At 60.3% G+C, this 57,671-nt stretch carries 52 protein-coding genes (1 of these 52 only partly in view); 31 read left to right on the forward strand and 21 right to left on the reverse strand.

The window, feature by feature from the left end; genetic code table 11:
• From NKI15_RS12180 to amaB, 5 genes are all read left to right on the forward strand, one after another.
• On the forward strand, positions 1 to 618 hold the 3' portion of the coding sequence (locus NKI15_RS12180) for a hypothetical protein (protein WP_352513975.1). Its footprint begins 144 nt before the window's first position; the window shows 618 of its 762 coding nt (coding positions 145–762); the start codon falls outside the window, past its left edge; the stop codon is at positions 616 to 618.
• A 63-nt stretch (positions 619 to 681) separates the two neighbouring features.
• Positions 682 to 1,782, forward strand: coding sequence for a DNA topoisomerase IB (locus tag NKI15_RS12185; RefSeq protein ID WP_023686314.1), 1,101 nt, complete (start codon positions 682 to 684; stop codon positions 1,780 to 1,782).
• Between the two features lie 82 nt (positions 1,783 to 1,864).
• A complete protein-coding gene (locus NKI15_RS12190; protein WP_023671781.1) occupies positions 1,865 to 2,239 on the forward strand; it encodes a YciI family protein in 375 nt (124 codons plus the stop codon).
• Positions 2,236 to 3,510, forward strand: coding sequence for an RNA polymerase sigma factor (locus NKI15_RS12195; RefSeq protein WP_023707663.1), 1,275 nt, complete (start codon positions 2,236 to 2,238; stop codon positions 3,508 to 3,510). Before NKI15_RS12190 ends, NKI15_RS12195 begins: the two co-directional genes overlap by 4 nt.
• Before the next feature lie 175 nt (positions 3,511 to 3,685).
• A complete protein-coding gene (gene amaB / locus NKI15_RS12200; protein ID WP_023735004.1) occupies positions 3,686 to 5,200 on the forward strand; it encodes an L-piperidine-6-carboxylate dehydrogenase in 1,515 nt (504 codons plus the stop codon).
• A 207-nt stretch (positions 5,201 to 5,407) separates the two neighbouring features.
• Here the strand turns inward: amaB and NKI15_RS12205 are convergent, their stop codons facing one another.
• Positions 5,408 to 6,277, reverse strand: coding sequence for a hypothetical protein (locus tag NKI15_RS12205; RefSeq protein ID WP_352513974.1), 870 nt, complete (start codon positions 6,275 to 6,277; stop codon positions 5,408 to 5,410).
• Positions 6,278 to 6,860: 583 nt separating this feature from the next.
• Here NKI15_RS12205 and asnB (NKI15_RS12210) point away from each other — a divergent pair.
• Genes asnB (NKI15_RS12210) through nadE form a run of 4 tightly spaced genes read left to right on the forward strand, consistent with a single transcriptional unit; the run spans position 6,861 to position 11,656 of the window.
• The gene (asnB, locus tag NKI15_RS12210) at positions 6,861 to 8,798 is read left to right on the forward strand and encodes an asparagine synthase (glutamine-hydrolyzing) (RefSeq protein ID WP_023735002.1); all 1,938 of its coding nucleotides are present in this window, start codon (positions 6,861 to 6,863) and stop codon (positions 8,796 to 8,798) included.
• Between the two features lie 22 nt (positions 8,799 to 8,820).
• Complete coding sequence (locus NKI15_RS12215; RefSeq protein WP_023671787.1) at positions 8,821 to 9,084, forward strand: acyl carrier protein; 264 nt, start codon at positions 8,821 to 8,823, stop codon at positions 9,082 to 9,084.
• 23 nt (positions 9,085 to 9,107) lie between these two features.
• Entirely contained in the window at positions 9,108 to 10,655 is a 1,548-nt protein-coding gene (locus tag NKI15_RS12220) for a class I adenylate-forming enzyme family protein (protein ID WP_352513973.1), read from the forward strand.
• On the forward strand, positions 10,652 to 11,656 hold the full coding sequence (nadE, locus tag NKI15_RS12225; protein WP_023696871.1) for an NAD(+) synthase: 1,005 nt from the start codon (positions 10,652 to 10,654) through the stop codon (positions 11,654 to 11,656). The genes NKI15_RS12220 and nadE overlap by 4 nt, the downstream gene beginning before the upstream one ends.
• Before the next feature lie 134 nt (positions 11,657 to 11,790).
• Here nadE and NKI15_RS12230 read toward each other — a convergent pair whose 3' ends face one another.
• From NKI15_RS12230 to NKI15_RS12250, 5 genes are all read right to left on the reverse strand, one after another.
• Positions 11,791 to 12,906, reverse strand: a complete 1,116-nt coding sequence (locus NKI15_RS12230; protein WP_023696870.1) for a hypothetical protein — start codon at positions 12,904 to 12,906, stop codon at positions 11,791 to 11,793.
• Complete coding sequence (locus NKI15_RS12235) at positions 12,903 to 13,631, reverse strand: N5-glutamine methyltransferase family protein (RefSeq protein WP_023696869.1); 729 nt, start codon at positions 13,629 to 13,631, stop codon at positions 12,903 to 12,905. Before NKI15_RS12235 ends, NKI15_RS12230 begins: the two co-directional genes overlap by 4 nt.
• 169 nt (positions 13,632 to 13,800) lie before the next feature.
• Positions 13,801 to 14,907, reverse strand: a complete 1,107-nt coding sequence (locus NKI15_RS12240; RefSeq protein ID WP_023691695.1) for a glycosyltransferase — start codon at positions 14,905 to 14,907, stop codon at positions 13,801 to 13,803.
• Between the two features lies 1 nt (position 14,908).
• Positions 14,909 to 16,510, reverse strand: a complete 1,602-nt coding sequence (locus tag NKI15_RS12245) for a GumC family protein (protein ID WP_023707666.1) — start codon at positions 16,508 to 16,510, stop codon at positions 14,909 to 14,911.
• Between the two features lie 215 nt (positions 16,511 to 16,725).
• Positions 16,726 to 17,988: a VpsF family polysaccharide biosynthesis protein gene (locus NKI15_RS12250; RefSeq protein ID WP_023703943.1), complete on the reverse strand. Its 1,263-nt coding sequence runs from the start codon at positions 17,986 to 17,988 to the stop codon at positions 16,726 to 16,728.
• A 379-nt stretch (positions 17,989 to 18,367) separates the two neighbouring features.
• Here NKI15_RS12250 and NKI15_RS12255 point away from each other — a divergent pair, with 379 nt between their 5' ends.
• Positions 18,368 to 19,471, forward strand: coding sequence for an acyltransferase family protein (locus NKI15_RS12255; RefSeq protein ID WP_196813675.1), 1,104 nt, complete (start codon positions 18,368 to 18,370; stop codon positions 19,469 to 19,471).
• 42 nt (positions 19,472 to 19,513) lie between these two features.
• On the opposite strand, the gene NKI15_RS12260 is transcribed toward NKI15_RS12255, so the two are convergent.
• Positions 19,514 to 20,497 carry a glucosamine inositolphosphorylceramide transferase family protein gene (locus NKI15_RS12260; RefSeq protein WP_245260948.1) on the reverse strand — a complete coding sequence of 328 codons (984 nt, stop codon included), beginning with the start codon at positions 20,495 to 20,497 and terminating at the stop codon, positions 19,514 to 19,516.
• 666 nt (positions 20,498 to 21,163) lie between these two features.
• Between NKI15_RS12260 and wecB the strand changes: the two genes are divergently transcribed.
• Genes wecB through NKI15_RS12275 form a run of 3 tightly spaced genes read left to right on the forward strand, consistent with a single transcriptional unit; the run spans position 21,164 to position 24,448 of the window.
• Positions 21,164 to 22,318, forward strand: coding sequence for a non-hydrolyzing UDP-N-acetylglucosamine 2-epimerase (wecB, locus tag NKI15_RS12265; protein ID WP_023707669.1), 1,155 nt, complete (start codon positions 21,164 to 21,166; stop codon positions 22,316 to 22,318).
• Positions 22,311 to 23,648, forward strand: coding sequence for a UDP-N-acetyl-D-mannosamine dehydrogenase (wecC, locus tag NKI15_RS12270; RefSeq protein ID WP_023686301.1), 1,338 nt, complete (start codon positions 22,311 to 22,313; stop codon positions 23,646 to 23,648). Before wecB ends, wecC begins: the two co-directional genes overlap by 8 nt.
• A complete protein-coding gene (locus NKI15_RS12275) occupies positions 23,645 to 24,448 on the forward strand; it encodes a WecB/TagA/CpsF family glycosyltransferase (protein ID WP_023833544.1) in 804 nt (267 codons plus the stop codon). The genes wecC and NKI15_RS12275 overlap by 4 nt, the downstream gene beginning before the upstream one ends.
• 40 nt (positions 24,449 to 24,488) lie before the next feature.
• Here NKI15_RS12275 and NKI15_RS12280 read toward each other — a convergent pair whose 3' ends face one another.
• A complete protein-coding gene (locus NKI15_RS12280) occupies positions 24,489 to 25,928 on the reverse strand; it encodes a lipopolysaccharide biosynthesis protein (RefSeq protein ID WP_352513970.1) in 1,440 nt (479 codons plus the stop codon).
• Between the two features lie 168 nt (positions 25,929 to 26,096).
• Here NKI15_RS12280 and NKI15_RS12285 point away from each other — a divergent pair, with 168 nt between their 5' ends.
• Positions 26,097 to 27,215: a glycosyltransferase family 4 protein gene (locus NKI15_RS12285; protein WP_023671802.1), complete on the forward strand. Its 1,119-nt coding sequence runs from the start codon at positions 26,097 to 26,099 to the stop codon at positions 27,213 to 27,215.
• 18 nt (positions 27,216 to 27,233) lie between these two features.
• Here the strand turns inward: NKI15_RS12285 and asnB (NKI15_RS12290) are convergent, their stop codons facing one another.
• The 3 genes from asnB (NKI15_RS12290) to NKI15_RS12300 all read right to left on the reverse strand — a co-directional run bounded on the left by asnB (NKI15_RS12290) (position 27,234) and on the right by NKI15_RS12300 (position 30,925).
• Positions 27,234 to 29,123, reverse strand: coding sequence for an asparagine synthase (glutamine-hydrolyzing) (gene asnB, locus NKI15_RS12290; RefSeq protein ID WP_352886129.1), 1,890 nt, complete (start codon positions 29,121 to 29,123; stop codon positions 27,234 to 27,236).
• Positions 29,124 to 29,346: 223 nt separating this feature from the next.
• Positions 29,347 to 30,543, reverse strand: coding sequence for a glycoside hydrolase family 5 protein (locus NKI15_RS12295; RefSeq protein WP_352513968.1), 1,197 nt, complete (start codon positions 30,541 to 30,543; stop codon positions 29,347 to 29,349).
• Positions 30,512 to 30,925, reverse strand: coding sequence for a hypothetical protein (locus NKI15_RS12300; RefSeq protein WP_245276468.1), 414 nt, complete (start codon positions 30,923 to 30,925; stop codon positions 30,512 to 30,514). The genes NKI15_RS12295 and NKI15_RS12300 overlap by 32 nt, the downstream gene beginning before the upstream one ends.
• A 96-nt stretch (positions 30,926 to 31,021) precedes the next feature.
• Between NKI15_RS12300 and NKI15_RS12305 the strand changes: the two genes are divergently transcribed.
• From NKI15_RS12305 to NKI15_RS12320, 4 genes are all read left to right on the forward strand, one after another.
• Positions 31,022 to 32,611 carry a heparinase II/III family protein gene (locus NKI15_RS12305; protein WP_352802853.1) on the forward strand — a complete coding sequence of 530 codons (1,590 nt, stop codon included), beginning with the start codon at positions 31,022 to 31,024 and terminating at the stop codon, positions 32,609 to 32,611.
• Between the two features lie 203 nt (positions 32,612 to 32,814).
• Positions 32,815 to 33,807: a sterol desaturase family protein gene (locus tag NKI15_RS12310; protein ID WP_023703933.1), complete on the forward strand. Its 993-nt coding sequence runs from the start codon at positions 32,815 to 32,817 to the stop codon at positions 33,805 to 33,807.
• Positions 33,804 to 34,958, forward strand: coding sequence for a GNAT family N-acetyltransferase (locus tag NKI15_RS12315; RefSeq protein ID WP_023696861.1), 1,155 nt, complete (start codon positions 33,804 to 33,806; stop codon positions 34,956 to 34,958). Before NKI15_RS12310 ends, NKI15_RS12315 begins: the two co-directional genes overlap by 4 nt.
• Positions 34,959 to 35,545: 587 nt before the next feature.
• The gene (locus tag NKI15_RS12320) at positions 35,546 to 35,797 is read left to right on the forward strand and encodes a hypothetical protein (RefSeq protein ID WP_156932376.1); all 252 of its coding nucleotides are present in this window, start codon (positions 35,546 to 35,548) and stop codon (positions 35,795 to 35,797) included.
• 112 nt (positions 35,798 to 35,909) lie between these two features.
• Here NKI15_RS12320 and NKI15_RS12325 read toward each other — a convergent pair whose 3' ends face one another.
• Together NKI15_RS12325 and NKI15_RS12330 are read right to left on the reverse strand one after the other, a co-directional pair.
• Positions 35,910 to 36,485, reverse strand: a complete 576-nt coding sequence (locus tag NKI15_RS12325) for a type II toxin-antitoxin system VapC family toxin (protein ID WP_023747197.1) — start codon at positions 36,483 to 36,485, stop codon at positions 35,910 to 35,912.
• Complete coding sequence (locus NKI15_RS12330) at positions 36,482 to 37,291, reverse strand: hypothetical protein (protein WP_352768739.1); 810 nt, start codon at positions 37,289 to 37,291, stop codon at positions 36,482 to 36,484. Before NKI15_RS12330 ends, NKI15_RS12325 begins: the two co-directional genes overlap by 4 nt.
• A gap of 100 nt (positions 37,292 to 37,391) precedes the next feature.
• On the opposite strand from NKI15_RS12330, the gene NKI15_RS31975 reads away from it, so the two are divergent.
• From NKI15_RS31975 to NKI15_RS12350, 4 genes are all read left to right on the forward strand, one after another.
• On the forward strand, positions 37,392 to 37,625 hold the full coding sequence (locus NKI15_RS31975; RefSeq protein WP_156932378.1) for a hypothetical protein: 234 nt from the start codon (positions 37,392 to 37,394) through the stop codon (positions 37,623 to 37,625).
• Positions 37,626 to 38,084: 459 nt separating this feature from the next.
• Positions 38,085 to 38,741 carry an ABC transporter ATP-binding protein gene (locus tag NKI15_RS12340; protein ID WP_352886131.1) on the forward strand — a complete coding sequence of 219 codons (657 nt, stop codon included), beginning with the start codon at positions 38,085 to 38,087 and terminating at the stop codon, positions 38,739 to 38,741.
• Entirely contained in the window at positions 38,738 to 41,137 is a 2,400-nt protein-coding gene (locus NKI15_RS12345) for an ABC transporter permease (protein WP_352886132.1), read from the forward strand. Before NKI15_RS12340 ends, NKI15_RS12345 begins: the two co-directional genes overlap by 4 nt.
• Positions 41,127 to 42,173 (forward strand): lipocalin-like domain-containing protein, encoded by a 1,047-nt coding sequence (locus NKI15_RS12350; protein WP_352886134.1) that lies wholly within the window; start codon positions 41,127 to 41,129, stop codon positions 42,171 to 42,173. Before NKI15_RS12345 ends, NKI15_RS12350 begins: the two co-directional genes overlap by 11 nt.
• Positions 42,174 to 43,028: 855 nt before the next feature.
• Here the strand turns inward: NKI15_RS12350 and NKI15_RS12355 are convergent.
• Entirely contained in the window at positions 43,029 to 44,258 is a 1,230-nt protein-coding gene (locus NKI15_RS12355; RefSeq protein ID WP_352886135.1) for an adenylate/guanylate cyclase domain-containing protein, read from the reverse strand.
• A 1,139-nt stretch (positions 44,259 to 45,397) separates the two neighbouring features.
• Between NKI15_RS12355 and NKI15_RS12360 the strand changes: the two genes are divergently transcribed.
• The 3 genes from NKI15_RS12360 to NKI15_RS12370 all read left to right on the forward strand — a co-directional run bounded on the left by NKI15_RS12360 (position 45,398) and on the right by NKI15_RS12370 (position 46,957).
• Complete coding sequence (locus tag NKI15_RS12360) at positions 45,398 to 45,679, forward strand: hypothetical protein (protein ID WP_352886136.1); 282 nt, start codon at positions 45,398 to 45,400, stop codon at positions 45,677 to 45,679.
• Positions 45,680 to 45,795: 116 nt separating this feature from the next.
• On the forward strand, positions 45,796 to 46,482 hold the full coding sequence (locus tag NKI15_RS12365; RefSeq protein ID WP_352886138.1) for an outer membrane protein: 687 nt from the start codon (positions 45,796 to 45,798) through the stop codon (positions 46,480 to 46,482).
• 322 nt (positions 46,483 to 46,804) lie between these two features.
• A complete protein-coding gene (locus tag NKI15_RS12370; RefSeq protein ID WP_352886139.1) occupies positions 46,805 to 46,957 on the forward strand; it encodes a hypothetical protein in 153 nt (50 codons plus the stop codon).
• A gap of 592 nt (positions 46,958 to 47,549) precedes the next feature.
• On the opposite strand, the gene NKI15_RS12375 is transcribed toward NKI15_RS12370, so the two are convergent.
• The 3 genes from NKI15_RS12375 to NKI15_RS12385 form a co-directional block, all read right to left on the reverse strand.
• Complete coding sequence (locus NKI15_RS12375; protein WP_352886140.1) at positions 47,550 to 47,756, reverse strand: KTSC domain-containing protein; 207 nt, start codon at positions 47,754 to 47,756, stop codon at positions 47,550 to 47,552.
• A gap of 43 nt (positions 47,757 to 47,799) precedes the next feature.
• The gene (locus tag NKI15_RS12380; protein ID WP_352886141.1) at positions 47,800 to 47,994 is read right to left on the reverse strand and encodes a hypothetical protein; all 195 of its coding nucleotides are present in this window, start codon (positions 47,992 to 47,994) and stop codon (positions 47,800 to 47,802) included.
• 187 nt (positions 47,995 to 48,181) lie between these two features.
• Positions 48,182 to 48,370 carry a DUF3606 domain-containing protein gene (locus NKI15_RS12385; protein WP_023708231.1) on the reverse strand — a complete coding sequence of 63 codons (189 nt, stop codon included), beginning with the start codon at positions 48,368 to 48,370 and terminating at the stop codon, positions 48,182 to 48,184.
• Positions 48,371 to 48,496: 126 nt separating this feature from the next.
• Here NKI15_RS12385 and NKI15_RS12390 point away from each other — a divergent pair, with 126 nt between their 5' ends.
• Positions 48,497 to 49,360, forward strand: coding sequence for an ATP-dependent DNA ligase (locus NKI15_RS12390; protein WP_352886142.1), 864 nt, complete (start codon positions 48,497 to 48,499; stop codon positions 49,358 to 49,360).
• Positions 49,361 to 49,375: 15 nt separating this feature from the next.
• Positions 49,376 to 49,567, forward strand: coding sequence for a hypothetical protein (locus tag NKI15_RS12395; RefSeq protein WP_352886144.1), 192 nt, complete (start codon positions 49,376 to 49,378; stop codon positions 49,565 to 49,567).
• Positions 49,568 to 49,733: 166 nt separating this feature from the next.
• Here NKI15_RS12395 and NKI15_RS12400 read toward each other — a convergent pair whose 3' ends face one another.
• Complete coding sequence (locus NKI15_RS12400) at positions 49,734 to 50,033, reverse strand: DUF982 domain-containing protein (RefSeq protein WP_352886146.1); 300 nt, start codon at positions 50,031 to 50,033, stop codon at positions 49,734 to 49,736.
• A 967-nt stretch (positions 50,034 to 51,000) separates the two neighbouring features.
• On the opposite strand from NKI15_RS12400, the gene NKI15_RS12405 reads away from it, so the two are divergent.
• A complete protein-coding gene (locus NKI15_RS12405) occupies positions 51,001 to 51,210 on the forward strand; it encodes a hypothetical protein (RefSeq protein ID WP_352886147.1) in 210 nt (69 codons plus the stop codon).
• Positions 51,211 to 51,486: 276 nt separating this feature from the next.
• Positions 51,487 to 52,365, forward strand: coding sequence for a YihY/virulence factor BrkB family protein (locus NKI15_RS12410; RefSeq protein WP_352886149.1), 879 nt, complete (start codon positions 51,487 to 51,489; stop codon positions 52,363 to 52,365).
• Positions 52,366 to 53,281: 916 nt separating this feature from the next.
• On the opposite strand, the gene NKI15_RS12415 is transcribed toward NKI15_RS12410, so the two are convergent.
• Positions 53,282 to 53,599, reverse strand: coding sequence for a YMGG-like glycine zipper-containing protein (locus NKI15_RS12415; protein ID WP_023690487.1), 318 nt, complete (start codon positions 53,597 to 53,599; stop codon positions 53,282 to 53,284).
• Positions 53,600 to 53,797: 198 nt separating this feature from the next.
• The gene (locus NKI15_RS12420) at positions 53,798 to 54,187 is read right to left on the reverse strand and encodes a type II toxin-antitoxin system HicB family antitoxin (protein ID WP_352886150.1); all 390 of its coding nucleotides are present in this window, start codon (positions 54,185 to 54,187) and stop codon (positions 53,798 to 53,800) included.
• Between the two features lie 192 nt (positions 54,188 to 54,379).
• Here NKI15_RS12420 and NKI15_RS12425 point away from each other — a divergent pair, with 192 nt between their 5' ends.
• Positions 54,380 to 55,906, forward strand: coding sequence for a recombinase family protein (locus tag NKI15_RS12425; RefSeq protein WP_352886152.1), 1,527 nt, complete (start codon positions 54,380 to 54,382; stop codon positions 55,904 to 55,906).
• On the forward strand, positions 55,900 to 56,742 hold the full coding sequence (locus tag NKI15_RS12430; RefSeq protein ID WP_352544975.1) for a plasmid partitioning protein RepB C-terminal domain-containing protein: 843 nt from the start codon (positions 55,900 to 55,902) through the stop codon (positions 56,740 to 56,742). Before NKI15_RS12425 ends, NKI15_RS12430 begins: the two co-directional genes overlap by 7 nt.
• A gap of 203 nt (positions 56,743 to 56,945) precedes the next feature.
• On the opposite strand, the gene NKI15_RS12435 is transcribed toward NKI15_RS12430, so the two are convergent.
• The gene (locus tag NKI15_RS12435; protein WP_352886153.1) at positions 56,946 to 57,638 is read right to left on the reverse strand and encodes an SOS response-associated peptidase; all 693 of its coding nucleotides are present in this window, start codon (positions 57,636 to 57,638) and stop codon (positions 56,946 to 56,948) included.
• Between the last annotated feature and the right edge of the window lie 33 nt (positions 57,639 to 57,671).

Consider the following 57,671-nt stretch of genomic DNA (forward strand, 5'->3'; position numbering starts at 1 on the left):
GGCTGGATTGCCTATGACGATCGCGGGGCGACCGGCGTGTTCAGCAGCGAGCCGCAGCGGCGGCGGATCTTGCTCGACGCAGCGCATGAAGCTGCCGCCGACTGGATCCTCGCTATTGATCCCGATGAGCGGCTGGAACGCGGTACCGCGGAGCGGATCGGACAGCTGACGGGGGATTACAGGCGCATGGTCTGGGGGTTCCGGCTCCGCGAATTGTATTCGCCGACCGAGTACCGGGTCGACGGGCTGTGGGCCGAAAAGTTCCAGTATCGTCTGTTCAGAGCCTACGATCCGGCGAAGTACCGACCAGAGGACCTGCATGGGCTCTGGTATCCTCCCGATCTTGGTTTCAAGGCCCGCAACAGCGGGCTCAACCTCTATCATTTGAAAATGATGGAGCCGAAGCGGCGGATCGCCCGCCGCAATCTCTACCACCACCTTGATCCAAAGGGGCTCCTCCAGGATGTGGGCTATGACTACCTTGCCGATGAGGCAGGGGCCGTGTTCGAACAGATTCCGCCCGGGCGCGACTACCATCCGCCTCACGTCGACGATGGCGGCCTCTGGATGGCCGTGCCGGCTGATGCCACCATTGGTGGACCCGACCACATTCCATAGCAACGCGGTGGAACCAGCAGTCGGCCTGGCGCTTATCTACGAGAAAAATCTCGTGGAGCGGGCATGCTGGACAAATCTGGGACGCCATCCGGCCGGTCGGCGGCCGGACAGGGGGACGATGGGGCGCCGAAGAACGGCGCGCAGACCGCTGCCGAACAGGCCTCGCTCACCTATATCAGCGACAGCGAGCCGGGGATCCGGCGCCTGAAGGCGGGCGAAGGCTTTTCCTACAAGGGCGCGAAAGGACAGGCCGTCGGCGCGGCAGCCATTGCCCGCATCAAGGCGCTGGCCATTCCGCCGGCATGGACGGATGTGTGGATCTCGCCCGATCCCGCCGGCCACATCCAGGCGACCGGCCGCGACCAGCGCGGGCGCAAACAGTACCGCTACCATCCGCTGTGGGCCGCCGAGCGCGACGGCGCCAAATACTCCAGCCTTGTCGCCTTTGCCGAAAGCCTGCCGGAGTTGCGCCGCCGGATCGATGCCGATCTGCGCCGCCGCGGCCTGCCGGCCGAGCGCGTCGTGGCGGCAATTGTCTGGCTGCTCGACAACACGATGATCCGGGTCGGCAATGCCGCCTATGCCCGCGACAACAAGAGCTTTGGGCTGACGACGCTGCGCGACCGCCACGTCGACATCAAGGGATCCAGCCTGCGCTTTGCCTTCAAGGGCAAGTCCGGCAAGGAATGGAAGTTGAAGCTGGTCGACCGCCGCATCGCCCGGGTCGTGCGCGGCGCGCAGGATATTCCGGGGCAGCAACTGTTCCAATATCTCGACGAGGACGGCGAGAGGCATGGAGTGCGTTCCGACGATGTCAACCGCTATATCCGCGACGCGATCGGCGCCAATTTCAGCTCCAAGCATTTCCGCACCTGGGGCGGCACCATCCATGCCGCGTCGCTGTTTGCGCGGACGGAGCTTCCCGAAAGCCAGGCGCAGACCAAGCGTGTGATGAACGCGGTCATCGACAAGGTGGCCGAGCGGCTCGGCAACACACGCGCCGTCTGCCGCAAATGCTACATCCATCCACAGGTTTTCGAAGCCTGGGTGGAAGGGCGGCTGCTTAGCGAAATGACCGAGGCCAACAAGCGCAAGCGAGCGATCGACGGTCTCGATGATGAAGAGGCTCTTGTGCTGAGATGGTTGAAGGCAAGCGAAGGCTGACAAAAATGGCGTAACTTTTTTGTCGACGCCATGTCGGCACAGGCCCTACTGTTTCGTCCTTTGAGACAGAAAAGGACGTCCCATGCTCTACGCTATCCTCTGCTATGCCTCCGAAGATGTCGTCTCCTCCTGGAGCAAGGCACAGGATGACGAGGTCATGGCAAAGCTCATGCATGTGCAGGAAAAATATGCTCAAGCCGGCCGGCTTGGGCCGGTGGCGCGGCTTTTGCCCACCACCGCCGCGACGACGCTGCGCAAGGTCAAGGGCGAATCGGTCGTCATCGACGGCCCGTTTGCCGAGACCAAGGAACAGTTCCTCGGCTTCTATACGCTGGAATGCGCCGATCTCGACGAAGCCGTCGACTTCGCGCGCGAGCTTTCCGAGGTCAATCCCAGCGGCGGATCCTATGAGATCCGACCGGTTTCCGTCTTCAACCCAACCAGAGTAGCCACATGACAGACCTCGCCTGGATAAGCTCGGCGATCAGCGCTGCCCGCCCGCAGGCTATGGGTGCGCTGCTGCGCTATTTCCGCAATCTCGATACGGCGGAGGAAGCTTTCCAGGACGCGTGCCTGAGGGCACTCAAGAACTGGCCGCAGAACGGGCCGCCGCGCGATCCTGCGGCCTGGCTAATCTTTGTCGGCCGCAACACCGGCATCGACGCGGTGCGCAAGCGCGCCAAGCAGGCGCCGATGCCGGAAGAGGACCAGATCTCGGACCTCGAAGATGCCGAGAGCGATATCGCCGAACGGCTGGACGGCGCACACTACCGCGACGACATATTGCGGCTCTTGTTCATCTGCTGCCATCCGGATCTGCCGCCTACGCAGCAGATCGCGGTGGCGTTGCGCATCGTCTCCGGTCTCACCGTCAAACAGATCGCGCGTGCGTTCCTGGTCGGCGAAAGCGCCATGGAACAGCGCATCACGCGCGCCAAGGCGCGCATTGCAGATGCCGGCGTGCCGTTCGAGACGCCCGGCGCGGTCGAGCGCTCGGAGCGGCTCGCCGCCGTCGCCGCCATGGTCTATCTGATCTTCAACGAAGGTTATTCCACCAACAGCGGCGAGGCGCCGGCGCGTGCGCCGCTTTGCGAGGAAGCGATCCGGCTGGCTCGCCTGTTGCTGCGGCTGTTCCAGACCGAGCCGGAGATCATGGGCCTGACGGCATTGCTTTTGCTGCAGCATGCGCGCGCGCCGGCCCGCTTCGACGAGAATGGCGAGATCGTGCTGCTCGACGACCAGGACCGCTCGCTGTGGAGCCGCAAGATGATCGACGAAGGCCTGGCGCTGGTCGACAAGGCCCTGCGCCACCAGAAGCCCGGACCCTACCAGGTGCAGGCGGCGATCGCCGCCCTTCATGCGCGGGCGGCAACCCCCGAGGAGACCGACTGGACAGAGATCGACCTGCTCTACAGCCTGCTGGAGGCGATGCAACCTTCGCCGGTGGTGACGCTGAACCGTGCCGTTGCGGTCGCCAAGGTGCGCGGGCCGGAAGCTGCCCTTGCCATGATCGAGCCGCTAGGCGAGAGGCTGTCCGGCTATTTCCACTTCTTCGGCCTCAAGGGCGGTCTGTTGATGCAGCTCGGCCGTGGCGAAGAGGCGCGTGTCGCCTTCGATCGCGCCATTGCGTTGGCCAACACGGCAGCGGAAGCCGCCCATATCCGCATGCATATCGACCGGCTGATGCGAGACGGAGCCGTGAAGGCGCCGGCGAAGACAGCGCACTAAGCCTGTTTCTCCTCTGGCTCAATCGTGCAATCCCGGCTTGGCCCATGCCGGGGTGGCGATTTTCCCCTGAACCGAGTAATGGCACGCCATGACAGCGCCTGCGGCATGCGGGCGATAATGGCGCCAAGGCTCGACCGCCGCCCTATGATGGCGAGCGGATCTGAAAGGGATGAAAATGACGATAGCGAAGGAAACGGCCGAACTTCTGGCGAAACTGGGTGTGGCCAAGGACGCGCTGACCGGCGGCGACCTCGTCGTGCGCAGTCCGGTGACGGGTGAACAGATCGCGGCGCTGAAGACGATTTCGCCGGCCGATGCGGCCAAGACCATCGATGCCGCGCACACGGCGTTCCAGGTTTGGCGGATGGTGCCGGGTCCCCGGCGCGGCGAACTGGTGCGGCTGCTCGGCGAGGAGTTGCGCGCGCACAAAACCGAGCTTGGCCGGCTGGTGTCGGTCGAGGTCGGCAAGATCCCGTCGGAAGGCCTCGGCGAAGTCCAGGAAATGATCGACATCTGCGATTTCGCCGTCGGCCTTTCCCGCCAGCTCTACGGTCTGACTATCGCCACCGAGCGTCCGGGACATCGCATGATGGAGACCTGGCATCCGCTCGGCGTCGTCGGCGTCATTTCGGCCTTCAACTTCCCGGTCGCGGTGTGGTCGTGGAACGCGGCGCTGGCGCTGGTCTGCGGCGATGCCGTGGTGTGGAAGCCCTCGGAAAAGACGCCGCTGACGGCGCTCGCCTGCGAGGCGATTTTTGCCGGCGCGGTCAAGCGCTTCGGCGCGGATGCGCCGCAGGGCCTGGCACCGGTGCTGATTGGCGACCGCTCCGTCGGCGAGATCCTGGTCGACCACCCGAAGGTGGCGCTGGTTTCTGCCACCGGCTCGACCCGCATGGGCCGGGATGTCGGCCCGCGGCTGGCCAAGCGCTTTGCCCGCGCCGTGCTCGAGCTCGGCGGCAACAATGCCGGCATCGTCTGCCCGACCGCCGATCTCGACATGGCGCTGCGCGCCATCGCCTTTGGCGCCATGGGCACCGCGGGCCAGCGCTGCACGACGCTGCGGCGCCTGTTCGTGCATGACAGCGTCTATGACGCGCTGCTGCCGCGGCTGAAGAAGGCCTATGAGAGCGTCTCGGTGGGCAATCCGCTGGAGACGTCTTCGCTCGTCGGGCCGCTGATCGACAAGGCGGCGTTCGACGCCATGCAGAAGGCGCTCAAGGAAGCCACCGCTCACGGTGGCAAGCTGACCGGCGGTTCGCGGGTCGAGAATGGCCATCCCGATGCTTATTACGTGCATCCGGCGCTGGTCGAAATGCCGAAGCAGGTGGCTCCCGTCACCGAAGAAACCTTCGCGCCGATCCTCTATGTGATGAAGTACTCCGATTTCGATGCCGTGCTCGACGAGCACAATGCGGTCGGCGCCGGACTGTCGTCGTCGATCTTCACCCGCGATCTGCAGGAATCCGAGCGCTTCCTCGGCGTCGATGGTTCGGATTGCGGCATCGCCAACGTCAACATCGGCACGTCGGGCGCCGAGATCGGCGGCGCGTTCGGCGGCGAGAAGGAAACCGGCGGCGGCCGCGAGAGCGGCTCCGATGCCTGGAAGGCCTATATGCGCCGCGCCACCAACACGGTGAACTATTCCAAGGCGCTGCCGCTGGCGCAGGGCGTTTCATTCGACATCGATTGAGATGCTGCGCCCGGCTTTTGACCAGTTGATCCACCCGAACCCGTCGGGCGGATCGCTGCCGCTCGCGCGGATCGTTCCGCTTTCAGGCTTCGCCCCCGCTGTCCAGATGTCCGTATCCCGACGGCGGAAAGGCCACCTCGGCCATGCGCCCGGACGGGTCCTCGCGGTCGGCACGATCGGCTGCGCAACAGCGTCTGCGCCGAACGTTCAGCCAGCGTGCGGCGACGCCGGTCGGCAGGCCTCGAACGCGGCATCGATGACGGCAAGCTTGGCGGCCTGCACGGTCATGTATTCCTGGTAGAAGCTGTTCGAGACCCACATTACGGAATGCCCGCGCCGGCCCAGCCAGCCGACGCTGCCGAGCTTTTCGGCGTCGCGCAATTTGCGCGCAAGATGGGTGCGCGAGAGTTTTAGCCAACTGGCGAATTCACCGATCGAAACCACGCTGGTCGGGATCCGGTCGAGGGCGGCATTGTCGGGATCGATGCCGGACATCAGCCAATCCATGACGATGCCGCCATTGTTGAGCCAGATGAACAGCGAAAACGTCTGCTTGGGCTCACGCACAGGGTTGGAGGAGAGCAGGCCTTCCGCCACCAGCGGCTGCAGCCTGGCAATCATGCCGTGCTGCTCGAGAAAAGCGGCGAGGCGGTTGCCGCTGTCGAGACCGTCGAGCGTGCGCAGATGCGCAACCACCCAGCCGTCGAATTCCTTCAGCGTCGCTGCCGTCACCTGAAAGGGATGGGCTCGTCCATCACCGGTGTGCGGCAGGTATTCGATGATGTGATAGTACAGCATCTCCTTGATGAAGGCTTCGGCCGTGTTGCGGCTGGCGACGGAATAGTGAAGCACGGCATCGATGAAGCGGGCCAGTGTCAGTTCCGTGCGGGGATCGCGCGGGTCGCGGGCGAAATGCAGGGCTAGGCCGGTGTGAGCCAGCAGCCAGCGCTGTTGCGTGGCGAACACGGCGGCCAGGCGTGGGCTCGTTTCATAGATATGCAGCAGCGCCTTCGACTGCGCCTCGACATGACGGTGCAGCGCCGGATGGCCGGCAATATATTCGAAATTCAGCGCCATCCTCCTCGTCCTCCGGCCAGCCCCCCGGCAGCGAAGACGTGCAATCACATTTCCAGCCTTAGCCGGCCGTGTCCGGCCATGCCAACCCGGACAAAAGGCCTAGAGCGATCAACCGTTCCACAGACACGTTGAAACCCCCGTCATCTCCTGATTTCGAGGCAAATTGCTTGAGAAGCGCCGCGCGCTTCTGCAGAGAAAACCGTGTCACACTTTTTTGGAAACGCTCTGGTCCGTTCGCGCCTAGGGCGTGTCGGAAAACGCTAAGCCATTGCAACCGTTGAAAAACCTACCGCAATAATAGTCAGCTCGGCAGCCTGCGGTTGAATTTGCCTTAAGATCGCCAGCACGTTGCGCGCGGTCCGTTTGTATCCAGGCGGTTCGCCACGTCGGAGCGCCTGGGCTATCGTTCCGGCTATTACGGCCGCAAGCGCGAGGTGATGGAGAGCCATCGCGTCCTAGCCACGAAGACCACATCGTGGCAAACTTCTTGTTAACCACATGCTCGGTGAAATTATCGGATTAACCCCAGATGCCACTATCGAGGTTATGTTCCGCACCTTAGCGTTCAATATGAGTTCAAGGGATGTGTGGATTCGGGGGTTATTTCGGGTCAATCCGGGATGCGGAAGCTTTGCTCACGCACATGGTAGCCGCAATTGCCCATCGTGGGCCGGATGAGCAAGGGAAATTCGTAGCACCCGATGCCGGGCTCGGGCATGCGCGGCTGTCGGTGATCGGCATCGGCGACGGCCAGCAACCGATGTCCGACGAGGCCGGCAATTTGACGATTGCGTTCAACGGCGAGATTTTCAACTACATAGAACTGCGCGAAGGGCTGATCGCCAAGGGCCGGCACTTTCGGACGTCGAGCGACACAGAGGTCATCCTTCAGCTCTATGAGGAGATGGGCGAAGACTGCTTGTCTCTCCTGAACGGTGATTTCGCCTTGGCGATATGGGACAATCGGCAGCGACGAATGGTGCTTGCACGAGACCGGATGGGTGTCCGGCCGCTGTTCTACACAAGCAAGGACGGGGTGCTTTACTTTGCCTCGGAGATCAAAGCCCTGCTGAAGGTCCCGGGCGTCTCCGCTGAAATTGATCCGATTGCGCTGGACCAGATCTTTACGCTGTGGGCGCCGATCGCTCCGCGCACGGCGTTCCGCAATATCCACGAGTTGGAACCGGCAAGTGTGATGATTGCGACGCAGGGGCAGGTCACGGTCAAGCGGTACTGGCACCTGGACTATCCGCATCGTGATGAGCCGTCGAAGATCACGAACGAGGACCACGCGGCAGAGGAGTTGCAAGCCCTTCTGACCGATGCGGTGAGGCTTCGCATGCGGGCCGACGTGCCGGTCGGTTCCTATCTTTCCGGAGGGCTCGATTCGTCGCTCGTTTCGGCGCTTGCCGCCGGCATGACTCCTCGGAGACTGGAGACATTTTCCGTAACCTTCGACAGCGCCGAGCATGACGAAAGCGCCTTTCAGATCGAAATGGCCTCGGCGCTCGGCACGCGCCACCACGCCATAGAATGCGGCGCCCGCGATATCGCCGGGGTCTTTCCTGAGGTCGTCCGCTTTGCCGAGCGGCCGATCATCCGCACGGCGCCAGCGCCACTCTACAAATTATCCGCCCTGGTTCGCCAGGCCGGCCTGAAGGTGGTGCTGACGGGTGAAGGCGCCGACGAGGTCTTCGCCGGCTACGACGTCTTCAAGGAGGCGCGTGTCCGCCGGTTCTGCGGGCGGCAGCCCACATCGCGCATAAGGCCGCAGCTGTTCCGCCGGCTTTACCCGTATCTGCCGGGCCTGCAACAGCAATCGGTGGAGTATCTGGCTGCCTTCTTCGGCACCAGCAACGCTGCCCTCGACGATCCGCTGTTCTCGCATCGGCCACGCTTCAAGACCACGGCGGCGGCGAAAATCTTCTTTTCCGGCGATCTGCGTGCGACGTTGAAGGGCTATGACGCGGCTGAAGAGCTGACCAGCCGCCTGCCCGAGGCGTTTTCCCTATGGCATCCACTGCATCAGGCGCAGTATCTCGAAACCCGTTTCCTCCTGCCCGGCTACATCCTCTCCAGCCAAGGCGATCGGATGGCCATGGCGCACGGCATCGAAGGGCGGTTTCCTTTCCTGGATCATCGCGTGGTAGAGTTCGCGGCAAGACTTCCGCCGGAGATGAAACTGCAAGGCTTGATGGAGAAGCACATATTGCGCAAGGTGGCCAGGCACCACCTTCCGGCGACGATCGGCAAACGCACCAAGCAACCTTACCGCGCCCCGGAGGCCCGCTCCTTCGTCGGGGCGGAGGAACTAGACTATGTTCGTGACTGCCTGGGCGAGGCGAGCATTACCGCCGGCGGCCTGTTCAACGCCAAGGCGGTGGCCAAGCTCCACGAGAAATGCCGCATGGAGACCGCGACCGGATTTCGCGACAACGCCGCCTTCGTCGGCATTCTGTCGACGCAGCTGTGGCAGAAGAATTTCGCCGGCCAAGCGGTCGGCGCGGCAAGAGCGGCCTGAGACGGCGAGGAAAAGGAAAGACATGATGACGGCAATCAAGGACAGGGTCAGAAGCTTTATCGTCGACAACTTCCTGTTCGGCGACACCTCCTACAAACTGTCGGATTCAGCCTCGCTGATCGAGAACGATATTATCGACTCGACTGCGGTGCTTGAGCTGGTGGCCTTCATCGAGGACAATTTCGGCATCGCGATGGTGGATGCCGACATCGTTCCGGCCAACCTGGACTCGCTTGACCGCATCTCGTCCTTCATCGAGGCGAGAGCACAAACGCTGGCAGCGTAAGCGCCAACGGCGAGGAACGTCCCGTGCGGATCGAGCATTTTCTGGTGGCGAAGGCTGCTGCCCACCCGGCCAAGACGGCATTGGTCACTAGGGGCAAAAGGCTGAGCTACGAAGAACTCGACGACCTTTCGAGCCGGCTGGCCACCGCTCTCTTCATGAATGGGATCAGGCGCGACGACCGCGTTCTGATCTTCATGGACAATTGCTGGGAGGCCGCCGTATCGATCTTTGCCGCACTCAAGGCAGGTGCGACCTTCAGTCCGATCAACCCCTCCACAAAGGCCGACAAGCTCGGTTACATCATCGCCGATTGCGACGCCAGGGCGGTCCTGACGCAGGCGAAGCTGATGCCCGTGGTCACCGAAGCCTGCGCATCGCAAGGCAAGACCGGCATCTTCGTGGCTTCCACCCCTGGGGCCGATGGGCAATGCCCGGCAGGGGCCGCGTCCCTGACTGACTGCCTGACGTTCGATGGCGCGGAGGTGAACCATCGCGGCATCGACGTCGACCTTGCGATGCTGATCTACACGTCAGGTTCGACCGGCCGGCCCAAGGGTGTGATGATGACGCATCGCAATTGCGACGCTGCCGCGGGGTCGATCGCCACCTATCTGCGCAACGCGCCGGACGACATCATCCTGAACGTCCTCCCGCTTGCCTTCGACTATGGCCTCTATCAGTTGCTGATGGCAGTCAGGCTCGGGGCCACGCTGGTGCTCGAGAAGTCCTTCGCCTTCCCGCACGAGATCTTCGAACGCATCCGCAAAGAGGGCGTCACCGGCCTTCCGCTGGTGCCTACCATGGCGGCGATGATCCTGCAGATGCGTGATCTGGCGCCGGGTTTCCTGCCCAGCCTCCGCTATATTTCCAACACCGCGGCCGCCTTGCCGCCAGCCCACATAGAACGCCTGCGCTCGCTGCTGCCCGGCGTCCGGATCTATTCGATGTATGGGCTGACCGAATGCAAGCGCTGCACCTATTTGCCACCCGAGGAACTTGACCGCCGGCCAGGGTCGGTCGGCATAGCCATCCCCAACACGGAAGCCTTTGTCGTCGACGACCTTGGACAACGCGTGCCGGCGGGCGTGGCAGGTGAGCTCGTTATCCGCGGTCCGCACGTCATGCAGGGCTATTGGCGCAACCAGGCCGCGACGGAACGAGCGCTCCGGCCGGGGCCTAACCCTTGGGAAAAGGTGCTCTATACGGGCGACCTGTTCCAGACCGACGAGGACGGCTTTCTCTATTTTGTCGGGCGTAAGGACGATATCATCAAGACGCGTGGCGAGAAGGTCGCCCCCAAGGAAGTGGAGGCAGTGCTCCACGCCCATCCAGGTATCGCGGAAGCGGTGGTCGTCGGCGTGCCGGATCCGGTGCTGGGGCATGCGATTGGCGCGCTCGTCGTGCGGTCCGATCCGGCGCTTGGCGGAAAGGACATCATTCGTCACTGCGCGCGGCACCTGGAGGATTTCATGGTCCCCAAAATCATAGAGTTCCGCAGCGAATTACCGAAGACGGAGTCGGGCAAGGTCAGCCGCCGGCTCGCGGCTGAGATGATGGAGGCCGAGCAATGAACATCGGCTCAACCCAGGATGCGCCGGCCTTCACGCAAGCCCTGGTCATCGATCCCGCCGCCGAAACGGACAGGATCGTGGCGGCCCTGCGCGAGCAGTTGCGCGGCATTCGCAAGCGCGGCCTCGTGCTCGGTCTTTCGGGCGGTATAGATTCCAGCGTTTCGGCTGCATTGGCCGCGCGTGCCGTCGGCCACCAGAATGTGCTGTGCGTGCTCATGCCGGAAAGCGATTCCGACCCCGAAAGCCTGCGACTCGGCCATCTGGTCGCCGACACTTTCGGCGTCGAGGCCGTTGTGGAGGATATCGGGCCGACCCTGCGGGCAATGGGCTGCTATGAACGCCGCGACGCCTTCATCCGCGAAATGGTCCCGGACTATGGCAAGGGCTGGGCCTCAAAGATCGTGATCGCGAACGTGCTCGAAGGCGAGGGCTACAACATCTCCTCGCTGGTGGTGCAGGACCCGCAAGGCAAGCAGACGAAACTGCGGATGCCGGTGACGGTCTATCTCGGCATCGTTGCCGCCACCAACATGAAGCAGCGCACCCGCAAGCAGATCGAATATTATCATGCCGACCGGCTGAACTTCGCCGTGCTCGGCACACCGAACCGGCTGGAATACGATCAGGGGTTCTTCGTCAAGAACGGCGACGGCGCCGCCGACGTCAAGCCGATCGCGCATCTCTACAAGACGCAGGTCTATGCGCTAGCCGCCTATCTCGGCATTCCGGAAGAGGTCCGCAACCGGCCGCCGACCACCGACACCTACTCGCTGGCGCAGACGCAGGAAGAATTCTACTTCTCCCTGCCTTACGATCGGATGGATCTGTGTCTCTACGGCCTCAACAACGGCGTGTCCGCCGAGGTGGTAGGGCAAGCGGCGGGATTGACCGCCTCACAGATCGAACGCGTCTGGGCCGACATCGCCGCCAAGCGAAAGGCAACGCGCTATCTGCACCTGCGCCCGCAGCTCGTTGACGGCGTGGACGAAGTCGGCTCCTGACCTATGCATATCGAGCAAAAGTGATCCGGTCTTGCGATACGACATGCATGAAAGAAATACTAAGCTCTTGTCTTTACGCAATTCCGGACGGAAAGCCGCGCACCCTTTCCTGGAATTGCTGTAGGCGGAACGCTTCAGGTGAAGCGGCCGCCGATCAACTGGCTCCACTGCTCGCCCGCAAGCCCGTTCAGAAAGACCTGCGCGTTCTTCATGGCATCGAGAAGCTCGGGATCGCGTGAATGCACGACGGTCGAGGCGACCGGTATGAAGGCTATGCGTCTTACAAGCATGGCGTCCAGAAGCGCGGGCTGGACGCGGCCGCGCAAGCCGGAGACACCGCGCCGGGCGGCATGCTCGACCAGGCAATCGATCACCGGCCCGGCCTGGCCGGGAAGAGCGAGGACCTGCAGCACGCGGCCGATCCCGTCCGGTCGCGCGTAATAGGCGAAAGCGCCGACATTGGCGCCGTTCGGCGATGCCACCGACACGTAGACAAGCTCTCCGAAATCCGGCTTTTGCGCCGCATCGCCCAGAATATGGTTGAGCTGACCTTCCGCCCACTGCGGACGTAGCGGAAATTGGGCGCAAAGCGGCTCCAGCAGCCCCGCAAAGCTGCCGCTGTCGATCTCGGAGGTCCGAAATGCCCCCCGGCTCGATGCGTTGGCGACGACGCCGGTCCAGCGTCGTTGACTGCCCTTCATTTTGCGAAGGTAGAGCCGGTCGACGATCCGGGCGAGCGGGTTGAACATCCAGGCAAGCTTCATGTGATTGGCAAAAAGGCTGAGCATGAAGGTCGCCGGCCGCATCACGCGAACCCAGTCAAGGCTGTATTGCGGCAGCACAACGCCGCGAAGCCGCGTCCACAGTTTCACGGACGTATCATTGGCGGTTTCGCTGAAGGAGATGTCCTGCGGACCATCGAGGAAGGCCTTCAACAGGCGGGCACCGGCCATCGGATCGGTCTCGTGATCCTCGACCATCAGCGAACTGCAGATGGCAGCGTAGAGCTGCCGGCCGTTGAATTTCATCGGCAGCGCATGAACGCCGACGAACCCGGAAACCTGGCCGGCGTCATTGACATGGACAAGCGAACGGAGCCCGCTGCCCCAGTCGGGTGCGTCCAGATAAAACCGCCTCATGTAATCGACGAGGGAGGCCGGCGCTGGCCCCCGCTTCTTGCGCAGCATGCGTTGAAACATGCCCGCGACGGCCGCAAGGTCGGCCTGATCGAGGGCGCGGACGACGCTCACGCCGGGCTCCCGGTTCCGGGAACCCGGCCACCATGTTTGCGCGCCATGGCGACACGGGGCTGGCCGTCGGCCGTCACGGCAAAGGTTGGGGTTTCGTAGGATTTCGTTCTCGATAAAAGGGTTGCTATCTGCCGATCTTGACCTTCGCCGAACTCAAACAGCAGCCATCCGCCTGGCTTGAGGAAAGCTGCGGCATCCCGGACCAGCCTTTGGAGGATCGAAATACCGTAAGGGCCGCCGTCGAAAGCTTCCCGAGGTTCGTTCTCCAACAGATGCGCGCTTTCGCTATCGAGACGGGACGACGAAATATAGGGCGGGTTGCACAAAACCATGTCGGCAGCGCCGTGGAGGCCGTCACCCTCGATCGCGGCAAATAGGTCGCCTTGCCGGACCTTGATCCTGTCCTGCAGGGCGAGGCGCACAACATTGCGGCGGGCAAGCGAAACCGTGCTGTCGGTCAGGTCCGCCGCCCATGCCCGAGCCCGAGGACATTCGCTGACGATGCCCACGGCAAGATTGCCGCTGCCGCAGCACATGTCGATCAGGATCGTTTCGTGCGCCTGTTCGCCAAGAATGGCCGCGGCCGTCCGGCCAAGCAGTTCCGTTTCGGCTCGCGGCACCAGGACGTCAGGCGCGAGTTCCAGCTCAACCCGCATGAAGCGGTGCAATCGCGGCCAATTGCGATCGTTTGCACGGCCGGCAGGAAGGCTGTGATGCTGCGGCAAGGAAAATCCCTATCCTGAGGATAAAACGCGGGTTCCCTGTTGTTACCAACTCCGGGTAAATTGATGTTAAAGATCATGATTGGATTGGGAGTAACCGGCCTATGTTGGCGGCGTCCTGTCCCATCAATGGCGGATTCCTGTGCCGCCGCAAGCCGATCCATGCGCTAATTCAGAGCAACGCCTCGTACCGGTCTCCGATCTTTTCAATTTCGAAATCCGCCGCCCTGCTTTTCAGGATCGCGGCGGTTGTCGGCTGGTCGAGCATTCCGGCCATCGCCACTGCCAGGGCCGCGGCATCGCCGACCGGCACCAGGGCGCCGAAGCGGCCGTCATCAAGTATTTCGCGCGGGCCGTGCGGCGCGTCCGTGGAGACCACCGGAATCCCCGCTGCCATGGCCTCGACCAGAACATTGCCGAAGCCCTCGCTGGTCGATGATAGGACGAACAAGTCAGCTACGGCGTAGCAGGCCGCCGGATCATTGACATAGCCCGCAAACAGAACGTCTGCGCCGATACCGGATTCTTCGGCATAGGCGCGCAACTCGTCGGCCAGCGGACCCTCGCCGAAGATGACAAGCCGGGCCCGGCGCCCGGCGCGCAGCACAGCGAAGGCCCGCAGCAACGTCCAATGATCCTTAACGGGCACCAGGCGTCCGGCGGTGATGATGATGGGGCCGTCGCCCATCGCCGCGAGCTCTGCCTGCCAGGCGTAGGCGCGTTGCTGGGATGCCGCAGCCGGCGGCAGCGGGTTGTTGATGACCACGACCTTGGATTTCGGGAAGCCTCGGGCCACAAGATCGCCGCCGACACCCTCAGAAACCGCGATGGCCCTGGTGGCGCGGGCCGCAACCAGGGCCGAAAGCCAGACCGCCATTTTCGCGCCAAGGCTGCCGGAAGGCAGTGAGGCGGCGGCGTGGAAACTCGGGAAGAACCGCGCCCTGCTTCGCGCGAGGGAAAGCGCCAGCGCCACGACCAGATTGGCGAATTCCGGGGCGCTGTAGATCGCGTCGGGAGAAAGGCGGCCAAGCAGGCCCGCGCTTCGCACGATGCCTTTCAATGTCGCCCACTTGCCATAACCCTCGCCGCGAATGGGGAGGCCGAAATCGACCAGATGCACGGCAGGCGAAAGCAGGGCGGCATTGGGCCCCTGCGCGTTCCAGGTAAAAAGCGTGACGTTGTGGCCGCGCGATGCCAGCTCGTTCGCTATCAGGACGAACACACGCTCGGCGCCGCCGCCCCTGAGGCTGGCAATGTGAAAGACAATCCGCTTCGCCATTTCAGGCGCGGCTGGCAATGACGTCCGGGCGGTTTGGCGGAAGACGCATGTCGCGCACGATACCCAGGGTAATGGCGAGCAACATGCCAAGGATCATGCCGCCAATGGCCCCCAGGCCGATCATCACGACGGTGCGCGGGGGCCATGAACGGCCCTTTGGCGGCACTGCGGTGGAAATCACCTGCACATTGGTGCTGTCGATCTGTTCGCGCTCGGTTATCTGGCGTGCCCGCGACAGGAAGCTCTCATAGATAGCCGTCTTCGACGCGGCGTCACGTTCAAGCTCACGCAAGGCGACCTCGGAATCGCTATCCGAGAACACGTTGCCCTTCAAGTCATTCATCTTGGCATTGAGGGAGGCCGACGAGGTTTTGGCGGCATCGAGATTGACCTTCGCCAGGCGCAGGGTGCGCGCGTATTCGGCGCTGAGTTGCGCGCTGACCGTGTTGTACTCCGTCTTCAGCCTGACGATCGACGGATGACGGGGGCCAAAGGTCATCGACTGCGAATCGATCTGCTGGCGCAGGCCATTGGCCGTTGCGCGCAGCGCCACAAGCGCTTCCGACGTGGCGGGACCGGAATTGGTGCCGTTTGCGCCGGCGGCAAGCAGGGCGTCGTAACTTGCCTGCGCGGCGATGACGCGCGATTGCGTCTCCACGATCTGGCCGTTGAGCTGGGTCATGGTTTGCGAGGAAACAAGCTGCCCATTGCTGGTGGCCAGATTGTGGCTGCGCCTATAGGCCTCGACCTTCTCTTCAGCCGCCTGCACATCGCTCTTGAGCTGGCCCAGCCGCCCGTCCAGCGCGGCCGCGGCACGGCTGGCGCCGGAAGCCTCGGCGCTGGCCAGCTCTTCCTGGAAAGTCTTGACGATATCCTGCGAAATCAGGATCGCCTTAGCGGGGGTTTCCGCCGATACCATCAAGGTCGTGACAAACGACTTTTCATCCGCGATGCTGCTAACCCGTTCCGCCAGGTTCTTCAGGGCGGTAAGCTTCGGATCGGGTTTGGCGCCGTCCGTCCCTGTGCGGCTACGGTCCGCGTCGAAGAACTCCGGGTCACTGGCCAGGTCAAGATCGTCTACAACACGTGAAAGCACGCTGCCCGAGGTCAAGATGCGCTCTTTGCTGCGCGCGCTGAGCAGCTGTCCATCGACCTGGGCCGATTGCGGGTAAAGATCATTCGGAACAACCTGAAGATTGGCGGGATTGATGAGGATGTCCGTGGTCACGGTGTAGCGCTGCTTGCTCAGCAGAGCGTAGGCACCGCCGATGATCCCGCCGACGATTGCCAGCAGGCATACCAGAGCGAGGCCGGCGCGCAGCCAGACAAACAGACGCCCGAAATCGAGTTCGAGAAAGGTTCCGATCTTGTTGAGCGTCACCGTCGTGACGGGCTCGGCTACAGGCGGCGCCACGGGTGCAGGCGACACAGGGGCCGACGTTACAGGGGCCGACGTTACAGCGGGTGCCGCCGCATGTGCCATGATCGGCGCGGTTTGTTGCGGCTTTGGCCTGCTGGCGCGCCGCGCATTTTCGATCCGTTCATAGGGGCTAATGCCGGCGGCGGCCGCGGTTGGAGGAGGACCGGAAGCGGCGGACATCATGCTAACCCTTTAATATTCAATACGCACAGCCTGCTTTACGGAAACATCGTTAATATTTCATTTTCCAGGCGTGTCAGGCGCGTTCTGGAACAGCGATCTATCCACCCTTGGTCGGTATTCTGCCACGCCCGTCGTAGCCTGGCAAAGCGTGCAGGCGTTTCAAATGGAAATGCAAGAGGTCGTCGCGAGGGCACCCACAAGGACGGGCTTTGGCGTCATGTCGCTGTTGATGCTGGTTGGCCTTGAACGGGCGTGCCGGTTTGGCGCCCATCCGGCTTTCGATAAGCGAGCAACAAGATGACGAGCAGCATGATATCCGGCGCCTTCGAAGAGAGGGCATTGTTTGACAATGCCGCGAGAATGGACGCGGCCGCTGCGATATGGGCGGCCCGAGGCGTATTGCGCAGGAGCTTGAAAAGGAACCGGAAGAAAGCAAACGCGAAGAGCAAGGCGATCGGCAGGCCAAACAAAAGCGTAAGAACGACCGGCGTGCTTTCGATGAAGGGGAGGTTGAGCTTTTCGTTGACGATCTTCAACAACTCGTTGGGATTCATGCCAAGCAGGATGTCCCTCCATTCAACGAACTTGAATACATCGTAGATCTTGACGCGCGCGTCGTAATTTTGATCAAAGAGCGTATTGCTGAAGCGGTTCAGCAGCCCCGCCGAAAAGAGTATCGCAATCAGTATGGCGCCACCGGCCAGCGTCAGCATCAGCACCAGGAGTTTGGCCTGGCGTTGATGTCTGGGTGACAAGTCCGGCCAAGGCAGGAACACGAGCAGGAACAGGATCTCGCCGCAAGCGAGCAGCAGGGCGGTGCGCGCGCCCGAAGCGGCCGTGCCGATGAAGAGAATGAAGATGCAAAGCGCACACACCCAGATACGCCACCGCGTCAATGCAACGAAACCTATGGCGGTGGTGCAAAGCGCGCCCAGCGCCAGCGGATGGGCCGACAGTCCGATCGGCCGAAAGTCCAGCTCAACGAGGGGATAGGGCAGGAATCGATGCTGGGTGACGGCCTCGATCGTTCCGATGATGGCGCTGAGGACAATCATGCCGACGATGACATTGCCAAGCGCCCTGCGCACATGGTCACCCAGGGCAAGCATGATCATCGCCGCGGCACAAGAGACCAGATAGGAATCGATTATGAAGCCGGCCGAGCCGGCACGGCCTATCACGAAGAGATAAGGCACCAGCCACAACAGCAGCAGCGAATATAACAATGTCGCCTTGAACAGCCTGACTTCATCGCCTTCGAGCCGAATTGGCCGGGTCGTGGCGATGACGACAAGCAGCAGAAAGATCGCATAGGTCCCGATATGCAGCTTTTCGGGAAACGACCCCCCCTCCGTCGAATAGGACATCACCATATTCATCAACTGCGGCGAGATGGTCGAGCGGAGCAGGAAAGCGAAGGCCGCGAGGAGAAAGAACAGGAGCGTGAGGGCGTCTTGGCGGCTGGCCTGCGCGGTCACGAACTGTTGCTCTGTGGGGGTGACACTCACGATTATCCGACCAGCGTTGCGGCTTGCGATTGAGATGGCAGGGGACGAACGCGCCCCCGGGTACATTTTCCTGCACGAACGTAAAGGAATATGGATAACCCGATCTTAACAGTGGCGATGCCCGGCATGGGCCGCCACATGTCAGCTTTGCCGAAAAGCCGGACACCGCTCATTGAGATCTCACCAAAGTGCGCCGCGTGGGAACGAATGCAGGCAATGCACTTGCGCGACATGCATCGGCAGCCGGATTTACGCTATTTCATGAACTCGGTAACCCACACTTAATTGGCCGGTCGTATTGATGGCGATGCTTTGCACGGCGCCGGACGCGCTGCCTGTGGACGGCACAATGGCATCAGGCGCCGGCAAAGCGCAGGAGATCAAGGTGAAGAAATTCTATTCGATTCAGTATCTTCGCGCCTGCGCCGCCTTGCTGGTTCTGTTCGCACACGCCTTTTCCTATCAGATTGGCGTGGACAATCTGATTATCGTGACGGCGGGCCGCCTGGGCGTCGTTCTGTTCTTTGTCATCAGCGGTTTCATAATGGTCCATATTACGGGAGATGGTCCGTTTTCCGCTGCCACCTTCCTGAAACGCCGAGCAATCCGGATCATCCCCCTTTACTGGCTTTTCACCAGCCTCGCCGCCGTTCTGGCGGCGCTCGCGCCAAGTCTCTTCCAGAAGACCGTCTTTACATGGCCCCACTATCTTCAGTCGCTCCTCTTCATTGTTCACGAAGCGCCTGGACGGGATAGCGCCAGTCCAATCCTCTCACTCGGCTGGACGCTCAATTACGAGGTATTTTTCTATATCGCTTTTGCGGTGTTCGCATTTCTGTCCGTGACCTCGCGCGTATTTGTGCTGACGGTCTTTTTCATTGCGATGTGGATAGCCGGGCTGTGGCTGGCTCCCACCAACCCTGTTATCCAGTTCTATCTCAACCCTTCTCCGGTGGCATTCGTAATCGGCATGTGGATAGGGCGGCGCTATTTGGACGGTGATTTCACTTCCGACATACGCCATGCCTGGATATTCGGCGTAATGACCGCTGCAGGCGTGGTGCTTTCATTCGTCGATGACGGTACGCCGCTATTGGGTCAGATCAGCTTCGCGGGACAAGCAATGTGGGCGGCGGGCCTGCTTCATCTCAGCCTCATTCTGGAGCCGAAACTCAAGCACTGGAGCCTTCTCGAGCAGTTGGGCGACGCTTCCTACGCGCTTTATCTGTCGCATATCTTCGTGATCGGCGCTGTGGCGTACCTGGCCAGACGCACCGTCGGATACGAGCATCCGACAACGGTATTGTTGGTGTCGGTGGTCAGCATCGTGGCAGCCTGCCTCGTCAGTCTGGTGATTTACGAGATGATCGAGAAGCCGATTCTTCAGACCCTGAACGGCAGAAGGAAGACGAGAAACACACCGCTTCCTCATATTGCCACGGAGAACAAATAAGCAGGCCACGCAACGGGACGCTCACGGCTTTCAGCGCTTCAGTCAGCCCGCGCTGTCCACGACCTCGACATTGCCGGCGCGGTTAAGCGTATGAATGCCCGTGCGTGCCCATGCCGGACCCGCGCCGATCGGCCGGGGCGAGGCAAAACGGACATCGGACGCGTCGAGTCGCTCAAGCCGCATCAGCCCCAGACCACCGCCATAGGCCCTCGATCCGTTCTGCACCGGCAGCACCAGGGCATCGTCGTGGTGGATAAAGGCGCCGCCCGGCCGGGTGGCCGAATGATCGACGGCAATGGGATTGAGCGGATGGGCGACCCATGGCCCGCGCAGCGAGGGTGCGCAATAGACCGCCATCGTGTCCGACGCGCTGCCGTAGCCGAACCGCTCCGTTCCAACCAGCCAGAAGCGACCGTCGGATTCGAGCAGCGTCGCGTCGTTGAAATCCCTGTCCGCCATCAGCACCGTGTCGCGGACCCAGCGGTCGGGAAACTGCGCGGCGCGATAGAGCACAAGTTCGCGAGCCGAACCACTTTCGGGGATCATGAAAATCTCGCCATCGTGTGCGAACACCTGCGGATACGACAGGTGGTGCGCTTCCTCCAATACAACCCTTGGAACACCGAAAGTGCCATCGTCACCGAGCTCGGCGACGGAAATCACGCCGCGACTCGTCGCGTAGGGGAATTCCTCGACAAACAGATGATGGCGGCGGTCGGCCTCGAAGACGAACGGGTCGGCATAGAAGCGTTGGCCATCGTCCGGCAGGACTGTGAACGGTTTGCCGTCGAGTTGCCCGGTTTCGGCGATGCCTGGTCCGTCGATCACCCGGTAGGCAACCTGCCAATAAAAGGGGCGTCGTCCCCGCCTGATTTTTTGCACGGCGCGATCGATCAAAGCCCTGCCAAAAAAGGGCACATAGTGTCGAACAAAACTGTCGTTCTTCAGGATCGGCACCGGGTTGTCGCTTACCGGCACAAGCTTGCCCGCAAAGAAGCGGGCGACGGTTTGCATGATCAGCGACATGGCGCCGGCGAGCAGGTCGTTGCAGCTTCGAGATAGCCAGAGCCTGTCTGCCAGCATCGGTCTAGCCTGGGCCACGACAACGCCATCGAGGCGAGCGCCAAGTTCAGGCAATTGTCCGCTCGCCAACATTGCGGCAACGCCGGCTGGAAAGCTGTTGCGACCGCAAAATTCGAGCCTCAGGACTGGCGCGTCTTGCCCCGTTGCGCTGGCAGTGAGATCTATGACGAGGTCCGGAGGGCCGCGATCGATGGGCGGCAACGGCTCGGACCGGCCCGCCAGCGAGGGACCGAAACGCCGGCTCTCGATCGCCAAGACAGTGTCCAGCCCCCGAGCGGTTGGCGCCGGCGCCGGCGCGTGGCAACTCGAGACCACATAACCTGCCGCACCCAACCGCATGAAAAGCTCATTTTCCCAGCGCCGGGATGCGACGGCGTGGCCGATGATTAAAATATTAGTCAACCCAAGTTATTCTCGTTAAAGCAAAAAATGGCTTTGCTCTGGTATCTTTCCCCACAGTTCCTGGCAAGGGTTGCCCAAGGGGGGCTGCGGACTCTAGCGTTAATCATACGTTAATTTTTTTGAATACGAAGGCGGTTCAGGGCGCTATTGTTAGGCTGAAAGCACATGTCAGCCGGGCGCCCACGCTTTCGGTGACCAGGGTCAACCATGAACGCCGTTTCACATCCGAGATTGCCCTCAAGGCGAAAACTGCTGATCGTGTTCGGCACGAGGCCGGAGGCGCTCAAATGTTTTCCGGTGGCGCGCGCCGCGCTCGCCCATCCAGGCTTTACCACGGAAATATGTGTGACGGGCCAGCATCGCGAGATGGTCGATCAGGTCATTGAATTGACGGGCCTGCCGGTGCACTACGATCTCAACATCATGCAGCCAGGTCAGACGTTGTTCGACGTGACCTCGCGCGTGCTCCTCGGAATGGCGGGGGTGCTGGAGAAGGCGAAGCCGGACATCGTCATCGTCCAGGGCGACACAACCACCGCGATGACCGCGGCTCTAGCTGCCTTCTACAAGCGCATTCCGGTTGCCCATATCGAGGCGGGATTGCGCAGCCACAACATCAACTCTCCCTTTCCGGAGGAACTGAACCGCAAGATTGCCGGCAACATCGCCACCTGGCATTTTGCGCCGACCACCGAGGCGCGCGACAATCTCATCGCCGAAGGAAAGGCTGCGAACACCATCTTCGTAACCGGCAATACCGTGATCGACACGCTGCTGCATTTCTCCAGCGAGATCGATGCCGACAAGTTGATGAACGCCAAGCTCGCCGCTCGTTTCCCCTTCATCGATCCGACCAAGAAAATGATACTCGTCACCGGTCATCGCCGTGAGAATTTCGATGGCGGCATCCAGAGAATCTGCACCGCGCTGAAGGCATTGTCGGCGCGCAGGGATGTGCAGGTCATCTACCCGGTCCATCCCAACCCGAATGTGCGCTCCGTGGTCGAGGCCGAAATCGGGACGGTGCCGAACATCCACCTGATCGACCCGCAGGACTATTTGCCGTTCCTGTACCTGCAGAAACAGAGCTACCTGGTGTTGACCGACAGCGGCGGCGTGCAGGAAGAGGCGCCTTCACTCGGCAAGCCGGTGCTGGTGATGCGGGAAAACACGGAGCGACCCGAAGGGATCGCCGCTGGTACTGCCCGGCTGGTCGGTACCGATATCGAAAAAATTCTGGCCAATGCCAATAGCCTGCTCGATGATGAGAGCGTCTATCGCGGCATGGCGGAGAGGCACAACCCATACGGCGATGGCCAAGCTGCGACCCGGATCGTTGAGGAATTGCTGAATCATGGCTGAAATCAAAACCGTTTCCGTTATCGGCATGGGCTATATCGGCCTGCCGACCTGTGCCATTTTTGCCAGCCGCGGACTCGATGTCATCGGTGTCGATATCAACGAGGCGGTGGTCGCGAAGGTCAACCGCGGCGAAATCCACATCATCGAACCGGACCTGGATGGTTTGATCCAGAAAGTCGTCGCCAATGGCAAGCTCAAGGCATTCAGTACGCCTCAGCCGGCCGATGCCTATATTATCGCCGTTCCAACTCCGATCACCCCGGACCGCAAGCCGGATGTCAGCTACGTGCTTGCGGCAGCGCGAAGCATCGCTCCGGTGCTAAAACGGGACGACCTGGTGGTGCTGGAATCAACATCGCCGGTCGGTACGACGCGTGTCATGACAGCGCTGCTCGCGGAACTGCGACCCGATCTCAAATTTCCCGTCGCACATGGCGAGGAAGCTGACGTCCTGGTCGCCTACTCTCCCGAGCGCGTGCTGCCGGGAAAGGTGCTGACCGAACTGATCAACAATGATCGCTCGATCGGCGGGCTGTCCCGAAAGTCTTCGGAGCGGACAGCGGCACTCTATTCAAGCTTCGTCGCCGGCGACCTGTTCATAACCCAGGCCGAAAGCGCGGAACTGGTTAAGCTGACCGAAAATGCGTTCCGCGATGTCAATATCGCCTTCGCCAATGAGCTTGCGGCGGTGTGCCAGGATCTGTCGCTCAACGTCTGGGAGGTAATCGATCTCGCCAACCGGCATCCTCGCGTGAACATCCTGCAGCCGAGCCCGGGCGTGGGCGGCCACTGCATTGCGATCGATCCGTATTTTATCATCGACGCCGCACCGAACAATACGCGGCTGATCAGTTCGGCACGGCGCATCAATTCCGAGCGACCCTTGTCGGTGGTCAGGGACATCGAGGCATTGCTCGACCCGACCCGCAAGCAGACGATCGCCTGTCTTGGCCTCAGCTTCAAACCCAATATCGACGATATGCGCGAGAGCCCGGCTGTCGAGGTTGTTAAGCTTCTGTCCAAGATTCCCAATATCAAGATCGTCGCTGCCGAGCCCAATGCGCGTCAGTTGCCACACGAGCTCGAGGGCAGCGGCGTCATGTTCACCGATGCACTTTCCGCTATTGACCAATCCGATATCGTCGTCCTGCTGGTCGACCATCGACAATTCAATCTGATCGATCCCGAAGCGCTCAAGGACAAGAAGCTCGTCGACACACGGGGCCTGTGGACCTGGCGCAAGGCGCGCAAGCCCGACGCCCGCATCGAAGGCAAGAAATCCGAAATGGAACGCTCGCAGTCTCTCGCTCGCACCGGAGAAGCGGCATGAACTCGCATGACCCGGCATGGGCGCAACACTCTCTATTGGCATCGCGCCGCCGCGAGTTTCTCGGTGCGACCATCCATGCGCTGACCATGGCCGAGACGCTGGCCATCGCAGACGAGGCGATGGCGACGCGGCGGCCGCTTCATCATGTTGTCGTGAACGTCGCCAAGCTTGTGAACATGCGCAAGAATGCTGAACTGCGCGAGGATGTCGTCGGGGCGGATATGGTCAATGTCGATGGCAAAGGCGTGCTTTGGGGCGCGCGGCTCTGCGGCGTCGAGTTGCCCGAGCGTGTGACCGGCGTCGACGTCATGATCAACCTGCTGGCGCTGTGCGCCAAGCGTGGCTATCGCCCCTACCTTCTGGGCGCTGAACAGCACATTCTCGACGCAGTTGAAAGCCGACTTGCCAGAGATCATCCGAGCCTGGCCATTGCCGGCCGGCGCAATGGGTATTTCAAGGCGGAGGAAGAGGCCGCGATCGTCGAGGCCATCAATGCTTCAGGTGCCGACTGTCTGTTTGTGGCGATGCCGACGCCGAGCAAGGAGCGCTTTCTCAAGCGCTATCGCGACGTACTCGCTCCGAGTTTCGTCATGGGCGTGGGCGGCAGCTTCGACGTCTATGGTGGAAAGGTCGCCCGGGCACCGAGACTGGTTCAGGCGGCGGGCCTGGAGTGGCTGTTTCGCGTGGCGCAGGAGCCGCGACGATTGTGGCGCCGCTACTACGATACCAACACCGCCTATGCACTGCTGCTGTGGCGTGAGTTCTGGTCTCGCCGGGGACGCCGAAACGTCAATCCGTAGGCTCGCGACTTTCAGACAAGCATGCCTCATAGCGCGGGATTTATGCGATCCGGAGCCGTGCCCTTAGCTTGCCGATGAACTGCGTCACGGCCGCGGGGTGAAACAACCAGGTCAGTCCCAGGAAAGCCGCAGCGCCGGCGACACCGCCCGCCGCGAGCGGAAAGATCGCCGGCATATTGCCCAGCCCAGTGCTGGCAAGGCTGGCGGCCAGTCCGGTGCAGATAGAAATGATGACCGAGACAGCGATGTCGCGCCAGGGAACCGGCACCGGCGTGAGCCTCTCGGCGATGACGATGCAGGCTGCAAGACCTGCCAGCGATCCGCCCGCCAACGCCAACGCCGCGCCAACCTCCGCCATGGTGGGGATCAACAGAAAAGACAGTGAAATCGTTGCCACCGAGCCGAAGGAATTGGCGATGATCAGCAACCACGGCCGCTTATGCGCGTGCACCACGACGCCATAAACGAAGCTTGTGAGATTAGCACAAAGAACGCTGAAGGCGATGATCGGAAACAGCAGACCGAAGCGACCATGATATTCCGCGGGCAGCAGGAGTCGCGTGATGTCGCCGCTGAGCGCGATAAGCATTGCTGCGACCGGCAGGCAAAGGCGTATCATCAAGGCCATGAGTTGCGACAACAACCGCCCGGACGCCTCGGATCCCTCTTCGTCGAAGCGGCTGACCACTTCTGGAAATGCGCCCATGTTGATTGCGTTGGCGACCATATCGATCGGCTGCCGAGCCAATGCGTAGGCGGCTGCGAAGACGGCCACCGCGCCGGCATCGTAGTAGAGCTTGAGGAAGACGCGTTCAGCGCTGTTGAGACCGAAACCGACCAGCGCCATGATGACGAGGGGCACGCCGAGGGCAAAAAACTCCTTGTGGGTGAAGCGCGGCGGGCCGCCAATAACGCGCCCGGATGCCACCACGCACGCCACGATGCCGGCAATCAGCACGGCGAGGCTCGAGCCGAGCGATACCGTCAGAAACGAGCGTTGGAAGATAAGGATGGCGGCGATCGGCAAGGCGAGTTGCAGCAGGCCGCGCAGATATTCAAGCATCGAATAGAGGGAATGACGCTGCTGCATTTGCAGCACCGTCAACGCGAACCGGCTGATGGAGCCGGCAATCAGATAGCTGCAGACGGCGATTGCAAATTCGATCCAGCGCTCCGGCACGATCACCGCCGAGGCGATCACGGATATGATCAGGGCCAGCACCGTGGTGACAAGCAATACCTGTCCGGCAAGCATCAGGCTGCCACGGCTGACGTCGCCTTTTCCGCCAAGCCGCAGCAAGGCAATGCGCAGCCAGTTGGTAACGGCAACATCCGTCATTTCGCCCACGGTGACCACCAGGGTCAGCAGGCCATACTCGGTCTGGTCGATCAGCCGCGTCATGACGACCAGCAGGAGCAGAGCGGAAACCCGCGTCAGCAGAATAGCTGGGCCATAGATGAGTGTGGAACTGAGCAGCAAAGGGTTGTTCCCGGAAAATTTGCCGTCGATTAATCGTTGACCGACGGGAATTCCAGCATGATGACGGCAAAGGGTGAACGGATACAGTTTGAACCAAAAGATTTGTCGTAAACCTTTTTTGGAACGTTTGCTTTAGGGTCACCCGGCATCCGCAATCCAAATGGTGTCATGTTGCAGCGTCTCGCCCACAATAGAAAAATACATGTCTTGGTCGCAACGCCCTCGGGCGTTTCGGGACAAGGCGGCATCGACCGGATCATGGGGGCGCTGAAGCAGGAGTTCGAACGGCAAGAGATCGCCGACATCGATCTGCGCTTTCTTTCCAGCCGTGGCCCGGGACATGTCGGGCTTTCGATCTTCTACATGCTTGGTTTTTGCGCGCGGATGCTTGCGGCCCGCCTCGACAGACGCGCCGACGTCATTCACATCAATATATCGGTCTCCGGCAGCACCTATCGCAAGATGATGATCGCCGCCTGCGCCAGGCTGTTGTCGATACCATATGTCCTTCATCTGCATGGGGCGCAGTATCAGACATTCTGGAAAGATGATCATAGTTTCATGAGCCGCCGTATCAGGGCTCTGTTCGAGCATGCCGGCCGGGTGATTGTCCTGGGGGGGCTTTGGCGCGATTTCGTCGCCAGCCGGGCACCGGCGAACGGCGGCAATATTGTCATCGTTCCCAACGCCACGGCAGTTCCTTCCCTGGCGCATGTCGGCGGAGGCGATCACGTGCACATCCTGTTCCTCGGCCGCATCGGCGAGCGAAAGGGCGTGCCGCAGTTGGGCGAGGCGCTGGAGCGGATGAAACATCTCAGGGGTTGGCGTGCCACGATCGCCGGCGATGGTGAGGTCGAGCCGGCACGAGCGAGGTCGGTCGCTCTAGGGATTGCCGACCGTATTGCTTTTCCGGGCTGGGTGGGACCTGACGAGGTCGCATCACTGATCGCTTCGGCCGATATTCTGGTGCTCCCCTCGTTCGCCGAAAATCTGCCAATGTCGGTGATCGAAGGCATGGCGGCCGGCCTGGCTGTCGTGGCCACCCCGGTTGGCGCGGTCGAGGACATCATCACCCACGAACAATCCGGTCTGTTGGTGCCGCCCGGCGATGTGGCGGCGTTGACCGAGGCGTTAACTCGGCTGGTCGAGGATACGGCGCTGCGCGCGCGGCTTGGCGCCGCCGCCATGGCGGTGCACCGGGAAAGGCTTGAGCTTGCACCGTTTGTCGACGCGATCTGCGATGTCTGGAGATCGGTCGCGTCCGAGGCGCGATCGGTCAAGCGCTGACGCTGTCCTTCATTGTCGTCACTGCGGCGGGCCAAGCGCGAATTCGCGGTGGAATATCTCCAGGTTCAAAAGCGCCCATATCAGTTTTTCGTGGTCCGCGGCGCGCTCGGCGTGCTCCCTGACAATCTGGTCCAGCTTCTTGGCGCTCAAATAGCTACGGATGACCGAATGGGACGAACACAGATGGTCCCGTACATAATCGCTCATCGGCCCGCGGAACCATTCGGCGACGGGCACCTTGAAGCCGATCTTTGGGCGGTTGAGGACCTCGTCGGGAACCATGCCGGCCATGCAGTCGCGCAGGATCTGTTTGCTGTGCAGGAGGCCCAGCCTGTAACGATCGGGCAGTTGGCTGACGAAGGAAACCAGATCGCGATCAAGGAATGGCATTCGCCCCTCGATTGAACCGGCCATCATCACTCGGTCGCCCCGTTCCAAGAGGTTGTCGGGCAACCACGATGTCTGATCAAAAAACAACACACGGCGCAGATGAGATTCCGTCACACTCGAAGAGAACGGGAAATCATTGCGGTCATGGCCGCAAGTGGCCAATCCACCGAGGAGCGAATCGCGTTCCCGCGCCGTCATGGCTCCAAACCAGGAGATCATCCGGGTGGCAAAGTCCCGTTCACCCGCGCTTCGGGCAAATATGTCGAACTTGGCCGATGCGCCGGGCAATGCGCGCATCAAAGGGGCGAGGAGATTGTTGTGAAGCGACGCTGGAACAAGTGACCGGTAGACACCCGCCAGAGACTCTGCGCGATGTTTGGGGTAGCCGCCGAGAATCTCGTCCGCCCCTTCGCCCGTAAGCACCATCTTGACGTCCAGCGAGGCTCGAACCGACATCAGGTAAATTGGAATGTCCGTACTTTGTGAAACAGGTGCCCCCCGATGGCGGACCATCTTGGGCAGATGATTCATCAGGTCATCCGCCTGGATGACGATTTCGCAATTATCGGTCTTGAAATGATCGGCGACGCGCCGGGCGAATGGAAGCTCGCTGTAAGCCTGTTCGCTGAAACCGACCGAAAACGTACGAATGGGGTTGTCGCTGTGCCTGGTCATCAGGGCAACGATTGCCGACGAGTCGAGCCCCCCGGACAGAAAGGCGCCAAACGGCGCATCACTGCGCATCCTGATCTCGACAGAACGGTCGAGCAATTCCAGAAATCGTCGCTTGGCGGTTCCTGGATCGATATCCGCTGTCAGATCGGTCTGATCCGGGGGCGCATAATAGCGCGTTTCCGTTACTTCCCCTTGCGACCACACAGCGTAGCTTCCCGGGTTGAGCTTGCGGATCTGTTTGAAAAGCGTCCGCGGTCCAGGCACGTAACGCCAGGTCAGATACTCGCGCACTCCATCCAGATCGAGCTGCTGGCCATCTGGCTGCGCAGACAACAACGCGCTGATCTCCGAGGCAAACGACAGCAAATTTCTGCCTTGCATGAGGTAAAGGGGTTTTTTTCCAAAGGGGTCGCGGGCGAGGATCAATTCGCGCCGTTGAGCGTCCCACAGCGCAAAAGCGAACATCCCGCTCAATCGGTCGAACATGGCCAGGCGCCACTGGTCATAAGCCCTGAGCAGCACTTCCGTGTCGGAGCGTGTGCGAAAACGGTGGCCGAGACCGATCAACTCCTCACGCAGCTCGATGTAGTTGTATATTTCGCCGTTGAAAATAATCCGGAGCCGTCCGTCCTCGGTCTGCATCGGCTGATTTGAATCGGCGTTTAAGTCAATAATCGCCAGGCGGCGATGCACCAATGCCAACTGGTCCTCGCCTGTGTTCAGGTCCAGGAGTTCGATGCCTTCGGCATCGGGACCACGATGCTGCAAGGCATTCGACATCCCGGCGGCCCGATCTTGTGGCTTCTCGACCCTGCGCCCAATCCAGCCGGCAATTCCGCACATTCTTTCCCTTGGCCCTCTTTCCCTTGTTTGCGTATGATCGAGGACACCAATCTACAGCGAATATATTAAATAGCTGCTCGGTGGAGTGATTTTAAAACTGAGCCTGATTTGGTTCGATCAGGCCCTCTCGGCTGCAACTGGAGACGATAGTCCTTGGGTTTCCACGCGATTGATCGCCAGCAACCAGGCAGACCGCTCGAACCGATCCTGACCCGATGACGAGTTATGGCAGGCCCAGTGCCCGCAACATCTCCCGGTCCGGGATCGCAGGCCCCTTGGGTTGGATAACACTCATTCCGTAAGGGTTGGAGAATTCCCAGGCCGACCACGGCATCGCGAAGCGTTCCGCCTCTCTGCGCACTGCCATGAGATAGCGCAGGCGATCAGCATCGAAAGCTCCCATGCGGCCATCCGCAGACATCAGGATAACGCCGAATTCGCCCACGAACAGGCGTCTGCTCGCTATGCCATGGGCTTCAGCCCAGTCGACCGCCTGACGGAAACCCGCTTCGAGCTGGCTCTGCCCCCAATTCTGCTCAAAGTATCGGGCGATCGTTTCACGCGCCGAGGCCATGTTCATCACCTCTTCGATCTGGCTCAAGCCGGCGGCGTCCATCTGCGCCTTGAGGGTTTCGGCGACCACTTCGGGCGTGCTGGCGTCGGCAGGCCAGGGAAGGCCGGAGGAGAAAGCGTTCTTGTCATCGGCCCGCTGGTGCGTGAAGCTGTGCGGATCATACATGTGGAAGCTGTAATAGACGTTGGGGTCGTCGAAGTTGGGGTCCAGGTTGACCAGTCCGGCGATGCTCCCGCCGCAGGCGCCGGTCGCGACGATGGTGAGTTCGCTGCTGAAGGCGCGAATATCGCGAACCGTGCCTGCCATGATCCGCTGCCAGTCATCGCTGCCGCTTGAATCGCAAGGGTAGTAGGCGGGCTCGTTATAGGGCTCGAGGGCGACCTTGTCGGCGCCAATTTTGATCAGCATGGCAGCCACCGCCACTACCATTTTTCGATAGCGGGCAACACCCTCGCTGTCGGCCCCGCCATAGATCATTTCCATGCTGTAGGCTGGAACCTGGCTGACGCCATGCAGATCGAAAACCACCTTGAGCCCGCTTGAAACGACCCGCTGCACCGCAGCGGCAAGCATGTCCAGCGCCTGTTGTCGTTTGGCGCCCTCGCTGGCAAGCAGAGGGCCAGGGTCGACACTCAGCCGGACAAAGTCGAAGCCCATGGATCGAATGCGATCAAACTGGTCGCCGTCCGGCCAATCGGTGAGCGGCCTGCCGCCCGCAAGCCATTCCTTCTCGCTGCGATAGGGCGGCCATTTGTAGGAACCATCTTTCTCCACCGGCGACCAGTTGAGCCATTCATGGACGCCGACGCCGCGCTCAAGCGGGATCGGCGCCGCCTCGGCTGACATAGCCATGCCAAGCGCGCACGCTATGACGTAGACAACTTTTCTCATCGCAAAACTCCGCGTCATGGCCGAAGATATTAACCGCGGGAACGGAAAAGAGGATGCCGCCACACGCTTTTTCGACGGGATGGTGTATGAGGATCAAAATCTTGGCGGAGCGCGGATGAGGGTCGGGTGGTATTTCAACCGATTGCGCAGCATGGAGTTGGCCGAGATATTGCATCGGTTGGACGAGCAGCGCCGGAGGACCGTTTCGCGCCGCCGCGACAACGGCTGGCAGCGCTATGCGTCGCCGCAGTTGCACCCGGTGCTGCACGGATTGCGGAATGCTGTGCCGGCCGCTGCGACACCAGCCCAGCGGCAAGCTATCGAGGCGGCTGCGCAAAACACTCTTCGAGGCCAGTTTTCAGCACTTGGGCAGACCTGGCCACAGCGAGACCCCTATACTCTCTTTCCACCCGAGCTCTGGCGCCTTGATCCGGTGACCGGCCGGCTTTGGCCGGGCCCCAAGACCCATACTTTCGATATCGATTTTCGCCATGCCACCGGCCGTGGCGATGTAAAATATGTTTGGGAAATCAACCGGCTGCAGCAACTGCCGCCACTGGCTGCCCATCTGCTTCTCACCGGCGATGATCAATCCCGTGCGGCCATCGAGGCGGCGATCGAGAGCTGGCATTTCGCCAACCCACCATTTCGGGGCGTTGGCTGGGCCTCGGGCATCGAGGTCGCGCTACGAGCCATCAGCCTGATTGTCACGCTCGACCTCGTCGGCGAGCGGCTTGGCGCGGCGACGCGAGAAAAAGTCGGTGAAATACTGGCGGCAAGCGCCTATTGGCTGCCGCGGTTTCCCTCCCGTTTTTCGTCCGCCAACAACCATCTCGTCGCGGAACTGGCTGGCGAATATCTGATCGGTCTGGCTTTCGGGGCCGAGGTGGCTCGCGAGTCGCTCCTGGCTGAGGTGCTCAAACAGATCCTGGCCGATGGCGCCGGGGCCGAGCAGACCCCGACCTACGCCGCCTTCAGTGCCGAGCTTTTCCTGCTGTGCGCTGCGGCGGCGCGCCAGGCCGGACTGCCTTTTCCCCAGCCCGTCGAAGCGCGTTTGGCCGCTTTCGCCAATTTCGCAGGCTGGCTCCCGCCGAAAGCCAGCGGCTTCGGCGACAATGATGAAGGCCGCGTGATCACGCTGGGGGGCGAAACCGATTATGTCGGATCGGTCGCGGCCGCCATCCATGGTTTTCTACGGATGCCGGGCAGGGCACCGGAGCCCGGCGATTTTCGCGCGCTTTTCTTCGGCGCGCCACCGCGGCCGGCGCCGGTGCCGGATGGATTGCATACATTCACGCAAGGCGGGCTCTCCGTCTGGCGCGGCGAGATGAATGGTCTCAACGTCCATCTGACATACGACCACGGCCCGCTGGGCTACCTTTCGATAGCGGCGCACGGTCATGCCGACGCGCTGTCGCTCACCCTGTGCATTGACGGCGATCCGGTGCTGGTCGACCCCGGCACATGGCTCTATGGTTCGGGGGGAGGCTGGCGCGACTGGTTCCGCTCGACGCCGGCGCACAACACGCTGAACCTAGAGGGTAAAAGCCAAAGCATCATCTCCGGGGCGTTCAACTGGTCGCACAAGGCGGTTGCGACATTGGTGGAGAGCGAGCCGGGGCCGCACTGGAGGCTGTGTGCCCGACATGACGGGTACAAAGGCCGCTTCGGCGTTGTGCATCAACGCGCCGTGACACGCGATGGCGACGGCATCCTCGTGACCGACCAACTGCTCGGCGGCAGCCGGGTCGCTGAGATCGTCTTCCAACTCGCCGCCGACCTCCACGCCAACAGGGATGGAAACATTGTCACGATATTGCGCGGCGCTGAACCTTTGATGACTATCCACTTTCCAGACGCAGCGATCCACATCCGTTCCGGCGGCGACACACCGGGCCAAGGCGGCTGGGTTTCGCCGCGTTTTGGTGCAAGGCAGCCAGCCGAACGCCTCGCATGGCGTGGCCAAGTAGGCGAAAAGGGAGTAGTCATCCGGCTCGCGCCAAGTCCGCCGCAGACCCGATAACGGGCAGGTTGCAGGCGCAGCGTTCGACATTAATTACGTTCAGATATTTAGCGGTTTTGACACCGTTGATCTGCTAATTTGGCCATGATTGTTCTGCCAGTCGCATCCCGATACACAGTTGCGGGCAGCATATGATGGGCCTGGCAATATGTGCTTCGCGACGAGCCGGATCGCCATTTCACCACCTAGGAGCCACTGCATCGATGTTTTCGGAATTCGCCAGAGTGATCGTGGAAAAACTCTCACACATCAATCTGCTGACACTCGGTCTCCTGTTGCTCACGGCGCTGGGGAGCGCGGTGGTCGCCTACTGGCGAACGGTCGAACAGAAATCCTTCCGGGACTTTTTCGACTTCGCCTTTCCCGCGGAAGTCATCATGCACCCATCGGCGCGAGCGGACGCATTGTTCTGGATCACGAAAAGGCTGGTGATGCCCTTCCTGCTGATTCCCGCCGGTGTCACTTTCGTTGCCGCCACGGGATATGCAACAAACCAGGCAGTCGGCTGGCTCTTCAGCATCTCGCAACCGCTGATACCCGGCCCCGCCGGCCCAGTGACGATCATCCTCTTCACCGCAACCATGCTCGTTGCTTACGATATCTCCTACTACCTATATCACGTTGCCCAGCACCGTTTCCCGTTCCTGTGGGAATTGCACAAGGTGCATCATTCGGCCGAAGTGATGGTTGGGATCACCAAGGACCGGGTTCACCCCCTGGACGATCTGATGAACCGGATCTGGGACGGCGTCATACCGGGGATCAGTTTCGGCTTGTGGAGCCTGATTGCGCTTGATCCGGTCGAGATCGCCATATTTGGCATCAACGTCTATGTCATTCGCAACATTCTCATGATGGACTTTGTTCGCCACACGCATCTGAAGATTTCCTTCGGCCGGTTGAACGGCGTCATCTTGTGTCCGCACTGGCACCAGGTGCATCACAGTGTCGACCCTCGCCACTACGACAAGAATTTCGGGCTGCTTTTTTCATTCTGGGATCGCATATTCGGAACGCAGTTCATCCCGGATCCGGACGAAGACCTCAAGTTTGGACTGATAGATCGCGACGTACGCGACTATCAGTCGCTTTTCGGACTTTACGTGCTGCCGCTCAAGAAAATGGCAAACCATATCATGCGACTCTTTCAAAAGCGCATCGATGTCGCGCAGCCGCAGGACCGTCTCCAACCATGAACAAAATGGCTTCGATTGACGCTGTTGGTGCGGAGCGACTGGAAATCGTCAGTTCGACGGATCGCCTGGCCGCCATCGAAGCCGAATGGGTAGACCTATGGCATCGTACCCATGCACTGATCTTTCAGAGCCATGCCTGGGTTTCGGCATGGTGGAGCACCGTGCGTGACCGCGACCGGCGCTCGCTGCGGATCGGCCTGGTATGGAGCGATGACAGGCTGGTCGCTGTCATTCCCCTGGCGATCGGCAGACGAAAAGGACTTCGGCTCCTCGAATGGGCCGCCAATAGCTATACGGACTATGGTGATATTCTTGTCGCGCCGGAATGCTCCCTATCGGCCCTCCAGAACCTCTGGAACCGGATCTGTTCGGCGGGTGGCTTCGATCTTGCTTTTATCAATCGTCTGTCGCCGGATGCGGCAGCCCGCAGGATTTTTACACCGGGCTCTTCCAGCGGCGTCAAGCTTCGCGCCAATCACCGGGAGGAAGTCAGTTATCGCGTCGCTGGACAGTGGGCCAGCGGAGCAGCATGGCTGGCGGACCAGCCGAAAAAGATGCGCCAGAACTATCGGCGCGGCATCAAGATACTGGAAGAAACAGGCGAAGTGAAATTCCGCCTCCTGTCGGCCGACGAGCCGCTGCAGCCATTGCTGGAGCGACTGTCGGCGCTGAAGCGCAGATGGCTGGAAAAGCACACGCGTGAATCCGACCTTTTCGAAGAGGGCGAGCCGGTTCTTGCCGCCCTGGTGGACGCGCTGTCACGCGCCGGTGTGCTGCGCATTTTCGTACTTGAATGCAATGGTGCGATGGTCGCGGTTTCCATCAACATCGTCCAGCACAACGTCATGATGGCATTCGTTACCACCTACGACCCTGACTTTAGCCGAGCGTCGCCGGGTGCGGTCCTGATTACGGAGTATATACAGTGGTCGTTTGATCACGGCTTGGGATTGGTCGATTTCCTCTGTGGCGGAGAGGCCTTCAAACATAGGTTTGCAACACAGGCCGTTACCCTCCAATCCGTTCTTGGGGCACGCACTGTGCAGGGCGCGCTCGCTTCTCTCGCTGATCGTATCTGTCAGACGATCCGCGTACGCTCACGCGGATTGGCGTCGGCGAATCCAGAGCGCCCGCCCGATGAGACTGCTTAATTTAGCTGGATAACTCGGGCATAAGCCGCCGAGCGTTGAGGGCTTGGCGTGCCACATGGGCGCGCCATTCGAAAATCCGCGTCGATTACGCCTCGGAGTCGGGACCGAATGGGGTCCTCAGGTGGAGACTTCAGCCAATTCTCGCAAATCACGTTTCTCGAGGCGCAGTTTGTTGTCTGCGAAGCGTCGCAACAGGTTCGTTGGCGTCACAAGGGTAGCAGGCTAGGTCCTGAAATCATTGAAGATTTTTCGGACAGGGCGCTACCATAGGTCCGCGTTTCCACTATGATTTCAACACCTTAGGTAGGCTGGTAGCGGGAGAGGGATTCTAATCGCTAATTAAATCAGACAGTTAAGAGGTATTAGTCAGCATTTTCCAGAAAATTGTTCCACAAATGAAGTGCGATATGTTCGATCCATTCGTAGCAACGCTGAGAGGGGCGGTTCGGGCGTTCGTTGTCGGCCAACAGAAAAATGAAGGGAATTATCCCCTTGACGTACGTGGGCCACAAAAGAACCTAAGTCCGAAGGTGTGATGGCTGTGCTGCAACAGCAGCCTAGACACAACACACAAGGACAGACATAAAATGGAAGACGATACGAACGTCACATACCGCGTTGGCTCAGTGAACGATCCGACCAACGTAGGGAAGTCAGCCATAAATCGGGAACTTGCCATGTTCGCAGCGGGCCATTTGAGGCGCGACGAGTGCTTGGTCCTGGAGAAAACCCAGTGGGAAGAAAAATACGATAAGATGCGTCCGGCGTGGACAGTCATCCTTGATGCCGAACATGAACCCGGTGAGTGGGACCTGGGGTTTCGTGCGAGAGTAGCTTAAACAAGCCAGAAACACGGGTTCGATCCCCGTACGCCCTGCCATGGGGCGGTCGTCTAGCGGTTAGGACGCTGGCCTTCATCAAACGCCGCTCCCTTCGGGTTGAGCGGCGTTTTTATATGTCAAAGCGCGGTGCAGGATGTATTGGAGGCTTTCGCGGCAGGGCGACGATCTTGGGCGTATAAGGGTTCTTTGGTATACCCTCCACCCACTTCTCAAAATTCAGAAGGGTCACGCACTTCCCTTCCGCATTCTTGTGTTTCCCATCATCCATCGTATGGAACACGATGTCCTGAAGACCCAACTCATCCCGGGCAAATATGCACGTCATCAGGTGGATGGCGTCGGCCATGCCAAGCATCCTATCGTGGCCCTTAGGCTCGGGGTTTGGATAGCTGAAATCGCGGATTACGCCGCACCATTCCAGAACGCTAGGCAGCGGATCGATCGGCGAAAATGCTCCCTCAAAATCAGCGAGGAAGTCCACGAAATCACCGTAGCCGCTTGCAGTAAGATGGCTTGGCTTAATCTCTGCCATCGCAATCGTAGAATAGTGAATCTGGCATTTACCAGCGACCGCATCGCTAATGTATTGATTGATGTCCCAAAAATAATCAGCGCTTTGATCCTTAAGAAGGAACCGGATAAATACGCACGAGTCCCAAAAGTAATGAGCAGGCCGGTTGGTCAATTGTCACCGTGCCAATCATCGATGGTGAACGTTTCAAATGTGCCGCGCCACCGTGCAAAATCCGGGTTCTCTTTGATAAGGCGCGGCTTTTCAATCACTTCAATCTTGGATGGCAGTCCGCCAGTTCCGTCGTAGTGCGCGCGGCCTGTTAGCCGCACACGGCGACCAAGGACAGTTCTTATATCGTCAATCGAAAAGCCGGGGCAGTCGCACGTGATCTCTTTGCCGCCGGCGGTTAACCGAACGATGAATTTGGGGGTACTGTGTCTAATATCGGTTTCAAGAATTTTCCCATCGAAGCTACCGACTGTGACGCCCTTGAACCATTTGGCCTCAGCGACTTCGGGGTCTGGTATCGTTATGGCCTCGGTGGCATTCGATAGGAAAGTCTCGTCAATTACGACTGTCTCGAAATTATCTACCGTTATCTCTGCATGGTCATAGGTTTTGGCAACGTCCTTCGCTACTGCGACCAGCTGCTTGACGCATTCCAGATGTTCCCGAGCAAATTGATAGTGCTGGGTATCAACCGAGCGGACGCATTGCTCGAAGATTTCCACGCTTGAATAGTCTGGAGCCTTCGAGCTTATACGGAACTCTCTCAGCGTGGCTGAAGCGCTGGTCGGTTTGAGATCCACGATAACAAAATCAAAGCGTTGCTGCCCATTAGCCGCCTTATCTGCCGCTTCCATAGCCCTAACCAGGGCCGCTAGTTTTTGCGCGAAAACGCTGGCGAGAACCTTGCCTTGGAGATCGGCAGTCCCGACTATGCGAAATCTGACTTGGTGGCTATCAAGCTCTGCCACGGCAAACACCATCCATTGCGGCTCAATGTATTACATTGTAACCTTTCGACAAGGTTTATGCAAGTAAGTTCTTGATTCGGAAGGAAAAAACGTTCCCTGCTTGTCGCTCAAGGATGCCTTAAGGGACGGAAAACTTGAGGATTTTATCCGCCAGCACGAGGCGGCCAGCGTCGGCCCAATTGAAGAGGCTGCGTTCCTCGAAGCAGCCTCCAAAGTCATCAAACGCGAGCCACGATCAGATCGAACATCGCGTTCTGCATCACGCGGTGGTTCGACCGGAAAGTCGGTCGAGCGAGCCGAAACCTTGAACACCTCCCAGAAGCTTTCGACGTGATTGGTCGAATGGGTCTCGCCCGTCCGGTAGTCGTAAACCAAGGAGATTTTCTCGCCATGCGGCACGCGTTGTGCCCGACGTGTAATTTTCTTCATCCGAAGTGTGGAGTCGGGCGTAGGGACGCATACCCACAAATGAGTCCACACTGCCGAGTAAATCGATTTAAGTCCCTATGCGCACCGAGACCAACTAATTGATTTTATTGATCTTTTAGCCGTCGAAAAGAAGGCTGGTAGAGGGAGAGGAACTGATATCCAACCTTCTCCGTCGTGGTCGAGTCGCCGGTTGTCGAGGATTTGGAGAAACGACGAAAGCACTAAGCAGGAAGACCGGCCTTAACTTCCAGCCTGCTAATGCCGAGGTTCCAAAGCGAGCCATACGCGAACTGCAAAGAAGTCGCCATTTTTCTCAACTGCAGCGCTTTTCCTTTTCGTCACCGAATGTATGTAGCCGTAGTGCATGCTGCTTTCGATCGAAGACCTGCATAAATCCTATCTTGGCCCCGAAGGCCCGGTGCCCGTCCTGCGCGGGGTGACGCTCTCGCTCAATGCCGGCGAGACGCTGGCGCTGACCGGCGAATCCGGCTCGGGCAAGAGCACCCTGCTGCACCTCGTGGCAGGGCTGGCTGCCGCCGACGGCGGGCGCGTCCTGCTCGACGGCCAGCAAGTCACGACGCTCGATGACCGCGGCCGCGCTCGACTCAGGCGACGCACCATAGGCATCATCTTCCAGCAGTTTAACCTCATCCCCTCCCTGAACGTCGCCGCCAACATCGCCTTTCAGGCGCGTCTGAACGGCGTGCCTGAAGCGCGGGAGCTGTCACGGCTGGCCCGCGCGTTGGGCCTCGAGTCTCAACTGAAGAAATATCCGGAGCAACTGTCCGGCGGCCAGCAGCAGCGTGTGGCAATCGCCCGCGCACTGGCGGCCCGGCCGAAGCTGATCCTCGCAGACGAGCCGACTGGCAACCTCGACGAGGCGACGGCGGACGACGTGATGGAGCAATTGCTTGCGCTTGTGGCGCAGAACGGCGCGACGCTCCTGATGGTAACGCACTCCCGGCGCCTTGCAGCACGTCTGGGGCGCCGAGCGCATCTCAGCGAGGGCCACCTCGCATGACCGGCGCGGTTCTCTCGGCACTGGCGTCGCACTGGCGACGCAACCGGCTCCAATTGCTGACGCTGGTACTCGGCCTTGCGCTGGCGACGGCCCTCTGGTCGGGAGTGCAGGCGATCAACGCCGAGGCACGCGCCAGCTACGACGCGGCTGCCGCCACGCTGGCCGACGGGCAGTTCGACCAACTTCTGCCGCGCCATGGTGATTCCATGCCGCAGGCGCTTTTCGTCGCCCTCCGCCGCGCCGGCTGGCTGGTCAGCCCCGTCGTGGAGGGAAAGCTGCCAGTCGGCAGCACTACAGTGAGGCTGGTCGGCGTCGATCCGCTGACTGCGCGGCCGGGATCAGCTGGGAGCGCGTTGCTGGCGCGCGCCGACCTCAACCGCTTCCTGCGCGCGGACACGCTGGTCGCCGGCCCGGAGATGGCCGCGCTCCTTGCGACGAACCTGCCCAACCCGGTTCTGGTCGACCAGGCGGTTGCGCCAGGTACCGTGCTCGCCGACGTCGGCGTCGCCCAGACACTGCTCGGCCGGCCCGGGCGCATCAGCCGTCTGATCCTCCTGCCGGAGCAGCCCGTGCGACAACGACCACTAACCGAGATCGCTCCAGACCTCCTGCTCCAGCGCGCGCATGCCGCGGCCGATGTCGGCCGGCTGACCGATAGCTTCCATCTCAACCTCACGGCATTCGGCTTCCTCAGCTTCGCGGTCGGCATCTTCATCGTCCACGGCGCGATCGGTCTTGCTTTCGAGCAGCGGCGCGGCATGGTTCGCACCCTGCGAGCGCTCGGCGTGCCGCTCGCCCACCTGATCTTGCTGATGGCGCTGGAGCTTGTTGTGCTGGCGACGCTTGCGGGCGCCCTCGGCACCGCGCTCGGCTATCTCATCGCAGCGCTCCTGCTGCCGGACGTCGCCGCGACGCTAAGGGGACTCTATGGCGCAGACGTCGCAGGCACGCTGCAAATTCGTCCGGAATGGTGGCTTTCGGGAATGGCCATGGCGCTGAGCGGCGCACTACTCGCCTCCGCGAGCGCATTATGGCGGCTGGCGCGGATGCCGGTCCTTGCGAGCGCCGGCGGGCGCGCCTGGGCGCTGGCCTCGGGAGAGTCGCGAAAGCTGCAGGCCGCGGCGGCGCTCGTGCTGCTCGCGGCAGCGGCGGTGCTGGCCATCACCGGAGTGGGGCTGGCCGCTGGTTTCGCGCTGCTCGCCTGTCTGCTGCTCGGCGCAGCACTTGCGCTGCCGTATTGTCTCGCTGCGATCCTGCGTCTCTTCGAAGGGCAAGCCGTCCGCGTCATGGCGCAATGGTTCTGGGCCGACACGCGCCAGCAACTGCCCGGCCTTGGGTTGGCGCTGATGGCGCTGTTGCTCGCCATGGCCGCGAACGTCGGCGTGTCTACCATGGTATCGAGCTTCCGCCTGACCTTCATCGGCTTCCTCGACCAGCGCCTGTCGGCCGAACTCTATGTCGACGCGGAGGCCGTCGCCGACCGGGCGGCATTGGAACGTTTCCTCGAGGCGCGCGCCGACGCCGTGCTGCCGATCATGTCAGTTGATGCGACGCTCGCCGGTATGCCGGCGGAGATTTTTGGGGCGCGCATCGGCGACACCTACCGCGAGAACTGGCGCTTCCTCGATGGCGTTCCCGCGGTCTGGGACGAGGTCGAAGAAGGCAGGGCTGTCGTCATCAATGAGCAACTTTCCCGCCGCGCCGGGCTGCGAGTTGGCGAGATGCTCAAGCTCGGTCCAGGGCTGTCGCTGCCAATCGCCGGCGTCGTAGGCGATTATGGAAACCCGATCGGCCAGGCCATCGTCGGCGAGGCGCTGTTCCGCCAGGCTTTCCCCGGCATCGTGCCGTCTCGCTACGGCGTGCGCAGCGACGATCCGCAGGGCCTGCGCCGGGAGCTCATAGACGCATTAGACTTGCCGCCCGCGCGCATCATCGACCAGGCGGAGCTCAAGGCGTTGTCGCTTTCGGTCTTCGAGCGCACCTTCTCGGTGACGGGGGCGCTGAACGTGCTGACGCTGGCGGTTTCCGCCTTCGCGATCCTGATGAGCCTGCTCACGCTGGCGGCGATGCGATTGCCTCAGATGGCACCGGTCTGGGCGATGGGGACGCCCCAGCGCCGCCTTGCCGGGCTCGAGATCCTGCGCACCGTGCTGCTCGCGGGGATCACTGCGGCACTCGCCTTCCCACTGGGTCTGGCGCTCGCCTGGGTGCTCCTCGCCATCATCAACGTCGAGGCGTTCGGCTGGCGCCTGCCGATGTACCTGTTTCCGGTTGAATACGCGCGCCTGATGCTCTTCGCGCTCGGCGCTGCGCTGCTCGCCGCGCTCTGGCCCGCATGGCGGCTGGCGCGCATGGAGCCGGCAGCGCTGCTGGGGATATTCGCCAATGAACGCTAGAGCGCTCATTTTCCTGCTGCTGGCCGTCGGCAATGCCTTCGCCCAGGGCTTTGCCGGGCTCGGCACGGACGCCGAAGGCTTCGCCGTTCCGGAACGGGGCAAGGAGTTCAAGTTCCCGCAGGATCATGGAGCCCATCCGGACTACCGGATCGAGTGGTGGTACCTGACCGCGAACCTCACCGGGCCCGACGGTGCGGACTACGGGCTGCAATGGACGCTGTTCCGCTCTGCGCTCGCGCCGACCGAGGCCGTGGGATGGGAGAGCCCACAGATGTGGTTCGGCCATGCAGCCGTGACAAATGCCACGACTCACCTCGCCACCGAGCGTTTCGGGCGCGGCGGAACAGGCCAGGCGGGCGTAACGGTGGAGCCCTTTGCGGCCTGGATCGACGACTGGCAGATGGCGGGCGCCACCTTCGATGGCCTGCGTCTCACGGCGACCGGAAAGGACTTCGCCTACGACATCGCAATGCATGCCCAAGGCCCGCTCGTTTTCCACGGCGACCAAGGCTACTCGGTCAAGTCGGCGAAAGGGCAGGCGAGTTACTACTATTCCCAGCCCTTCCTCGCGGTCGAGGGAACACTCACGCTGCCGGAGGGTGTGGTCCCGGTGCGCGGCGCCGCGTGGCTGGACCACGAATGGTCGTCGCAGCCGCTCGCGGAGGGCCAGGCCGGCTGGGACTGGTTCTCGCTCTCCTTCGACACGGGCCAGAAACTGATGGGTTTCCGCCTGCGAGACGTCGCGGGCGGTGGCTTCACCGCTGCCACCTGGATCGCGGCGGACGGTAGACCAACGCCTTATGACAACGGCAAGCTTGTCATGACTCCGCTGGACACGAGCCGGGTGGAGGGGCGCGACATTCCTACGCGATGGCATCTCATCTTGCCCGACCGTGCGCTCGACGTCACCGTGGGCGCCCTCAACTCTCAGGCATGGATGGCTCTCAGTATCCCCTACTGGGAAGGTCCGGTCCGGGTGATCGGCACCCACACGGGCAAGGGCTATCTGGAGATGACTGGATACGAGAGGCAATGAGTTGGATCGCCTGCGGGAAGGTGCAGCACCCTGCGCTTGGCGGTATCTCAATGTTCTCGGCACTTGAACTAGGCCGCCCCTCGCGGGCATACTAAGCTTAAGGGATTTCGACCCGTGGAGCGGGCATCCCAACGTTTCACCTCCAGCTGAGTATAGTAGTTTTCGTTTATTACCTGGGATTAACGAAGGTAATTGAAAGGAAACGAAGATGATATGTGGAAGCATTTCGGCTAATTTCATTGAGGCAGGAGCAATAATAGAGTTCGATCTAGGCTCAGTGATTACAGCTGAACATGACCTGTTTTTTCTATCTATGCCAAACGGCGGATATGGAAGTCTCTATCCATTCGACAAGCGTGCTAACACAATTTTCGTGTCTGCAGAGATAGCGCCTGCATCATATCGAAACTTTAGGCTCGAGTTGGTCGAAGGAAATCGATGGCGGCTAGAAGTGTTTATGAAGGGAGTTGAGGTAGGAATTTGAGCAATTACTTCTTTGATATCGCCTGATTGCGTGTCAATTGCAATTGGCTGTCGGGATAGGGTCTTGACGGGGGCTGGCGATTCAACGGCGTTGGATTGTTAGCGAGAGTCGTGATTGTTTGGTCCGGGAACGTTGAATGCTGATTTAGGTGGACAACTCGCACGATGAGGTCATCCCTTGTTGACGCGTTAGACATGCTCATTGGCATGTCATGAGCAGGGTCAAATACGGCCGTACGCCACGTCAATCCGAACGCTGTTGACTGGCCTAGGGCGATATCTGGGGGCCTGAGATGTGCTGCGCATTTAAGCCACTACATGCAAACGATCGGTCAGCGCAGTCGGTTGTTGCCACCGACGACGGCGCCAGAGCTAGCCGTGCGAAAGAATAATTCCCGCCTTCGGGCCGACCAACAGCCATGTCATCATCTTGCCCTTGCCCTTGACGTCAATAGGGCCGCGGCTTTCGAGTTCAAACTGGTCCTTCACAAGTTCGTAGGTCTCCGGCGAAATCTGGATCCTGCCCGGCACGCCTGTAGTCTCCATGCGCGATGCGACATTCACCGGATCGCCCCAGACGTCATAGAAGAACTTCTTCACTCCTACGACGCCCGCAACAACCGGGCCGCTGCCTATGCCTATGCGGATCGACACGGCGCGTTCATGAGGATCGTGCATCCGGCGGGCGGCATTGAGCATTTCGATCCCAAGACAGACCAGAGCAGCGGCGTGATCCGATCGCGCCACTGGCACGCCGCTGACCACCATGTAGTTATCGCCCGTGGTTTTGATCTTCTCAAGCCCATGGCGTTCAACCAGCTGATCAAAGGCCGTGAAAACGTCGTTGAGGAATCCGACAAGTTGGACGGGCGAAGTCTGGCTGGCCTCCGCGGTGAACCCTGCCATGTCGGCGAAAAGAATCGACGCGTGCTCGTGGTTGTCGGCAATGACTTGCGTGGGGCCGGACCTCAGCCGATCTGCAATAGCTGTAGGCAGGACGTTTGCCAGCAATGACTCGGATCGTCCATATTCGTACTCTGCGATTGCCTCGGAGCGTGCGGCTTCGCGAACCGCATAGAACACGACTGCCACCATGACCGTCATGGTGGCAGTCACAACCGCGATGAAGCCGCCTAGCATTGCTGCCCCGTCTAGGAGTCCGGCGTTGCGCGGAGCAAAGATTTCCAAAGCCAGGATCAACGCCAAGGAGACAATGCCGACGATGAGTGGAGGTGCGACCGGTTCCACACCCAGAACTAGCACTGCGCCGGCAGCAAATGCCAAATACTCCATTTGCATGCCGCTATCGGTACCGACCAAGAAGCAAACGACGAAGATTACGGGGTAACTCACCAAAATAAAAATCTTGGCGGCAACGTTCGGTCCTACGCGATGCAGCAGAGGAATAGCAAACAGGAGAACGGCCATTCCCATATCAATGAGGCCGACGATGCGGAGCTTGGAGTTTGGCAGGAATAAACCGGCAAATCCTAGCCAAACCAGGGCCATGCTCCAACACGTGATATTGAGAACGCGAAGTCGTCTGGCAACTTTCCTCGGATACCGTTCCGTTCCGTAGCTGAGGGCTTCAAGCACGCGCATTAGGAATATCCGCCAAGAGATTGGAGACCGAAATGGGCATAGCCGCGCCTATGTGACGTTTTGCTCCCACTTCCCCGTTCACGTCGGCCTGCCGTGCCCCCCGTCAGCGGCCGCAGGCTACGCATTCGAGATCCACCACGCGTCAGGCTGAAATGGTCGCCACAACTGCGTCGCCCCCATCGCAAGGATGAGGATGGTGCTTGCTCCGGTGAACAGCGCTGTAGGTATCTGCTTCAGGTGAGCGCCGAAGCTGCTGCATCGTCTGGCCTCGCCTCTAAGGCCGCCGGCTAAATCGCGGCCGTTCAATGACAATCGAAATTCCGGGTTGTGTTCGCACCTCTGAATCCAACAACTTTAGCACAAGTTGAAGGGAACTTCAGCAGCTCCTACAGAATAAACGCGGGTGTGCTCCGGCCTGTGAATGACCGAATATGCGCGCATCGCGACCGTTCTCTATGTTACGGTTGGGTGATGAGCCAGTCGTCCGCTGGTCAGTACGACCCTACGTATCACCGCTCTGGCGCAACGGGCGCAGCGATCGAGATCCTTCAAGGCATCACAGGGCGCGACATGAATGTCTTCGACTGGTTTGCGACTGCGCCGGAATGGCGTACGGGCTTATAACTGTGAGCTGGGTGAAGGAGATTCTAGGCGAACCGCCTATTGGACCGCCACAAGCTCCGCTCTAGCCACCACCTTTTGGCCACCCTTCCTTTCTTTGGTGGCCCTGTATTCAGCTTCCCACGGCAATGCGTCGAAGTCGGGCCTGTGCCCCGCTTCACGTTAGGCGGCCTGAGTGAGGTAAGTTGCCTTGTCCCGCTCCGGCAGCTGCCAGTGCTTCCGCTTCGTGGATCAGTTCCGGCCCGTAGAGGGCATTCACGATCTCTTCGCTCGGCAGCACGCCAGGCAGGCAGTGCTCCTCGATTGTGCCTCGCGATCGACGATCGAAAGTTATAGCTGGGTATGGTGACGCTGACGTGGTCCTCGTCGACCCGTCTGCGCACCGTGGCCGTTATCGCCACCTCGTCACCGATGGCTATTCCCCGCGCCATGAGGGATTCTGGAGCTGGCGGCCTGTTAGTCAAGAGATTGCTAATATGCAACCGGAGGCGCAAAGTGTCAGATAGATGAAGCTCTTCTTGATCGCGCTCGCCGTCGCTCATAACTGGTATACCGGCTACCATGATCCGGTCACCGGCTATGAATGCTGCGACAAGAAGGATTGCAGGGTCATCAGCTCGCGCTATGTCGAGCCTTTGCCGGGCGGCGATTTCAATATCCGCACTGGGCCCAAGAGCCGATATTTCATCTCTAAGAAGCGCGTTCTAGAGAGCGAAGACAGCCAGTATCACATCTGCACGTCGCCCCCGAATATGACTATCCGCTGCTTCTTTGCGCCCCACGTGGAGGCGAGCCGATAGGGGCTGATTTCGGTTTCGGGAGCCGCAACGAACCAAGGCTCAAGTGTTGCACGAATGAGACAGTAAATTTGGCGAACTCTGGTAGATATCTTGTTCTGACCTAGTGGGGGACAACGATGCGCAGCCTTTCAGTTGCAATTGCAGGTATTTTGACGATGCTGGCCGGAGCGGCATTTGCCGCAGACCCGATGACCATCGTTCCATCTGAAAGCAGCGCCATCAACTGGTCAGGAGCCTACATCGGCGCCGTAGCCGGATATGGTTGGAACAGCGATCACTACGATTTCGGCCCCCCCGGTGTCGATGTTGATTCGGATGGCTTCATTGGCGGCCTGACCGCAGGGTACAATTGGCAGCGGGGCCAGATCGTGTTCGGCGTTGAGGGCGACGTGTCATACGCCAATATTCACGGCAGCGCCCTTGAGGTTCCGTTTGTGCCGCCATGCGGCAATGAAGGCTGTACAGCCGATGTCGACTGGTACGGGACGGGCCGCGTGCGCGTTGGCTATGCGTTCGAGAATTTCCTCCCATATCTCACGGGCGGCTTTGCTGTCGGTAAGGTCAAGGGCACGGCTGACCTGGGAGCCTGCGGCTTTACGCCAACATGCGGCTATGACGAGACCAGGTGGGGCTGGGCGGCCGGCGCTGGACTTGAATGGGCGCTGAACCAGCAGCTGTCGTTCAAGGCTGAGTATATGCACGTCGACCTGGGCACTCCCGAGTTCAACACGCCTTCTTCTGTCCCATCGACTGACAATATCGACTTCGATACTGTCCGCGTAGGCATCAACTATCACTTCTGAGGCTACGCCTTTCTGTCGTCGGTTTATTCTGAAGGAGAAAACCTTGAAGAAAATCTATTTGAAGCCAACGTTGGCGAAGCGCGGTAAACTGTCGGCTGTGATCGCTGGCGGTCCATCCTCCCCGGGCCCCGTGGCAACATAAAGTCTGTTACCGCCACATTCCGAGCTCCTTGGTGACGTCCAGCTTGGCGGATTGACTGCCTTAGCTCTATATCGGCCGGATGGGAAAGGCTGGACGTTCCAATCGCTGATCGACAAAAAGATGACGGCCACGGCGTACTGCCACACCTCAGCGTGCCGTCATAAGCAGGAGCTTGAACTGGTGAAGCTCCGCGACCATTTTGGCGAAGAGGCGCCGGCCAGGGCCGACCTCATTCCCAAGCTGAAATGCGCCAAGTGGGGCAGCAAGAAAGTCGGGCTGATCTACTCGCTGGACACCAGCTCGAACGCCTGTGGCAAGGCGAAGGGCAGCTAACCCGCGATCACCATACCCAGGCCTACGGCGACGCCTAGGAACAGCTTGCCGGCAAGATCTAGGGCAAAGGCGCGGAGCGCGCCACGCGTCCTGGCGGGGCGCTCTGAGGGCGTTGGCGATGTCATCGAAGATCGTTTCCATCGGTCGAGTCAAGATCGAAAGCCGAATCTGAGAATCCCCTGTTTGTTCCGTCAAAGTCTAACGATCAGGGAAGCGACCTGCAGTAACCGTTGATTCAACCATTGCTGGTATAAGTGTGGGGTGGGTGGCGGCTCCGACAGCTCGGGGGTGGAACTGGGTGCCGAAGCCGCCTGCGCAGCCAAGGTTGGGGTTTGACCGCGCCGTCCTATTCTGGGACAGCGCGGTCAACGATTCGTTAAAATGTTCCGGACCTAATTAAGTCGGTGCTAATTGCGCCCTTCGGCCTTTTTGCGTCAGCCGGGAACATCCTCGCTCCAAGGCTGTTCGGTCACACCCGGCTCGTTCTCAGCGGTCCCTGCCGGTGACCAAGATGGCCCCTCACTCATCATGGTCGGCCCGCGCTCGGAACAGGCGCGGGCCATCCCTGCCACAAGCCCGGCGTCTCCAGATGTCAGCGCCCTGGCGCGAGCCGGAATGCATAACGATTGCGGATGTGGCTGTTAAAATAGACCCCCTTGGCAAAGGCAGCTTTGAACGCGGCAAACGCCTCAGCAGGTACGTCCAAAAACTCGTATTTCTTCCCGCTCGCTACAAACCAAACCGAGAGAACCCTGGTGTTCGGGTCATAGTCGAACTTGCGTATCGAGGTCGACGGCATGGTATGCCATCCAAAAACTCAGCTAGCCGGGTTGGATCGCCAGCTACAGGCTGAAACTGTATTCGAAGATGTGGCCGCGCTTCTCGTCGGCAACCCTGATCCAAATGGGTTCGCTGGTGCGCAGAGTGACGTCGCGCTCTGTCGCTTCCCGCGCCGCCCTGATCGGCGTTGTCGCGTGGACGATGTGGGTAGCCGTTACGGTATTGCCGTCCATTTCCTCAACGTGGTATTTCGGCACTTTTGGTCCTAAGCGTCCAGTTCGAGCGGCTCGTGCTTCGGATCGGCATGATAAGTGACCTGGCGAAAATCGCGCATATCAATCTGTTGCCCGCAAACAGGGCAAGGAAGGAAATGCGCGAGTTCGCTCGCGGGCGGGCCTTCATGTCGGTGCCCGATTAGTGGTCTGCCGAGATCAGACAGCCTGGTCATTGTTTCCGCAGCGCCTTGGCTACCCGCTCCAAAGTCTCGCGTTGGTTGCCGTGCTTCGCGATCAGCTCTTTGACCTGCTGGGGTGTGATGCCGGTCTTTGTTGCGAAATATTCAACTTCATAATCCTCATCGGCCGAGACACGGTCCCGATCGCGAAAATCCCGCTTGCTCTTGTCGTCGGCCATATCGATTCCTCCTTCGCTCATCCCGCAACGCCGAGTTGACGTGTTTGTTGCACCCAAGAGGCTGATTTCCGGTTTCGGAACTATTTTAGCTTAATCTTATTGAATCGCCGGAGGGTGGGTCAGTGCATGAGTTTGAAGTTCATCGAGCCGTTGATGCCGACCCTTGTGGAGAAGCCTCCCGAGGGTGAAGGCTGGACCCACGAGGTCAAGTTCGACGGCTACCGATCGCAGATGACCATCGATGAAGACGGCACGCGCATTTATACGCGCAACGGTCACGACTGGACGGCGAAATATCGCGACCTGGTGAGAGAGGCCAAGAGCCTTGGTGCCGATAGCGCCATTGTCGACGGCGAGATCGTCGTTCTGAACGACAGGGGCCTTTCGGACTTCGCAGCGCTGCGCAAAGCTATCACCCGCCGGCAGCACGACTTGTATTTTGTTGCCTTTGATCTGCTTCATCTTAACGGCCATAATCTGCGAGACATGGCGCTGGAGGAGCGGCGCGATATCCTGGCCAGCATGATCGAGCCCGGCGGGCGCATTCAATTCAGCGAGCCGCTGCCGGGGGAAGCCAAGGCCATCTTTCACTTGCTCGACAAGGCCGGACTTGAAGGCATGGTGTCGAAGCGGAAGGACAGCAAATACCGCAGCGGTCCCTCGACCAACTGGCTGAAGGCCAAGTGCTATGCGATCGACGAGTTCGATCTGCTCGGCGTCGAGCGTGAAGCTGGCAAGCCGGCTTTCGCTCTGATGGCTGAGCGCGGCACCGGGCGTTATGTCGGAAGCGCATTCGTCACCTTGAACCGGGAAATGCGCGAGAGGCTATGGAAACGCGTCCAGGAGCACTCAGGCACGGCGCCCAAGGGCATCATGAAGCGGCCGGCGACGCAATGGGTAAAGCCGGGCCTGATCGGCCGCGTGAAGCACCTGCGCGGCGAGGATGACCTGCGTCATGCCTCACTCCAGGATTTCCGCGAGGAAGATTGAAGGCTATTCGGAGCCATGCCAGCAGCTGATCGCCTTACCGTCCGCTTCGCCTATCAACGAGGCTTTCAGGTGGTCGACGGCAGCGCAATTCTTCAGACGTTTGAAAAGCAGGATGAGGCCAAGTTCGTGCTCGGCCGGGGTGCTCGCGTGTGGCTGGCCTGGCAACTGGCCGGCTGCCGAAAGGGTGGCCGGCTTTTTTGTACATAAGCGGAACCTGAAATTTGGGGGCTTGTTGATAGAACAGCAGCGAGTGGGTGTTCGCTGCTGGTCGAGGTCCCGCAAGACTCGGCCGGGCTCGCATCACCTCGCCGGTCGGTGCGAGCCCACTGTTGCGCAACCAAGCGAGATCCCGTGTGTCGGCCCCTATTTGATACTAGGGGACGTCGGCTTCATCATCACGATGGTTTATGTCACGTTGTCGAACATGCCGAGCGCCGGACTCCGGCTGCAGCAGGTGCTGGTCGATAGCGGCGGCCTTGAACGCCGCAAATGCTACGGCCGGACTGCAGCTTCCATCCTTGGCCTCCGCAATTAATCGGCACGCATTCCTATAGGCCGCCGCTTCCTTATTTGGCCACTGCCCCCGGAGCGCTTCCTCGGCCTCACAGATGGAGGAAACCGTCATTGATTTCCGGTCTACCAGCTTAACGAAAAGCCGTAAAAAGGTGCCCATGGCACAACCTCCCGACCTTTTAATGCGCCGAACGCAACAAGGGTTATTTGGTTTCCATGCCTATTTGATTTTTGCCCATTTCAGCACAAGCCAATTGAATCGGCGGGTTGGGACACCGAGCCGCAGGGGAATGGCTTCCAAAATTGTATGGAACCGTGGCGACAACCACCACATTCCTACCTAAGCGATCAATTCTTCGGATGTAGCCGTGACGACGAAAAATTGCGCTACCTGTAAGGAAGGCTAAGTCCCATGAAAGACCGGTGGGAACCTGACCACCAGTTCGTCGAAGGCGCCCGCCGTAGCCAGCGCTGGGCGGAGAGAGACCTGGAATCACTACAATCGACCATCCAAGAGACACGCCGCATCCTAGAGGCCTCACGGAAGCTCTTGGAAAAGATTGCCGAGCGAACACCCTACCCGGCCATAGGGAATGGCCGGTGCAGTTGGGCAGCTTGTGGGGGCTTAACCGCACCGGCCACTGCGGGAAGATATGAGGCCCCCCGCGCTGCTTAAGATATAGGCATATTAGCAACCGAGCAAATTATCTCGCATTGCCATCTTGAAGGCTCAACCGCGAACCCAACTTAGTTCGAGAGAATGGGCGGATTGGTGAACGCGATGTCGCACCCCGGTAGCAGTGAGCATCTTTGGGCTTTGGACCTTGCCGACCTGCGCAAGCAGTTTGGAAAGTTCGTTCAACAGCGCGGAACAGCGCCTCTTGAGTGCAACGAGCACACCAAGCTGTTCCTTGAAGAACGAAGAGAACGCTGCCAGGAACCGGACCCTACCGGGCAGTAGGGGAATCACTCAGATCGTCAACGACGAGATGGTAGCGACGAAGCCGCCGTCGTGCGCCCCGCCGAATAGCCATTTTGCCGTATGAATCAGTCCGGTCGTTTTTGATTGAAGGAAGGGTTTCGGCGGCCTATAAAGATTGCGTTTACCATTGCCTTGGGAGGATGCGATGGTTGCAACGCCCATAGATATCGCTCAAGCGGCCACTGCGAATACGGCCACCTTGCTGAAGTGGCAGAAGTCCATGGAGGAACGCGCCACATTTCGCCGGGACATGGATCAATCGCGCAGGGCGATCCAAGCCTCACGCGAACTGCTGAAGCGCCTTCGTCAACGTCATCGCGACGACAATAGCGTCGCGGATGCGCAAAAGGATTAGCCGCCAGGGCAGACGGTGAGACAGGTCCGGGAACCTTATTGCCGCAAACCGGTTCGGGATGCTCGCTACGCTCAGATCGAGGTCCCCGGCTAGAAGGCCTCTCGCTTCGTCGCCCAGCGCTTTGACCGCAAAAAGAGTGCTGGTGCTCGAGAGCATCAAGCGCGGCGCATAACCACTGACGTTGCCTGCTCCCCCTGAGGGGGTTAGTAGCCCGCAACCGGAACATCACATGTGCTGGTGCATTGCTAGTGAACGCCAATTCGACTGGGGCGCAAAATGCATCGCGCGATCACAAATGCATGGGCAATGGTGCGAGAAGCCGTCGTTGGGTTCGTCAACGACAATGCTCTCAGCCATGGCGCGGCAATCGCTTTTTATGCCACAACATCGTTGGCGCCAATTCTGCTCATCGTGGTTGCAATTGCGGGTCTCGCATTCGGTCACGAGGCAGCGCAAGCGGCATTGTCCGCCCAAATCACAGGGATGATGGGTACAGAAAGCGCAAATATCCTTCAAACCGCACTGAAGAGCGCATCCGAAAAGCCATCCGGCGGCACCTGGGCGGCGGTGATTGGCATCATCACCTTGCTTGTGAGCGCTTCCGGGGTCTTCGGCGAAATACAGCAGTCTTTGAACATGATATGGAAGGTCGAAGCGCAGGGCAGTTCGTTGTCGCGCCTGGTGCGCGCACGTGCGGTAAGTCTGGGACTGGTCACCGCACTTGGCTTCATGTTGCTCGTCTCTCTAGTCGCGAGCGCGGCGATTTCGGCCCTAGGCAACCTCATCAACGCACAGTTGCCGTTCGGGACACTTGTCCTGGGCGTTATCAACGCGGTCGTTTCTTTTGTCCTCCTTGCTGCCATTTTCGCCGCTATCTTCAAGGTCTTGCCTGATCGAACCCTGGAATGGCGGGATGTCTGGATTGGCGCTGTTGTGACCGCTGCCCTGTTCACCCTCGGGAAATCGCTTATCGGTTGGTATATAGGCTCCAGCGCGGTCGCGGCCTCATATGGGGCCGCCGGTGGGCTGCTCGTCATCCTGCTGTGGGCTTACTACTCGGCGGAAATTTTTCTTTTTGGTGCGGAAATCACTCGCGCCTATTCCATTCGACACGGCAGCAGGTCCGATCTGGACGCTGTGCTTCACAGTGCTTGACTTGCAACACACGCCACTAACGACGAAATCGACTAGGCGCGCGGCGCGCCGGCTGGCTGCCTTCGCGACGCCACCCGCATCATCACCCGTCGGCGCCGACCGCATCACCGAGCAGGGCACGCGAGCTGGATACGGTCGACGCCATATGATGAGTGCACGGGTCGCTGGTGGGTCAAACCTCGCGGTCACAGTTTGAGTTGGTTGGGAAGACGCGGTTCAGCGGCGACGCGGACGGCGCTTGCGTATCGGCTTTGATCTCGCGCGCCTGCCGTCCGGCGCCTTCTTGGCGGCAGCGGAGCGGTATAGGTTCATGAGGTCAATCAGGAGCCGAACAATGGCAATTGCAGTTGCAGCATCGAGCCAGCCCGCAATGCTGTTGAGCATCGGGATTGTTCTCCAAGCTTACGACGTGAAAGCGGTCGAAGGACCTTGGCGGCAGTGCAACTCTTCGCCTAGGCAAGGAGTGCCACCTAATCGTTGTGGCACTCAGTTGCCAGCCACCATGACATGAAAAAGGCCTCCGAAGGAGGCCTTTGGATGGTGTGAGCGAGAATCTCCACCAAACAAATTATCCCATATTTTGTGCATGCAGCGCAAGCCGTTCGGCTTGGCCACGGCGCGCTTGGCCCCTTGATGCTTGGCACCGTGACCGTCACCCCCGCTCTTCAGCCGCAGCCGATGGTCGCTGTCGGCACTTTCAGCTGCGGCAATGCGATGTCATTGTTGGCGCCATGAAACCAGCGCTTCACGTCGCTTCCGCGAAATGGGATCCTTGCAAGCACCAAGCGCAAGCTCATCAGCCAGAGGGTGTAATGGACTGAGCGGGCGTTCTCATATTGTGAAACGCCGAACGGATCCCGGGTCCCTGGAAGGGCGGCAGCAAACGTCAGAGAGCCGCACTTCCAGGGAGGCTGGATCAATAGTCGTTGTTGTAATAGCGATCATCGCAAGGCGCCGTGTAGATCCGGCCGCGGCGGTCCTGGTAACGGCAAAGCTGTTCGCCGCGGCGCTGCGGCGTGGTCGACTGGCCGATGACGGCGCCGAGCAAGGCGCCGCCGGCGGCACCCACGACCGTGCTTTCGGTGTTGCCGCCCAGTGCCTGGCCGGCGAGGGCGCCGACACCGCCGCCAATGAGTGCGCCTGTGGTTGCCCTCTGCTGCTGTTCGGTCTGGGTCGCGCAGCCTGCAAGTGCTGCAGTCATGAGCACGGCGGCAATGGTTTGTCTGATGATCATCTTGGAACTCCTTTGGAGCCCCAAACGCGGATCGGGGCGAATGGTTGCCAGTTGCTGGCGCATTGCGGCCAAACGGCGGCACGCCCGCTCACGAAATGAGACGTGGTTTCTCGGGCCTTGAAGACAATGGTTGCCAAAGCGGAAACGGCTTGCGCGAACAGGTCGGTAGCGCCTCGGCTTGAATCCGTTGAGGAGCAGCTAGGCTGGCTCGTCGCGCATCGCCTTTTTCGCGGCGGCGGTCAGGAATCCGGACCGGCTATAGCCATGGCGTTCCGCATATCGATCTATCTGGTCGAGGACATCTTCGGGAATGGTGACGTTGACGCGCACCACCTTTGTGGTCTCGGCTTTGAGCGCTACCAGGACGGCGACCCGGCTGAGATTGTCATTGTTCGACATGACATCTTCCAGGGATGATGGCTCGGGAATGGCTTCGCCATCCTCGACAAGGCCTTCGAGATGGAAGGCCAGGGCCTCTTCGGCCAGGGCGCGGGCGTCGTCCAGGCTGGTGCCGGCGGTGACCACGCCCGGAAAATCGGGAAAGGATACGCCGAAGTCGCTGTCCGCTTGTCCGATATAGTGGCGCACGGGTCGGTTCCCCCAAGGAGCGGCTTCGAGGCTCGATCAGACTATCGAGCCATTCGACACAAACTGTCGAGGTATTCCTAATGGGACCGTAGGAAGCTGCCTAGTAGGTTGGGCATGCCCCAGGCAGACATTGCCTGAGCAACGGTCGAGAGTGTGGGGAAAGTGCCAAAGTTAGATGGCGGGAACCAGACTGTGCCTAGAGTTCGCGCCGCGCAGTACGTGCGCATGTCGACGGAACACCAGACCTACTCGATCGACAACCAAGCGGATGCCATTCGCGACTATGCCGATATCATGGCTTACGACATTGTCGCCACTTACGAGGACCTCGGTCGCAGCGGTTTAAACCTTGGAGGGCGCCCCGGTCTTCAGAAGCTGTTGGCCGATGTCGAAAGTGGGCGAGCCGATTTTGAGACGGTTGTGGTCTATGATGTAAGCCGTTGGGGGCGTTTTCAGAACATTGATGAAAGCGCAGCCTACGAATACCGATGCCAGATGGCCGGCGTGCGTATCGAATTTTGCGCCGAGCAATTCGCAAATGACGGCAGCATCGGGTCAGACGTCCTCAAAGCAATCAAACGGAGCATGGCTGCCGAGCAGAGCAGAATGCTCTCGCAAAAAGTCTTCATCGGCCAGGCGAGATTGATCCGGCTGGGCTTCCGGCAGGGTGGGAAGGCCGGCTTTGGCCTGCGGCGTCTGCTTGTCGATCAACACGGCCGCTCAAAAGGCATCCTTTCATCCCGCGAATACAAGAGCCAACAGACGGATCGAATAGTTCTGGTGCTCGGCCCGCCTGACGAAATTGCAACAGTGAAGTGGATCTTCAGTCACTTTGTCAGAACACGCAAGACAGAGCTGGAGATGGCGAGACTGCTCAACAAGCGCGGCGAACTCAGCGATTTAGGGCGACCATGGACGCGGGAATCCGTGCACTCGGTGCTGACCAACGAAAATTACATTGGCAACAGCGTCTGGAACAAGCATTCGGCCCGGCTGAGAAGCCATCAAGTCCGAAATCCCCCGGAACAGTGGGTGCGGGTGGAAAATGTCCTGGAGCCGATCGTCGACCGCAAACTGTTCGACCGGGCGCAGCTCGTGCTCAAGACCATCTATCGCCACATGACCAACGACGAGATGCTGGCCGCTCTTAGGGCACTTCTGGCTCGCCGTGGCGCCTTGTCGTTGGCCATGATCGACGCGGATCCCGGGTGCCCGCCGGCCCAACGCTACCAGTGGCGTTTTGGAACCATTGTCAAAGCCTATGAACTGATCGGATACGAGCCATCCAAAAACTACCGCTTCATCGGCGTGAACCGGCACCTGGAATCAATGAGGCTGCAGATTATCCGGGATCTTGTGGGCGCGATTGATAGGCAGGGCGGGGTTGCTGCCCATGACATGGCGATGGACCTCCTGCGGATAAACGAGGAGATCACGGTGGCGATTACAATGGGCCGATGCAGGGTTTCCGGCTTCGGCTATCCACGCTGGTTTTCCAAGGCCGATAAACGGCTACTACCCGACATTTTCGTCCTGATCCGTATGAATCCCGGCGACCTGACCATCCGGGACTATTTGATTGCGCCTGCGCATGAGATCGCTGGCAAATCGGAACTGCATGCAATCAATGGGATACCGCTGGACAGCTATATTTTTCCCACGCTCAATCCCATTATCAGGCTGGCAGAGCGAGAGCCTGTGGGGGGCGTGGCTTGGTAGTCAAGCGCTTACCCAAGGACGCCGCCTACCGTGCTTTGGAAAAGGGTGGCGAGAGACATGCGAGCAATATTGTTGCTGGCGCATTAGGGTCCAAGAAGAGGCTTCGTTCACACGAATTTTTGGCGACATACGATACGGAATGCAAACGCATGCGCGATTTCGTCACGCAAGCGGCAAAGTCTGAACAGAGCCTAGACCGGATAGTAGCGGCGCTCCACCTGATGATGCGCGACAAGCAATTCTGCGCCACGCTGGTGTCCGAGGGCTTCAGGACAATGCCAAGCCTACTGGCACATAGGTTGCGTGGCGCGACCCGCGAGCCGCAAATGTTCTGCTCTCCCGGAAAACCCGCTTCCGAGACAGGCGAGAACCGGAAAGCCGTTAACGGAATTTGCCCTGAGGTCCTCGACCTGCTTCGGGACGCGCCGGTGAAAACAAAAATCTTTGGGTTGCTCCAGAAGGTGCTGCCAGCCAGGCAATTGGAGATTGCCCGGCTGATGGTGGCGATGGACCGGGTCAGGATCACCTACGCGAGACTACTCGTCGCTCTGACACCGCAAGCTCTGCTGGTCGAGGGTTTTAATCTCTCAACGATCACCACACAGGCGGAAGACCAGCGCGGCTCGATGGTGCTCGATGTCGGCGCGCTAAGCCTTGCGGTTCTCAGCGCCGCGGAAAGTCATGGCCAGGTGGGCCTGGAGCTTGTTGCAGCCAACCGCTTTTTCGACCGGTTGATGGATAATTCCAGAGTGGTGCGGTATCTCGCCCGGACCTTTCCGGGGCATTTTGAAGAGTTTCACAGCTTCTCGATGCCATGCCTCGAACAGGGGCGCTAGATGGTCGGACGTCAACTCCGATAGAAACCGATCGCCGTCGCCGGGATGCAAACAACAGAACCAATGTGACTTCTGTCTAGGCCTCTAAAAGCCAAAACCGCCGAGCTTGCCGCAGCCAGAATGCTCGCAAATGCGATTTTCGATCGGCTCTCGGCCGCGCGGAATCGCTGTCATCCTTTCGACAAGCCGGCTCGGTTCGTCGCTCATAACGGGTTGATCGGCCCGACCAAGCCGGGATGATCGTTGGGTAGCTTGTTGACGGCGCTCGTGTTTACCTCACGCCCAACGCGATTGAACTGCAACTGACCGTCGATGTCGTGGCTGAGAATGTCCTTGAGGCTGTCCTTGGGCGTCGCCGGGTCCAGCCAGGCGTTATAGTAGGCCGGGTCCAGGATGATCGGCTGTCGATCGTGCAACTGCTTCATCGGATCTCCAGCAGGCTCGGTGATAATGGTGCAACTGGTGATATCGAGATTGGAATTGTAAGCCCAAAGGCCGGCGAACGAGAAAGGCGCGTGGCCTGGCTGGTAGATATGCCAAGGGTCCTTCTTGCCGTCGGCTGGCGATATCGTCCACTCGTAGAAGCCATCGGCAGGGATCAGGCAGCGCTTGGACTTGAAGGCGTCGCGGAAGGCGGGCGCTGTATCGATGCCCTCTATTCTCGCATTGAACATGGCCGCCTTCGGCATCTCCTTCGCCCAGAAGGGCACCAGCCACCAACGCCCTTCGCGGAGCTTATGATTGCCATCTTCGCCAGCGGTGACGAATGGAACATCCTGCGTTGGCGCAATGTTGTAGCGCGGCTCGTCGTTGCGTCCGGTCTCGGCCGGCGCAGTCAGGCGGTAGAGCCGGTGGATTTCCGACCACGACAGATATTTGGTGTAGCGTCCGCACATGGCTCTGCCTCAGTTGCGCAGGAGTTCAGGCAC

The organism is Mesorhizobium sp. M0862 (genome assembly GCF_040319795.1).
Taxonomy (GTDB): domain Bacteria; phylum Pseudomonadota; class Alphaproteobacteria; order Rhizobiales; family Rhizobiaceae; genus Mesorhizobium.

Excerpts from the sequence above, each read along its gene's own strand:
- NKI15_RS12185 (WP_023686314.1), top strand. The coding sequence starts at position 682 with ATGCTGGACAAATCTGGGACGCCATCCGGCCGGTCGGCGGCCGGACAG.
- NKI15_RS12190 (WP_023671781.1), top strand. The coding sequence starts at position 1,865 with ATGCTCTACGCTATCCTCTGCTATGCCTCCGAAGATGTCGTCTCCTCC.
- NKI15_RS12195 (WP_023707663.1), top strand. The coding sequence starts at position 2,236 with ATGACAGACCTCGCCTGGATAAGCTCGGCGATCAGCGCTGCCCGCCCG.
- amaB (WP_023735004.1), top strand. The coding sequence starts at position 3,686 with ATGACGATAGCGAAGGAAACGGCCGAACTTCTGGCGAAACTGGGTGTG.
- NKI15_RS12205 (WP_352513974.1), bottom strand. The coding sequence starts at position 6,277 with ATGGCGCTGAATTTCGAATATATTGCCGGCCATCCGGCGCTGCACCGT.
- asnB (WP_023735002.1), top strand. The coding sequence starts at position 6,861 with ATGTGTGGATTCGGGGGTTATTTCGGGTCAATCCGGGATGCGGAAGCT.
- NKI15_RS12215 (WP_023671787.1), top strand. The coding sequence starts at position 8,821 with ATGATGACGGCAATCAAGGACAGGGTCAGAAGCTTTATCGTCGACAAC.
- nadE (WP_023696871.1), top strand. The coding sequence starts at position 10,652 with ATGAACATCGGCTCAACCCAGGATGCGCCGGCCTTCACGCAAGCCCTG.
- NKI15_RS12240 (WP_023691695.1), bottom strand. The coding sequence starts at position 14,907 with ATGGCGAAGCGGATTGTCTTTCACATTGCCAGCCTCAGGGGCGGCGGC.
- NKI15_RS12245 (WP_023707666.1), bottom strand. The coding sequence starts at position 16,510 with ATGATGTCCGCCGCTTCCGGTCCTCCTCCAACCGCGGCCGCCGCCGGC.
- NKI15_RS12255 (WP_196813675.1), top strand. The coding sequence starts at position 18,368 with ATGGCATCAGGCGCCGGCAAAGCGCAGGAGATCAAGGTGAAGAAATTC.
- NKI15_RS12260 (WP_245260948.1), bottom strand. The coding sequence starts at position 20,497 with ATGTCGCTGATCATGCAAACCGTCGCCCGCTTCTTTGCGGGCAAGCTT.
- wecB (WP_023707669.1), top strand. The coding sequence starts at position 21,164 with ATGAACGCCGTTTCACATCCGAGATTGCCCTCAAGGCGAAAACTGCTG.
- wecC (WP_023686301.1), top strand. The coding sequence starts at position 22,311 with ATGGCTGAAATCAAAACCGTTTCCGTTATCGGCATGGGCTATATCGGC.
- NKI15_RS12275 (WP_023833544.1), top strand. The coding sequence starts at position 23,645 with ATGAACTCGCATGACCCGGCATGGGCGCAACACTCTCTATTGGCATCG.
- NKI15_RS12285 (WP_023671802.1), top strand. The coding sequence starts at position 26,097 with ATGTTGCAGCGTCTCGCCCACAATAGAAAAATACATGTCTTGGTCGCA.
- asnB (WP_352886129.1), bottom strand. The coding sequence starts at position 29,123 with ATGTGCGGAATTGCCGGCTGGATTGGGCGCAGGGTCGAGAAGCCACAA.
- NKI15_RS12295 (WP_352513968.1), bottom strand. The coding sequence starts at position 30,543 with ATGTCAGCCGAGGCGGCGCCGATCCCGCTTGAGCGCGGCGTCGGCGTC.
- NKI15_RS12310 (WP_023703933.1), top strand. The coding sequence starts at position 32,815 with ATGTTTTCGGAATTCGCCAGAGTGATCGTGGAAAAACTCTCACACATC.
- NKI15_RS12315 (WP_023696861.1), top strand. The coding sequence starts at position 33,804 with ATGAACAAAATGGCTTCGATTGACGCTGTTGGTGCGGAGCGACTGGAA.
- NKI15_RS12320 (WP_156932376.1), top strand. The coding sequence starts at position 35,546 with ATGGAAGACGATACGAACGTCACATACCGCGTTGGCTCAGTGAACGAT.
- NKI15_RS12340 (WP_352886131.1), top strand. The coding sequence starts at position 38,085 with ATGCTGCTTTCGATCGAAGACCTGCATAAATCCTATCTTGGCCCCGAA.
- NKI15_RS12345 (WP_352886132.1), top strand. The coding sequence starts at position 38,738 with ATGACCGGCGCGGTTCTCTCGGCACTGGCGTCGCACTGGCGACGCAAC.
- NKI15_RS12350 (WP_352886134.1), top strand. The coding sequence starts at position 41,127 with ATGAACGCTAGAGCGCTCATTTTCCTGCTGCTGGCCGTCGGCAATGCC.
- NKI15_RS12355 (WP_352886135.1), bottom strand. The coding sequence starts at position 44,258 with ATGCGCGTGCTTGAAGCCCTCAGCTACGGAACGGAACGGTATCCGAGG.
- NKI15_RS12365 (WP_352886138.1), top strand. The coding sequence starts at position 45,796 with ATGCGCAGCCTTTCAGTTGCAATTGCAGGTATTTTGACGATGCTGGCC.
- NKI15_RS12375 (WP_352886140.1), bottom strand. The coding sequence starts at position 47,756 with ATGCCGTCGACCTCGATACGCAAGTTCGACTATGACCCGAACACCAGG.
- NKI15_RS12385 (WP_023708231.1), bottom strand. The coding sequence starts at position 48,370 with ATGGCCGACGACAAGAGCAAGCGGGATTTTCGCGATCGGGACCGTGTC.
- NKI15_RS12390 (WP_352886142.1), top strand. The coding sequence starts at position 48,497 with ATGAGTTTGAAGTTCATCGAGCCGTTGATGCCGACCCTTGTGGAGAAG.
- NKI15_RS12395 (WP_352886144.1), top strand. The coding sequence starts at position 49,376 with ATGCCAGCAGCTGATCGCCTTACCGTCCGCTTCGCCTATCAACGAGGC.
- NKI15_RS12400 (WP_352886146.1), bottom strand. The coding sequence starts at position 50,033 with ATGGGCACCTTTTTACGGCTTTTCGTTAAGCTGGTAGACCGGAAATCA.
- NKI15_RS12405 (WP_352886147.1), top strand. The coding sequence starts at position 51,001 with ATGGTTGCAACGCCCATAGATATCGCTCAAGCGGCCACTGCGAATACG.
- NKI15_RS12410 (WP_352886149.1), top strand. The coding sequence starts at position 51,487 with ATGCATCGCGCGATCACAAATGCATGGGCAATGGTGCGAGAAGCCGTC.
- NKI15_RS12415 (WP_023690487.1), bottom strand. The coding sequence starts at position 53,599 with ATGATCATCAGACAAACCATTGCCGCCGTGCTCATGACTGCAGCACTT.
- NKI15_RS12435 (WP_352886153.1), bottom strand. The coding sequence starts at position 57,638 with ATGTGCGGACGCTACACCAAATATCTGTCGTGGTCGGAAATCCACCGG.